Annotated in this window: 36 protein-coding genes and 1 tRNA gene (1 of these 37 running past the window's edge); 13 read left to right on the plus strand and 24 right to left on the minus strand. The window is 51.1% G+C overall.

Annotation, left to right across the window (positions count from 1 at the left end):
- The 14 genes from MR847_RS03720 to MR847_RS03785 all read right to left on the minus strand — a co-directional run.
- On the minus strand, window positions 1–204 hold the start of the coding sequence (locus MR847_RS03720) for a GNAT family N-acetyltransferase (RefSeq protein ID WP_287722974.1). The gene continues 738 nt to the left of window position 1, outside the view; the window shows 204 of its 942 coding nt (coding positions 1–204); it begins with the start codon at window positions 202–204; the stop codon falls past the left edge of the window.
- A complete protein-coding gene (locus tag MR847_RS03725; RefSeq protein WP_100425886.1) occupies window positions 197–805 on the minus strand; it encodes an acyltransferase in 609 nt (202 codons plus the stop codon). The genes MR847_RS03720 and MR847_RS03725 overlap by 8 nt, the downstream gene beginning before the upstream one ends.
- Window positions 789–1,892 carry a DegT/DnrJ/EryC1/StrS family aminotransferase gene (locus tag MR847_RS03730; RefSeq protein ID WP_100425885.1) on the minus strand — a complete coding sequence of 368 codons (1,104 nt, stop codon included), beginning with the start codon at window positions 1,890–1,892 and terminating at the stop codon, window positions 789–791. Before MR847_RS03730 ends, MR847_RS03725 begins: the two co-directional genes overlap by 17 nt.
- On the minus strand, window positions 1,889–2,317 hold the full coding sequence (locus MR847_RS03735) for a sugar 3,4-ketoisomerase (protein ID WP_287722975.1): 429 nt from the start codon (window positions 2,315–2,317) through the stop codon (window positions 1,889–1,891). The genes MR847_RS03730 and MR847_RS03735 overlap by 4 nt, the downstream gene beginning before the upstream one ends.
- Window positions 2,314–2,721, minus strand: coding sequence for a sugar 3,4-ketoisomerase (locus MR847_RS03740; RefSeq protein ID WP_100425883.1), 408 nt, complete (start codon window positions 2,719–2,721; stop codon window positions 2,314–2,316). The genes MR847_RS03735 and MR847_RS03740 overlap by 4 nt, the downstream gene beginning before the upstream one ends.
- A gap of 62 nt (window positions 2,722–2,783) precedes the next feature.
- Window positions 2,784–6,647 (minus strand): phosphoribosylformylglycinamidine synthase, encoded by a 3,864-nt coding sequence (gene purL, locus MR847_RS03745; protein ID WP_287722976.1) that lies wholly within the window; start codon window positions 6,645–6,647, stop codon window positions 2,784–2,786.
- A gap of 77 nt (window positions 6,648–6,724) precedes the next feature.
- Window positions 6,725–7,585, minus strand: coding sequence for a DUF3078 domain-containing protein (locus tag MR847_RS03750; RefSeq protein WP_100425881.1), 861 nt, complete (start codon window positions 7,583–7,585; stop codon window positions 6,725–6,727).
- Window positions 7,586–7,704: 119 nt separating this feature from the next.
- Complete coding sequence (gene ffh, locus MR847_RS03755; protein ID WP_287722977.1) at window positions 7,705–9,066, minus strand: signal recognition particle protein; 1,362 nt, start codon at window positions 9,064–9,066, stop codon at window positions 7,705–7,707.
- A gap of 38 nt (window positions 9,067–9,104) precedes the next feature.
- Window positions 9,105–10,076: a GDP-mannose 4,6-dehydratase gene (locus MR847_RS03760; RefSeq protein WP_100425879.1), complete on the minus strand. Its 972-nt coding sequence runs from the start codon at window positions 10,074–10,076 to the stop codon at window positions 9,105–9,107.
- A complete protein-coding gene (gene aroB / locus MR847_RS03765) occupies window positions 10,073–11,704 on the minus strand; it encodes a 3-dehydroquinate synthase (RefSeq protein ID WP_287722978.1) in 1,632 nt (543 codons plus the stop codon). The genes MR847_RS03760 and aroB overlap by 4 nt, the downstream gene beginning before the upstream one ends.
- A complete protein-coding gene (gene aroE, locus MR847_RS03770; protein WP_287722979.1) occupies window positions 11,704–12,579 on the minus strand; it encodes a shikimate dehydrogenase in 876 nt (291 codons plus the stop codon). The genes aroB and aroE overlap by 1 nt, the downstream gene beginning before the upstream one ends.
- Window positions 12,580–12,648: 69 nt before the next feature.
- On the minus strand, window positions 12,649–13,173 hold the full coding sequence (locus MR847_RS03775; RefSeq protein WP_100425877.1) for an OmpH/Skp family outer membrane protein: 525 nt from the start codon (window positions 13,171–13,173) through the stop codon (window positions 12,649–12,651).
- Window positions 13,173–15,944, minus strand: a complete 2,772-nt coding sequence (locus tag MR847_RS03780; protein WP_287722980.1) for a BamA/OMP85 family outer membrane protein — start codon at window positions 15,942–15,944, stop codon at window positions 13,173–13,175. Before MR847_RS03780 ends, MR847_RS03775 begins: the two co-directional genes overlap by 1 nt.
- A 99-nt stretch (window positions 15,945–16,043) precedes the next feature.
- The gene (locus tag MR847_RS03785; RefSeq protein WP_277003157.1) at window positions 16,044–17,096 is read right to left on the minus strand and encodes a hypothetical protein; all 1,053 of its coding nucleotides are present in this window, start codon (window positions 17,094–17,096) and stop codon (window positions 16,044–16,046) included.
- A 113-nt stretch (window positions 17,097–17,209) separates the two neighbouring features.
- Between MR847_RS03785 and MR847_RS03790 the strand changes: the two genes are divergently transcribed.
- A complete protein-coding gene (locus MR847_RS03790) occupies window positions 17,210–18,616 on the plus strand; it encodes a glycogen/starch synthase (protein WP_106519544.1) in 1,407 nt (468 codons plus the stop codon).
- Window positions 18,617–18,627: 11 nt separating this feature from the next.
- Here the strand turns inward: MR847_RS03790 and MR847_RS03795 are convergent, their stop codons facing one another.
- On the minus strand, window positions 18,628–19,779 hold the full coding sequence (locus MR847_RS03795) for a hypothetical protein (RefSeq protein WP_287722981.1): 1,152 nt from the start codon (window positions 19,777–19,779) through the stop codon (window positions 18,628–18,630).
- Between the two features lie 170 nt (window positions 19,780–19,949).
- Here MR847_RS03795 and MR847_RS03800 point away from each other — a divergent pair, with 170 nt between their 5' ends.
- The gene (locus tag MR847_RS03800) at window positions 19,950–21,017 is read left to right on the plus strand and encodes a serine/threonine protein kinase (protein WP_287722982.1); all 1,068 of its coding nucleotides are present in this window, start codon (window positions 19,950–19,952) and stop codon (window positions 21,015–21,017) included.
- A gap of 12 nt (window positions 21,018–21,029) precedes the next feature.
- Window positions 21,030–21,647: a CvpA family protein gene (locus MR847_RS03805; RefSeq protein ID WP_287722983.1), complete on the plus strand. Its 618-nt coding sequence runs from the start codon at window positions 21,030–21,032 to the stop codon at window positions 21,645–21,647.
- 75 nt (window positions 21,648–21,722) lie between these two features.
- On the opposite strand, the gene MR847_RS03810 is transcribed toward MR847_RS03805, so the two are convergent.
- Window positions 21,723–24,596 carry a rhamnogalacturonan lyase family protein gene (locus tag MR847_RS03810; RefSeq protein ID WP_287722984.1) on the minus strand — a complete coding sequence of 958 codons (2,874 nt, stop codon included), beginning with the start codon at window positions 24,594–24,596 and terminating at the stop codon, window positions 21,723–21,725.
- A gap of 112 nt (window positions 24,597–24,708) precedes the next feature.
- On the opposite strand from MR847_RS03810, the gene hemG reads away from it, so the two are divergent.
- The 3 genes from hemG to MR847_RS03825 all read left to right on the plus strand — a co-directional run bounded on the left by hemG (window position 24,709) and on the right by MR847_RS03825 (window position 26,654).
- Window positions 24,709–26,046, plus strand: coding sequence for a protoporphyrinogen oxidase (gene hemG / locus MR847_RS03815; RefSeq protein WP_287722985.1), 1,338 nt, complete (start codon window positions 24,709–24,711; stop codon window positions 26,044–26,046).
- 54 nt (window positions 26,047–26,100) lie between these two features.
- Window positions 26,101–26,184, plus strand: a tRNA-Leu gene (locus MR847_RS03820).
- A 17-nt stretch (window positions 26,185–26,201) separates the two neighbouring features.
- Window positions 26,202–26,654, plus strand: a complete 453-nt coding sequence (locus MR847_RS03825) for a hypothetical protein (RefSeq protein WP_100425870.1) — start codon at window positions 26,202–26,204, stop codon at window positions 26,652–26,654.
- A 68-nt stretch (window positions 26,655–26,722) separates the two neighbouring features.
- Here the strand turns inward: MR847_RS03825 and recJ are convergent, their stop codons facing one another.
- The 4 genes from recJ to MR847_RS03845 are packed head-to-tail and all read right to left on the minus strand — an operon-like array spanning window position 26,723 to window position 31,670.
- Window positions 26,723–28,429, minus strand: coding sequence for a single-stranded-DNA-specific exonuclease RecJ (gene recJ / locus MR847_RS03830; protein WP_287722986.1), 1,707 nt, complete (start codon window positions 28,427–28,429; stop codon window positions 26,723–26,725).
- Complete coding sequence (locus MR847_RS03835) at window positions 28,426–29,544, minus strand: DNA polymerase III subunit delta' (RefSeq protein ID WP_287722987.1); 1,119 nt, start codon at window positions 29,542–29,544, stop codon at window positions 28,426–28,428. The genes recJ and MR847_RS03835 overlap by 4 nt, the downstream gene beginning before the upstream one ends.
- Window positions 29,541–30,773 carry a murein hydrolase activator EnvC family protein gene (locus MR847_RS03840; RefSeq protein WP_287722988.1) on the minus strand — a complete coding sequence of 411 codons (1,233 nt, stop codon included), beginning with the start codon at window positions 30,771–30,773 and terminating at the stop codon, window positions 29,541–29,543. Before MR847_RS03840 ends, MR847_RS03835 begins: the two co-directional genes overlap by 4 nt.
- 12 nt (window positions 30,774–30,785) lie before the next feature.
- Window positions 30,786–31,670: a cell division protein FtsX gene (locus tag MR847_RS03845; RefSeq protein ID WP_100425867.1), complete on the minus strand. Its 885-nt coding sequence runs from the start codon at window positions 31,668–31,670 to the stop codon at window positions 30,786–30,788.
- A gap of 40 nt (window positions 31,671–31,710) precedes the next feature.
- On the opposite strand from MR847_RS03845, the gene MR847_RS03850 reads away from it, so the two are divergent.
- Genes MR847_RS03850 through MR847_RS03860 form a run of 3 tightly spaced genes read left to right on the plus strand, consistent with a single transcriptional unit; the run spans window position 31,711 to window position 34,146 of the window.
- A complete protein-coding gene (locus tag MR847_RS03850) occupies window positions 31,711–32,733 on the plus strand; it encodes a CdaR family protein (protein WP_287722989.1) in 1,023 nt (340 codons plus the stop codon).
- On the plus strand, window positions 32,730–33,740 hold the full coding sequence (tsaD, locus tag MR847_RS03855; RefSeq protein ID WP_100425865.1) for a tRNA (adenosine(37)-N6)-threonylcarbamoyltransferase complex transferase subunit TsaD: 1,011 nt from the start codon (window positions 32,730–32,732) through the stop codon (window positions 33,738–33,740). Before MR847_RS03850 ends, tsaD begins: the two co-directional genes overlap by 4 nt.
- A gap of 10 nt (window positions 33,741–33,750) precedes the next feature.
- Window positions 33,751–34,146 carry a hypothetical protein gene (locus MR847_RS03860; RefSeq protein ID WP_277003181.1) on the plus strand — a complete coding sequence of 132 codons (396 nt, stop codon included), beginning with the start codon at window positions 33,751–33,753 and terminating at the stop codon, window positions 34,144–34,146.
- A 60-nt stretch (window positions 34,147–34,206) separates the two neighbouring features.
- On the opposite strand, the gene MR847_RS03865 is transcribed toward MR847_RS03860, so the two are convergent.
- Entirely contained in the window at window positions 34,207–35,727 is a 1,521-nt protein-coding gene (locus MR847_RS03865) for a carbohydrate-binding domain-containing protein (RefSeq protein WP_287722990.1), read from the minus strand.
- 206 nt (window positions 35,728–35,933) lie between these two features.
- Window positions 35,934–38,120, minus strand: a complete 2,187-nt coding sequence (locus tag MR847_RS03870) for a carbohydrate-binding domain-containing protein (RefSeq protein ID WP_287722991.1) — start codon at window positions 38,118–38,120, stop codon at window positions 35,934–35,936.
- Between the two features lie 204 nt (window positions 38,121–38,324).
- Here MR847_RS03870 and MR847_RS03875 point away from each other — a divergent pair, with 204 nt between their 5' ends.
- Both MR847_RS03875 and MR847_RS03880 read left to right on the plus strand, forming a co-directional pair.
- On the plus strand, window positions 38,325–39,464 hold the full coding sequence (locus MR847_RS03875; RefSeq protein WP_287722992.1) for a glycosyltransferase: 1,140 nt from the start codon (window positions 38,325–38,327) through the stop codon (window positions 39,462–39,464).
- Between the two features lie 6 nt (window positions 39,465–39,470).
- Window positions 39,471–41,942, plus strand: a complete 2,472-nt coding sequence (locus MR847_RS03880; protein WP_287722993.1) for a DNA topoisomerase III — start codon at window positions 39,471–39,473, stop codon at window positions 41,940–41,942.
- 37 nt (window positions 41,943–41,979) lie between these two features.
- On the opposite strand, the gene MR847_RS03885 is transcribed toward MR847_RS03880, so the two are convergent.
- The gene (locus MR847_RS03885) at window positions 41,980–43,086 is read right to left on the minus strand and encodes an exonuclease domain-containing protein (RefSeq protein WP_277003192.1); all 1,107 of its coding nucleotides are present in this window, start codon (window positions 43,084–43,086) and stop codon (window positions 41,980–41,982) included.
- Window positions 43,086–43,640 (minus strand): hypothetical protein, encoded by a 555-nt coding sequence (locus MR847_RS03890; protein ID WP_100425858.1) that lies wholly within the window; start codon window positions 43,638–43,640, stop codon window positions 43,086–43,088. Before MR847_RS03890 ends, MR847_RS03885 begins: the two co-directional genes overlap by 1 nt.
- Before the next feature lie 100 nt (window positions 43,641–43,740).
- Between MR847_RS03890 and MR847_RS03895 the strand changes: the two genes are divergently transcribed.
- Entirely contained in the window at window positions 43,741–44,613 is an 873-nt protein-coding gene (locus tag MR847_RS03895; RefSeq protein ID WP_100425857.1) for a glutamate--tRNA ligase family protein, read from the plus strand.
- A 164-nt stretch (window positions 44,614–44,777) separates the two neighbouring features.
- A complete protein-coding gene (locus MR847_RS03900; protein WP_287722994.1) occupies window positions 44,778–48,728 on the plus strand; it encodes a DUF3320 domain-containing protein in 3,951 nt (1,316 codons plus the stop codon).
- The last annotated feature ends 137 nt before the right edge of the window (window positions 48,729–48,865 follow it).

Here is a 48,865-nt window from a genome sequence, read left to right on the forward strand (position 1 = left end):
CTCTGCATCGAGAGTGCCCGGAATCACGGCACAGATGTCATTTTTTTTATAAAAGAGAAACGAACAGTCCGGAAAACGGTCCGCATGGTAATCCATGTAGTTACGGTCAAAAAGGAAATTGCCATTGCGGGATTTTTTCGCAATGAAATCGTTCCACTTTTTAGCATCAGCGGCTGTGTAACGTCGAACGGTAATCTCAGCCATGGGAAGCGACCTCGTCCAAAATTTCTAACGGATCTATCTTGCGAATCACTTTTGCCGGAACGCCTCCGAGAACGACATTCGATGGGAATTTTCCCGAGACAACGGCTCCTGCCGCAACCACGGAATGTTCCCCGATTTCAGTTCCCTTGAGAATCGTCACATTGTTACCGATCCAAACATCATCGGCGATTTTGACCGCAGCCCGTTTTGGAGTCGCCGATAGGCGCACATTCGGCAAGACTGTATGAAAATCCGAATCGTAGATTTCAACTCGCGTACCGATTAAGACCTTCTTCCCAATCGAAATGCCCGGACCTTCGGCAATCGCTACAAAATGATTGCCCACCCAGGAATCTTCCCCGATTTGAATGAGAGCTTCTTTTGTCCGCGGATTCACAAAGACATACGAAGTCCAGAAGTCCGTATCGAAAGCGAGTCCCACGTGAACATTCTTTTCAAAGCGAACCGTTCCCGCACCTTGAGCGAGCAGCGGAGACGCAAGCCGAGGAGAACCTTCCACTTTTGCATCGGAAAGGACGCGGTAAAAAGCCTTGCGCGAAAGCGCAGCCGCTTTGCGGACAATTCTACAGATGAAACGCATTCACAGCCTCGATGACTTTCGAAATTTCGTCTTCGGTCATTTGCGGATACAGCGGAAGACTGAGTTCCGTATCCGCGATTTCTTCCGCGATCGGAAAGTAGAGTTCCCCGAGTTCCCCGTAAGCACTTTGGCGATGCGGCGGAATCGGATAATGGATGAGCGTACCCACGCCCGAATGCGTCAAATACTCTTGGAGCGCCTTGCGGTAAGAAGTCCGAATGGCGAAGATATGCCAAACATGTTCGCCGGGTTTTCCTGGACTTGGAAGCGTCACCAGCGGATTCGAAATGTACTTCATGTAACGTTTAGCGATCTGCGAGCGTTTCGCGTTATCCGAATCCAAGCGAGGAAGCTTCAAAGAAAGGATTGCCGCCTGCAATTCATCCAAGCGGGAATTCATTCCTTTGAACAAATTCACATACTTTTGTTCGCTACCGTAATTGGCAAGAGCGCGGATCGTCTTCGCAAGTTCCGCATCCGAAGTCGTGACAGCACCGGCATCGCCAAGCGCTCCCAAATTTTTACCCGGGTAAAAACTAAAACCGGCCGCATCGCCAAAAGATCCTGCACGCTTGTGATTTTCTACAGCACCGTGCCCTTGAGCGGCATCTTCTACTAAAATCAAATCGTGGATCTTTGCAAATTCCGAAAGTTCCTTGCCCGGAATCGCTCTTCCGTATAAATCGACCGCAAGAATCGCTTTCACCTGCGGATTCCATACGCGCTTGACGCCTTCAACTGAAAGATTGAGCGTTTGCGTATCCGGATCGGTAAGCAGAGGAACAAGGCCCGCTTCACTAATCGAAAGGACCGATGCGATATAAGTATTCGCCGGGACAACCACAAAGTCCCCGCGATTTAAACGGCCCATTTGAATATACGCTTTGAAAATCAGAGTTAAAGCTTCAAGACCGTTTGCAACGCCAATGCAGTATTCCGTTCCGCAGTATTTGGCAAACGCCTTTTCAAATCGTTCGCATTCCTTGCCACGAATATACCAACCGCTCTTGACCGCATTTTCCAAAGCCTTGGAAAGTCCCGGTTCAAAAGAATCCGTCACCCGTTTCAAATCCAGATAGGGAATCATTTTCCCTCCCGAAGATTTTCTGCATAAGAAAGGAAGCGTTTGTAATCACGGATGTAATCCGCTTCCTCATACGAATGCGAAGCTAAAACAAGGCAGATCGATCCCGAAGAGAAATTCAATTCTTCCGCCCAGACTCCAGGTGGCACATACACGCCGTAGTAAGGTCTGTCCAAATGGATGATCTGTGAATTTTGACCGTCATCGATTTTGGCATCAAAAGCGCCCGAAGCGGCAATCAGCAACTGGTGACATTCCTGATGCGCATGACCGCCGCGGTTTTCTCCGCCCGGAATATCGTACAGGTAAAAGACCCGGTTGATTTCAAACGGGACATCCTTAAAACTTTCCACAGGCGTCAAAGACCCGGAGCGTTCCGTGGTCCGCGGAAATTCGATGTAGCGGCATCCGCCTAAAAGTTCTTTCATTGCGCCGCCTTATTAAAATCTTCAAATTCCCAGATGTAATCATCGGGATCATAAGGTTCCGAACTGAGCACGAGCGCCACGGAATTCGTCGAAAAATTATCCAAGGTGCGGTAATGCATCGGCGGAATATAAAGTCCGTAGTAAGAGCGTCGCAAGGAGTGGCGCACTTCTTCTTTACCGTTGTGCAGCACCACGTCAAAGCTACCCGAAAGCGCAATGATCAGCTCTTGCTGTTTCTTAAAGGCGTGGCTACCGCGGCGCTGTCCACCGGGGACATCGTAAATCCAGTAGCAACGGCGAATCTTGAACGGAATATGATTTTCCGATTCGATAAAACTCAAATTTCCCCGATCGTCGAGGATCTTGGGAAGCGAAAGAATCTGCGGTATCTGAGTCTTATCCATACAAGTTCAAAATATAAAAAGGCCCGCCGAGTGGGCGGACCTTTTTAGGCGTAAAACGCAGATTAACCGACGAACGCACGTGCATTCAGGAAGAGCTTCATCCACGGAGCGTATTCGCCCCAGTCTGCCGGATGCCAGCTGTTCTGAACGGTGCGGAACACACGTTCCGGATGCGGCATCATGATGAGCGCTCGGCCATCCTTGCTCGTGAGGCCCGTGATACCGAACGGAGAGCCGTTCGGGTTCAGCGGATAACGTTCGGTGTACTGATGCTTGCCATCCACGTAACGGAGGCTCACGAGACCCGTCTTGAGGCAGGCTTCGGCAGCTTCACGGCTAGCGAATTCCGCGCGACCTTCTCCGTGCGCCACAGCGATCGGGAGAACGGAACCCGCCATGCCCTTCAAGAGCACAGACGGCGTTTCTTCGATCTTCAAACTGCTGAAGCGAGCTTCAAAGCGTTCAGAGAGGTTCTGCACAAAGCGCGGCCAGTGTTCTGCTCCCGGGATCAAATCCTTGAGGTTCGAAACCATCTGGCAACCGTTGCAGACGCCGAGCGTGAACGTATTTTCACGGCGGAAGAATTCTTCGAATTCCTGACGGGCTTTCGCATGGAAGAGAATGCTCTTAGCCCAGCCTTCACCTGCACCCAGCACGTCTCCGTAGCTGAAGCCGCCACAAGCGACAAGACCCTGGAAGTCCTTCAGGGAAATCTTGCCCGAAAGAATGTCCGTCATGTGAACGTCAATGGATTCAAAGCCCGCGCGGTCAAAGGCGGCGGCCATTTCGACTTCACCATTCACGCCCTGTTCACGGAGGATCGCCATCTTCGGACGGCTTTCGTAATCCTTCTTTACAGACACATCGAACGTGACCTTCGGAGAAATACCGGGATCGTCCTGTTCGAGCTTCAACTGATATTCGCTTTCTGCGCATTCCGGATTATCGCGGAGAGCAGCGATACGACGGGTCGTGTCGCTCCAAATGGAGCGGAGTTCCGAAATACCGGCCTTGTAATCGCCGACGATAAATTCATAAGAATCGTTCAGCGTACCGACGTCCGTGACGCAGTCGCCGAGACCTGCTGCAGCAAAGGCATCCTTCACCGCAGAAACATTTTCGTCTGCAACCTGGAGGACCGCGCCGAGTTCTTCGTTGAAGAGAATTTCAATCAGAGAGCCCTTCAAAGCGGAAACGTCGAGGGTCACGCCCGTGTGACCGGCGAAGGCCATTTCAAGGGCCGTGACGAAGAGACCTCCATCGGACTTGTCGTGGTAAGCGAGAATCTTCTGAGCCTTGTTGAGTTTCTGCACCGTTTCGAAGAATGTGCGGAGTTCCTTCGCATTGTCAACGTCCGGAGCGGTATTGCCGAGTTCGCAGAAGACCTGTGCCGCAATCGATGCACCCATACGGTTCTTGCCGCGAGCGAGGTCAACGAGAAGCAGGCGGGAAGCCTTCTTCTGAAGCACCGGAGTAAGAGTGATGCGAGCATCGGCAACCGGAGCGAATGCACTAATGACGACAGAAATCGGAGCCGTCACATTGTGCTTGCCCTTTTCGTCTTCCCAGACAGTGCTCATGCTCATGGAGTCTTTACCGACCGGAATCGTAATGCCGAGTTCCGGACAAAGTTCCATACCGATGGACTGCACTGCTTCGTAAAGATCGGCGCCGTCGCCTTCGTAATTCGGCGAAGCCATCCAGTTTGCGGAAAGATTGATTCGACCCATGTCGTCGATGCTTGCCGCAGCCATGTTCGTCAAAGCTTCTGCCACAGCCATACGAGCACTTGCAGCCGGAGAAATCAAAGCGACCGGAGCACGTTCACCAATACTCATCGCTTCACCTTCATTCGAATCGAGAGTTGCAGTCGTCACGGCGACATCAGCCACCGGAACCTGCCACGGACCAACCATCTGATCGCGAGCGATCATACCCGTCACAGAACGGTCACCGATTGTAATGAGGAACGTCTTATCGGCAACGCTCGGGTTTGCGAGGACACGCTTTGCAACGTCACCCACGGTCTGCTTGTCAAGAGTCAGCGTTGCAGAAAGCGGACGCTTGGCGGAATGATTGTCGCGGATCATGCGAGGCGGCTTACCGAGAAGCACGTTCAACGGCATATCCACCGGCGTATTGTTAAAGTGGGAGTCCGTGAGGGTGAGTTGCTTCTGTTCCACAGCCGTACCGACAACGGAATACGGGCAACGTTCGCGCTTACAGATTGCGTCGAACACCTGAAGCTTGTCCTGCGGGACAGCAATCACATAACGTTCCTGGGATTCGTTACTCCAGATTTCGTACGGGCTCATTCCCGGTTCATCGTTCGGCACCTTGCGGAGTTCGAATTTACCGCCGAGACCGCCATCGTTCACGAGTTCCGGGAAAGCGTTCGAAAGCCCACCCGCTCCCACGTCGTGAATGAAGGAAATCGGATTTTCCTTTTCGAGAGCCCAGCAACGGTCGATCACTTCCTGACAACGACGTTGCATTTCCGGGTTCCCGCGCTGCACGCTTGCAAAGTCGAGGTCTTCGTTACCGCTACCGCTCGTCACCGAGCTTGCAGCACCGCCACCGAGACCGATCAGCATTGCCGGGCCGCCAAGAGCGATCAAAGCGTCCCCCGGATTGATGTGACCCTTGGAAATAAATTCTTCCTTGATGTTACCAAGACCGCCAGCGAGCATAATCGGCTTGTGGTAACCGCGGACTTCCTTGCCCTTCGTCGAAGGAACTTCTTCTTCGAAAGTACGGAAGTAACCGAGAATGTTCGGACGTCCGAATTCATTGTTGAAAGCAGCGCCGCCGAGCGGGCCTTCGATCATAATATCCAGCGGAGAAGCGAGACGGGCTGGATTTCCAAAATCCTTTTCCCACGGCTGTTCATATCCCGGAATTTTCAAGTTCGAGACGCTGTAACCCGTGAGACCGGCCTTCGGCTTTGATCCGCGACCCGTAGCACCTTCATCGCGGATTTCACCACCACTACCGGTAGCGGCACCCGGGAACGGAGAAATTGCCGTCGGGTGGTTGTGCGTTTCAACCTTCATCAAAATCGGAATCGGTTCTTCGTGCCAACCGTACTTGTTCGTCTTCGGATCGGCGTAGTAGCGGCCCGCCTTGGCGGCACCGTTCATCACAGCAGCATTATCCTTATAAGCGGAAAGGATATTCGTCGAATGCATCTTGTAAGTATTCTTGATCATCTGGAACAGGGAAAGATCCTTCTGTTCCCCGTCGATCGTCCAAGCGGCACCGAAGACCTTGTGACGGCAATGTTCGGAGTTCATTTCTGCGAACATATAGAGTTCCACGTCCGTCGGATTGCGCTTGAGAGCGGTAAAGCTTTCCACGAGATAATCGATTTCTGCCGAAGCAAGAGCGAGGCCCATTTCCTTGTCGGCACGTTCAAGAGCGAGACGGCCTTCCGTGAGGATTGGAACTTCCACGAGCTTCTTCGGTTCTTCATGGAGGAAGAGTACGTCGAGCTGATGGAAAGCCTGGAAAACCTTCTGGGTCATGCGATCGTGGATCTTAGCCTTGACCTTTTTCGAAACTTCTTCGGTGACGCCGCCGTTGAAGTCCACGTAATAAGCGACAGCGCGTTCAATGCGCTTGATTTCAGAGAGACCGCAGATGTGAGCGATATCCGTAGCCTTGGAGCTCCACGGGCTGATGGTTCCCGGACGCGGAGCGACAACAAAAAGAGAACCTTCCGGATCCTTCGCTTCAAGCGACGGACCGTAGGTCAAAAGTTTTTCGAGAGTGGACTTTTTTTCAGAAGTGAGGTCGGATTCAAGATCAACGACGTGAACGAACTCCGCATAAATTCCCTTCACCGGAAGGGATTCCTGTTGAAAATCAGAGAGCAGTTTTTGAACTCTGAAAGAAGAGAGCGCAGGCGAACCGCGAAGAATAATCATAAAAGCTACCTTGTGCTAAAGGTTTGTGACCTCGCAAAAGATAGCTTTTTCTTTGTTCAGGAAATGTTATAAATATATTAGAACCAGCGCCAAGTGATGCCGAGATTCACGGAATCATGGTACTGGGAATCTTCATCGATATCCTTGTCGTAAGCGACTTCGACACCGACGCTCAAGACGATCAGCGGAGCAATCGTCACATCGAGGTAATTTTCCCACTTGCCGTCGATTTCATCCACTCCGTGGAAGTTCACGAAGGCCCAGAGACGGGTTCTGAAGGACGCGAGGGAAGAAAGTGCTGCCTTGTATTCGGTCACGCTTTCAAGACCCGGTTCGTCCTTGTACTTTTCGAACTTTTTCGTGTCCTTGTCATCTGCATAGCCGTAACCTTCAGAAATGGTCAAGCGGTTTGCAAAGGCGAGGCTCTGTCTAAAGTTGTCGTTCGGGACGTAAGCGACACCGAGCATCTGGGTGAAGTAAGCCGGGTCCATGAAGCAAGACACCGCTGTTTTCACATCGTCGTCATCATAGGTATAGCTCTTGGTGAACTGGGATTCGAAGCGGAGGCCTGCATACGGTTCAAACGGCTTAAGATCGTTTTCAGCAACGGTCGTTTCAATGAAAATCTTATCGTTCGTCTTACGGGTACCCGTGCCCTTCATATAGGTCTGGCCCCATTCGAGATTGACAAGGGTACGCCAGTCAAAGTGGGAGAAGTGACCGATCACATCAGCGTCGTACTTCAGAATCCAAACGTTCGTGTTGACACCATCAGCTCCATTCTTCCAGTTGCTGTAGTGATGACGCGTGAACTGAGCAGAAGCGAGAACGTCTGCATTCCAGTTCTTCGGAAGAGCGTCGGAGAACATGCCGTCTGCAGCAAAAGAAGCAGAGGCACAGAGAGTGATGGCTGCAGCCAAGAGTTTGATTTTTTTCATAGTATCCTCAAAATTAATTTCTTACGAACAAACCGTAAAGCCACTGTTTTTTGCAGTGTGACGCATTTCAACTTCTGTGGCTTTCGTCCCCTTGCAATTTTTTGCCCTTCGGCTAAATCCTAACGTTTCTTTTTTTTCTTTTTCGGAGGGGTGTAGTTCGAACCGATCGGGACACCGCCATTCTGCTTTTTGGCAAACGAACCGATTTTCTTGAACATCGCCTTCATATCTTCGAACTGGCGAAGCACCTGGTTCACACGGTTGATTTCCGTGCCAGAACCCTTGGCGATACGGTTCTTGCGGCTACCGTTGATGATTTCCGGATGTTTGCGTTCCTTTTCGGTCATCGAGCTCAAAATCGCTTCAACGTAGACCATTTCCTTTTCGTTGATCTGGTCGAGCGGAAGCTTGTTCAAGCCCGGAATAAGACCGAGGATATCCTTCAAACGGCCGAGCTTTTTGATTGTGCGAAGCTGACGGAGGAAGTCATCCAGGTCGAACGTATTGTTCAGAATTTTTTTCTTTAGATCCTTGGCGTCACGTTCATCGATCACGGACTGCGCCTTTTCCACGAGAGAAACGACGTCACCCATACCGAGGATACGGCTTGCCATACGGTCCGGATGGAACAGGTCGATTTCGTTCGGTTTTTCACCGACACCGATAAAGCAGATTGGCACGCCCGTGATCTTCTTGATCGAAAGAGCGGCACCGCCACGCGCATCGCCGTCCATTTTGGAAAGGCAGACGCCCGTAAAGTTCAAGCGTTCAAAGAACGTCTGCGCAACGTTCACCGCTTCCTGACCGATCATCGCATCGGCAACAAAAAGAATTTCTTCCGGATGCACCGCTTCACGCGCCTGCTCCAATTCCTGCATCAACTTTTCATCGATTTGCAAACGGCCTGCGGTATCGTAGATCACGACATCAAAGCCGTTCTTTTCCGCATATTCGTAACCGTGCTGGATGATTTCAACCGGATTGCCTTCGCCTTCGTCATACACCGGAATACCGATAGACTTACCGAGGACCTGCAACTGCTTGATAGCGGCCGGGCGATAAACGTCTGCAGCGACGAGAAGAGGCTTCTTCTTGCGTTTGCTTCTTAAATAGAGAGAAATCTTCGCGGCAAAAGTCGTCTTGCCAGAACCCTGAAGACCTACCATCATGATGCCGACAGGAGGCTTGCCCGACAGAGCGATTTCCTTGGTCTCACCGCCCATCACCTGCACCAATTCGTCGTGGATGATTTTCACGATCTGTTGGCCCGGTGTCACCGAAGTCAAAACTTCGGATCCCATCGCCTTTTCCTTCACGGCCTTCACAAAGTCGCGGGTCACATTGAAGCTTACGTCCGCTTCGAGGAATGCGCGGCGTACTTCACGGAGGGAATCCGCGACGTTTTCTTCCGTCAGCGTCCCCTGTCCACGCAGGTTTTTAAGAGTCGATTCAAGAGATTCGGTCAGTTGCGAAAACATCATAGTGGATGGAAATATAGCAACTAAATTTTACGGGCGAATTAACCCATCTTCAAATCTTTCTCCATCTTCAAGCGAACGATCATTTCGTTGTAAAGATCTACCAGGCAATCTTCAATCGTGATCATCGGTTTCCATCCGAGTTCCATGATCTTTTCCGGATCGCCGATCAAAAGAGGAATGTCCAAAGTACGTTCTTTCGAAGGATCGAAGCGAAATTCCACATCCGCACCCGAGATATCGACGAGCATTTCCGTGAGTTCGCGGAAGGTATAAGATTTACCGGAGCATATATTGTAAACATCGCCCGGGTTCCCCGCCTGCAGCACCTGAATCAAGCCACGCGCCACATCGCGCACGTCCAAAACGTCGCGGCTCACGTCCAGGCTTCCCGAATAAATGATCGGTTCTGCACCGTACTTTTGAATTTTGACAAGCTGGCTTGCGATCGCCGGAATCAGGAAGCGACGGCTGTGGTGCGGACCTGTAAAGTAGAACGGGCGAATCGTCACAATGTGCATGCCATAAGCATTCGTAAACTGGTTCCCGAGAAGCTCCATGCAAGCCTTGGAAGTCGCATATGGAGTCAGCGGATTCGGCAGATCCGATTCCTTGCGAAGAGTCGTCAAAAGCGTTCCCATGGTACGGCCATAAACTTCACTGGAGCTTAAAAGCAATATTTTCGCTTCTGGTACAACCTGGCGCGCGGCTTCGAGAAGCGTCTGCGTTCCGAGCAAATTCGTAGAGAGCGTTTCATAGGGCTTCTTGTACGAGAGTCCCACGCTCGACTGGCTTGCCAAATGGAAGATTGCACGTGGCTGCACTTCCTTCATAACGGCTAGAACGTCCTTAAAGTTCAACAAGTCGCCCGTACAGTAGGTGACGTCGGCAACCTTTTGCCAAGGTTGTGGCTGTTCATCGCTAAAACTGTAAAGTTTTTCGCCGTTTCGCGTGACTGTTGCAAGGATATGGAAGCCAAGCGCTCCCGTTCCGCCCGTTACCAAGATACTCATGCATTCACCTCCGGAAGGATCGCTTTCCAAGCTTCCTTCACCAAAGCTTCTTCCACATTTGCGACTTTCTTGACTTCACCGATCTTTGTCGGGAGAATGTAAACGCGCTTGTTCTTTTCGACCTTCTTATCGACGCCCATCGAATCCCAGGCGGCATTCACATTCACGCCATCCACAGTTTTCGGGAATCCATAAGCATTCAGAAGCGCCGTCTGGCGGTCTTCTTCTTCCTTCGAAATCATGCCGAGCATGCAGGCGAGACGACCAGCCACACGCATACCGAGGCTCACACCGATTCCATGCGAGAATTCGTAATGATGCAGGTTTTCAATCGCATGACCGAACGTGTGACCGTAATTCAAAATCGCACGCAAGCCCATTTCCTTTTCATCGATACCGACGACTTCCGCCTTGATTTCGCAGCTGCGACGCACAATGTGCTTCATCGCTTCGGAATCGCGGGCGAGAATCTTCTGCACGTTTTCTTCCAAGTACTTGAAAAATTCGGCATCATAGATTACGCCGTACTTGATGACTTCGGCAAGGCCTGCCAAGTATTCCGTATCGGGAAGGGTCGAAAGCGTATCCAAATCGCAAACGACCGCCTTCGGCTGATAGAAGGCGCCGATCATATTCTTGCCTTCCGGATGGTTCACCGCCACCTTTCCGCCGACCGAGCTGTCGACCATCGAAAGAAGCGTTGTCGGTATCTGAATAAAATCAATACCACGCTGATACGTCGCAGCGGCAAAACCCGCCATATCACCGACGACACCGCCCGAAAGCTGAAGTAAGCAGGACTTGCGGCTATAGCGGCGGCGCAGCATAAACGTGAACAGCTGATTCAAGCTGTTCAAGTTCTTAAAGATTTCACCGGCGCGGAACTTAAAAGCAGGGCAATCTCCCGCTTCATGCTTGAGCATTCCCAAGCTACGGGACTGCGCCTTCGCAATCGTCGTATCCGTCACCACAAGGAAGGAATCCTTTGGCATCAAACGGAGACCGTTCAAAAGCGTCGAAAAATGCGGGATAAGCTTATGGCCGATAAAAATCGGATAATGCGAACCGCCGGACGGTTCCACATAGACTGCACGATTTTCCCAGAACTGAAGTCCGCGGAGCACTGCAGAAATCACCTTTTCTTCGGAATCGTTCGTGCTTTCGACGCTAAAGTCTGCCAGCGCATAGCGCGGTTCGCGTTCGGCGAGCATCGTCTTGATCTTCACCAAGCGTTCTTCCGGAGAAAGGCCCGCCATCAGCGGACGCGTATCCTTGCGGCCGATGCGTTCCGAAAGAACTTCCGGAGTCGCCCACAAGCGAACGATCAAGCCCGTTTTACGGATTAACGAAACAACCGAAGCCTGGGTCAAAGTTCCACCGCCCAGGGCGACGACCTTCGGCTTTGGATCTGCTGCGATTTCCTGGATTACGTCGAGTTCCATTTTACGGAAAGCGACTTCGCCTTGAGTTTCAAAAATTTCGGAAATACTCTTGCCTTGACGTTCTACAATCAAAGCGTCCGTATCGATCAGCGGTGCATGCAAGCGTTCCGCAATCGCACGGCCAATACGGCTTTTGCCGCTTGCCATAAATCCGGTAAAGTAAACCGTTTTCTTCAACGTCGTCATCACTCTCCCTCCGAAAGGCCCATCGCGGTCTTCATTTCGTTCACATCGGACTTTTTACCGGGGAACCAAAATTCAAAACTTTTTGCACCCTGATGCACGAGCATAGCGCTACCGCTGACCACCTTGCAACCCGCTTCTTTCGCTTCGCGCAAAAGCTTCGTTTCTTTCGGGTTGTAAACGATGTCGCAAACGGTAAACTTCGACGAAAGCATTTCTTTCGAAAGCGGAGACGCGTCCACATTCGGAGTCATACCTACGCTCGTCGCGTTCAGCACCAAGTCGAGATCATCGCGGATCTTTGCAAATTCTGCAAACAGCACACAGCCAACCGCAGGTTTGTCCGGAAAAGCCTTCGAAAGTGCATCCGCAAGTTCCATTCCACGTTCCGCATTCCGCGAAACGATCGTCAGTTTGGAAGCGCCTTCGACAAGCATCGCATACGCAATCGCGCGAGCGGCACCTCCGTTGCCAAGGATCGCCACGCGAGAACCTTTCACCGTTACACCGTGTTCTTCCAAGTCACAAAGAGCTCCATACGGATCCGTCGTCGTTCCGAGCAGCTTACCGCCCACTTCGCCGTTTTCCCAGTAAAGCGTGTTCACGCTACCGGTAAACTTCGAAATGTCCGAGAGGCCGTCCAGGAATTCGCCGACTTTTTCTTTGAAGGGAATGGTAACATTCGCGCCGATAAATTTCATCGCGCGGAAGCCTTGAATCGCCTTGCCTAAATCGGCAGGCTCTGGGGATAGCGGCACATACGCCGCATTCATGCCCAGCTTTTCAAAAACCGCATTGTGCATACAAGGGGACTTGCTATGACCGACAGGGTTTCCGAAGATGGCGAGCAGTTGAGTACGTCCATCAATCTTTTTCACATCAATAAATATAAATGAAAATAGGGATTCCCGTTTGGGAATCCCTACTGAATTTTCACTTGCACACTTTTATCGGGCGTTCAGGTAATCCAAGACCTTTTTCGTCAAATCGTTTTCATCCTTCCAGAAAAGCACCGCTCCCGTGGCACGATCCACCACCATATCGTAACCTTCTTGAAGGGCGATTTCGGTCACCGCCTTTTTAATGAGCGCGATAATCGGAGCGCTCACCTTTTCATTTTCGGTGATGAGTTCGCCCGTTCTGCCGTAAACGCGGTCGATGAATTCCTTCAATTCCGTGTTCTTTTTGGCATAATCGGCTTCGAGTTCATTGCGCTTTTCGTCCGAAAGCATCAAAGCCTGCTTATCGAGCTTTTCCTTGATCGCAGCGAGTTCCTTTTGCAAAAGGTTCGCTTGCTGTTCCCATTTTGCCACTTGGCGATCGTATTCTTCCTGAGCCTTTTTCGTGCCCTTGTACCCTTCAAAAATCAGCTTGGAATCGACGTGCGCCACGCGCAGGCCATCTTCCGCGGAAGCGGTGCCGCACACGAGAAGTGCGGCAAAAAGAATGAGGAAAAGTTTCTTGACGTGCATTAGAATCCCTGACCGATAACGAAATTGAATTCCATATCGCCGACGCTTGTACGCTGCAAACCGGAGTAAGTTTCACCAGGATCCAGCGGCCATGCGAAGTCGAAGCCGATAATACCGAGCATCGGAACCACCACTCGGAAGCCGAAGCCGAAGTCTCGCTTGAGGCTCGAAGGATCCCATTCCGTCAGCGGATTCGGCTGATTCTTGGAAACCTTCGTGTCCGGGTCATAGCGCTTACCGAAAACGTTACCCGCATCAAAGAAGAGCGGAAGCAGGTAGAACGTATTCGGGACAATACCCCACTGGATTTCTGCACCGATGTACTGGTAGCTACGGCCCAAGCGACGATAGCCAATCGAGCCCGAACTATAACCGCGCATCATACCATCGTAACCGAGGACACCACCCATCTGGTACAAGGTTCTGTACTGCAGCGGATCGCCCACCATAATACCGTATTCGTTTGTCAAAGCGAGAGCCACGCGATCGCCGATGAGCGGGAACCACCACTTCACCGTCAAGTCCGTCTTCACAAAGTTGAAATGACTGCCAATCACTTCGTCAGCCCACTGCACAGACAGCACATAGCGGGAACCGTCCGTCGGGAACTGCGGCAAATTCTTGTCGTCGCGGATCAACTTGAAATTCAAAGCGGATTCGATACCGGAGTAGCGGATAAGGCTGCCGTCCACGTTATCGCCCTGCTTATTCATCATCCAGCTGTAACCGATCTGACCGTAGAAGTAGTCGTCCGGCCACTTCAAACGCTTACCGACATAGATCGTACCACCGTAACGCGTAATATCCGGATCGTTATCCTGATTCCACCAGGCATAGCTCAAGCTTGTACCAAGAGTAATCGGATAATCGAGGAACCAAGGTTCCATAAAGCTAATCGAGGCACTCTTCTTGTCTTCACCGTATTCCACGTTGAAAGACGCGCTCTGGCCATCACCCATACAGCAGTTCGGAATCGAAACGCCGAGAGTTGCGGTAAGACCATCACTCTGGCTGTAGGCAAGGCCCGCACTGAACTGACCCGTACCCGCCTCCTTTTCTGCAACCTTAAAGATCAAGTCCACATCCTGATCGCCGACGACCTGGATATCCGGATAGACCATGTCAAAGTAGTTCAGCTGCATGATTTCACGGAAGCTACGTTCCATCGAAGACTGGCGGTACGTGTCGCCCGGGAACAGACGCACTTCACGGCGAATCACCTTATCACGGGTCTTCGTATTTCCAATAATGTTCACGCGGTGGATCTGGGCCGGCAAACCTTCGCGCACCTTGTATTCCAGGTTCACAATGCTGTCGTTCACAAATTCACGCGTTTCGTCGTACTGTGCAAAAAGGTAACCCTCTTCGCGGTAAGCCGAAATAATACCGCTGCGTGTCGCTTCATAAGCGTAATAGTCAAAGACTTCGCCGCTGTCGAGGTAAACATAGTGGGAAAGCATCTTATCGGTCAAGATTTCATTTCCGGTGAAGTGCACTGCACCCGTGTAATAACGACGGCCTTCGTTAATGTCGATGTAAATGCGCACATACTTGGAAGTGATCACGCTGTCATACGGAGTGAGAGCGCCAAAGGTTTCTTCCATCGTATAGCGGGTCAAAAGCTTTTCGTCGTAACGGTTACGCTTGTGCTTTTTCATCAACGAATCGATTTTCCGGTTCTTCCAGTTGTGGTCCTTCGGAAGGTTCTTGATCCATTCCTTGCGGAGTTCTTCGTATGTAATGATGCCGTTCAAAATCTTAACGGCGGTTTCTTCATCTTGCACATTGTACACCGGCACTGCCTGGGAGTACGGGTGGAAGTTCGAACGGTGTTCGCGGTAGTAGTGCGCGGACTTTTCCTGAACTCGGCCTGCAAGACGGTTCATGATATTCGCTGTATCCGCAATCGCCTGGTTCAACTGGCCATAGAGGAGCGTGAGCTTTCGCCCCTTCGGAACCGCTCGCCCTAAGTAGAAGTTACAGCTCGAATCCGGCAGATATTCCGCACGGTATTCCTTGAGTTCCGCATCCAAATAACCGAAGTGACGGATTGCATTCAAAACCGAATCGCGGTCCGCTTCAAAAACCGCTTCCTTGAATTCCCCATCGCCCCACCAGTGGGTGCGCTTGGTGACCATGTGGTCGGTAATGTCTGTTGCCGGAACATGATCGTTACCCGTAATCACAATGGAATCCACCTGAACCTTAGGACCTTCACGGATAATAAAAGTCACATCGTTTTCATGGTCGGAAACCGGCGTTTCACGGAAGCCGACTTCCGCAAGCAGATAACCTTCTCCACGGTAATAGTTCAAAATGTTCTGGCGATCGCGTTCAAGACCGCTCTTGCTGTAAACGCGGCCCTGCAAAAGGTTGATCTTCAAACGGACGTCTTCTTCGGAGATTTCGTCGCAACCTTCGATGAAAATGGTATCCAAAGCCGGAAGTTCCACAACGCGGAAGACGAGGTCCACCTTATTTTCGTTACCCGGCTGATAGTCCACCCAAGCGGTTACATCGTCGAAATATCCGGTTTCAAACAAATCCGAAACGCTCTTCTGCACCTTCTCTGTAAAAGCAGAAGGAGGAAGCACTTGGCCATCACGGACGCTCACACGGCTGAGCACCGAGCGCTCATCCATATTAATAAGGCCTTCCGCTCGCACATGACGCACAGTCGTCGGCGTCGTATATTCTTCTGGCACATCCAACAGCTGCGCCATCGAGAAAGCGGTCAAAACGAAAAGAAAGGTAAGAACACGAAAGAACAAGAGGGTGGCACCTTTTTAAATAGGGGTAAAATCGTTCCCAAAAATACAAAAAAACGCTCGCGGAAAGCGAGCGTTTTTAGAATCCGCCTTGAATAAGGATTACTGACCGAGATACTTACGGCCAACGCCGAATTCATCCTTATATTCAACGTAATCCGGAACAAAGCCATTCGCATAATTGAACATGACATTCACAGAGCACTGGAATTCGTTCATGAGCTTGCCCTTGCCGGTGAAAGGCTTCTGCTTCTTTTCGATCTTTTCCTGGCCCTTCTTGCCGACGATGACTTCCGCTTCGCACCAACCCTTGCCCACCATCTTAGCGAAGACTTCTTCACCCGTGGTAGAGACGAGCTTGATCTTAGACGGATCGAGTTCGGTGTTGTTGCCGGTCGAAGCCCAGAACTGGAGTTCGCCCGTAAGGGACGTTGCAGAAATGCTGATGGACGGGAAAGCCATGATATAGCCCCACTTGTCGACGAGCGGGGACTTGTTCGGAATGTTTTCACCGAAGATGAGGAAGTACGGACGGGTAACGATACGGCTCTTGTTATGAGCAGCCTTCAAATCCGCATTGTTCGGGGCGATAAGTTCGATAGCGAGGAGGTTATATTCCTTCACGACCGGATCATCCTCTTCGAGAGCTTCCGGGAGAGCCTTGGAAACGTAGACGTTTTCAGCCTGAGTACGGAAAGCCTTGACCTTCGAAACGTCGCCGCCGAGGCGAGTCAAAAGGGAAATGGAGGAGTCGATCTTGGCAAAACCGTCGATGACAGTGCCCAAATCAGCACCTTCCGCAGAAGCCTGGTTCAAACCGACAGCGGAAAGGGCTTCACCGATCTGGGCAGCTGTTTCCACGTTCTGCACTTTACCGATGTTCTGAAGAGCCTGTTCAAAGAGACCGTGAATGAGGTCGCTCTGCGGATCCTTCTTACTTTCCATTTCAGCGCGCTTGGCGAGGGCGAGGGTGAAGTTGTCGTAGAATTCATCGGACATCTTGCCCTTTTCCTTGGCGGTCAGGTAAGAATTGATGGCGTTCTGATAACGACCTTCTTCGAGGTAGGAATCACCGCGTTTTTCGTTAGCGCCCTTGCAGCCAGCCAAAAGAAGTGCAGAAGCTGCCATAAGAACGATCAGTTGCTTAGTTTTCATTTTTAACCCTTTATCCGGAAAAAAATAAGTTTGAAGTAATACCCTCTGTAATTTAATTAAATATTTTGTATACTGATACTTAGCGTTCGTAAATAATTTTTTTGGAGTACGCGTTGAAGTTTTTGGCCGTAAGCCCCGAAGCCGGGGAATGGAAAAAGCCGAGCCAGCTGGCTGGAGCTGTCAATCAGCTTACCCAAGCGTGTATCCGGACCGGAACCGAATCTTTAGCGATTTCCCCCTTTTATTCCCGACTTCTCGACGATTCTGTCCAATTTAAGTGCGTTTTCAAAGGTTTTGAAAAACTCCGAAACATGCCTTTTGAAGTCTGGACCGGAGAAAATCCCCTCCACGCCTATATCCGCTACGACAGCTACTTCGACCGTGAAGCGATTTACGGCGAAAACGGAATCCCTTACAGCGACAACCACCTGCGGTTTTCGTTCCTCGCTTCGGCAGCACTCGCCTATGCGGACGCAATCCATTTTCAGCCGACGATGTTCTGCGGCCATGACTGGGGTGGAGCCCTGCTCGCTCCGATTGCCCAAACGGCTTACGCAGGCATTTTCGACGATATAGCCTTTTTCTTTACCGTTCATAACATCACCTACGATTTCCATGTGACCGAAAGCGAAATCGAACGCATTGGACTTCCACGGAAAGATTTCAACATGAACGGCTATGAATTCTGGGGTAAGGTCAGCCTTCTCAAAGCGGGCATTTTCTACGCCAAAAAGGTACTGCTCCCTTCCCCGGGATATTGCGACGGCATTATCAACAACCACCTCGGCGGTGGACTTTCGGGCTTCTTACTCCGCAATCAAGACAAGCTCAAAGGCATCCAATTTGGCGTCAATTACCCGTTCTGGGACTTTAACGCCAAGGCGAACCAACCGATTGAACAGGCAAAAAAAGCGGCCCGTTCGGACCTTTCGCAAGCCCTCGGAAAAGATTTTGAACACCGCATGGTGATGTTCTGCCCTTTGGGGCAGGAATCCGGTCGCACGTCGGAAACCCTCGCCACCCTCCTTGGCGACATTAACAAGTTGAATATTTTTGTCGTCGTCGGTACAACTCCAGGAACCGCTGACTGGGATTTCTACACGCCTGTCGCAAGCCAGGAACATTCCCACATGGCGATCTTGAATACAGTCCAAGGCAGCAATTCGATTGTACGCATGGCTCTCGCCGGTTCGGACATTCTCTTTGCTGCGAACCCGACGGAACCTTCCGCAAGCATGATCTTAAAATCCCTAGCCTGCGGAACCATTCCGCTGACCGGGCACGATGTGGGCTGTGCAAACCTGCTTTCCAATTACGTCGGAGACTTTGCAACGGCAAACGCGATGCTCGTCGATGATTCGGCAGCCCCAGACCAGATGATTCGCAAGTTGAAGAATGCGGTCCAGCTGTACAGCACCAATATGGAAAGCTGGAATTACCTGGTGCGCAACGCTTACCAGTTCCGCTACGAGTGGGACCGTACGATTTCGCAGTACATCATCACACTCGGCGAAACCTAACTTCCTTTCTTTTATTCGTTACACCAGATCGTCGAATTCAGATACGGACGGATCGAGTCCACACGTGCAGCATAGAAGTCATCCGCATCCATCTGCGTGACGCCGATGACCCCATTTGCAATTCGAGCATTCAGATTTTCGGGGACGCCCCAAATGGCGCTGTAACCGGTTCCGGCACCGCCGGCGTCATAGCCTGCATCCGCGAGAATCGGCTTGCCGAGAAGCGTCGCGATTTCGGACCAAGTGACCTTGTTTCCGGCACGGATTTTTTCCAAAGTGGCGGCTGTTCTACCGCCAGATGTACTGGCATAAGTCACACGGCTCAGGTCAAAGTTTGCGTACCAAGCCGCCTGGTCATCTGCCCAAGGCGAAATGTCGATTGCGATTTGGGATGCCGGGAGGTAAGCCTGGATCGTATCGACAATCATGTTGAACAGGGCGGCCATCGTTGCATCCGGAATGCCGCCGCCGTTTTGAGCCGTATTGTCGTAAAGCGCCTTTTGATTCGAGCCGGATTCCGAGTACTGGTAAAAGTCCGGTTCGATCAGCCAAATAAACTTGAGCGTATCCGGATCGATCGCGTGAATGGATGCGTTTCCCGTCCCCACCGGGTAATGGAATTCCAAATATTCGCGGAACCCCTGCGCATATTGCCGATAGCGGTAAAGGATGGAATCCTGGAAGTAGGTTCGGATAATGTTTGCGCCATCCGTGCAAAGGTTCGGAGTGACAAAATTACCGTCTTCGCCGACGATATCGCAATCTTCGAGTCCGTGATCTTTACCGAATTCCGCAATCACGTAGGCGTAAATCATCGGTGTCGCCTGGACCTGCACCGCTACATCCAACATGCGGCTTTCAAAGCTGTTGAAGAAATCGTTATCGCCGAGCCATACCGAGATGTAATCGAGCCCGGCGTAAAAAGCGGAATCCTCATGCGAGGATTGCCAGCCCGCACCGAAGTTAAAACGGCATGGGTTAAATCCCGGAACATAGACGTAAACAGAAGAAGAGGATTCAACCGATGCGGATGAGGTTTCCATGCTTGCCGAAGAATCGAGCTGAACGTCGGGCGAAGACTCTTCTGCAACTGTAGAAGAAGTTGAGCATCCCCATAAAATGGACAAGCAAAGGGCTATGAAAAACCATCCGTATCTGCGCATTCCGCGGATCTCCTTTTAACTTACCACACACTTCCGCCCCAAATGTATATAAAGAGTTCCCTATATTTAAAATTGAAAAATTGTTTTACAAAAAAGCACTGCACAGAATGGGTGAAACACCCAAAATGACAAAGATTAGCAAAGGTGATTTTCTATATTTCGAACCGACTATGGCATCTATCATCGACGACATCACTCTCTCACAAGATGGAACAAAAGATGGGACAAAAACGCCCCGCAAGCGTAGAGCGCCGACAAAAATCGGCGGTTACACCGCAGTCAAAAAAATTGGGCAGGGTGCCATGGGCGATATTTGGCTTTGCGAAGATCCTTCGCTATGCCGTCGCGTGGTCGTCAAGCAGATGCTCCCGAGTTTACGCGGCTACGAAGACCTGATCGCCCGTTTTAAGCGGGAATGCGTGATTCTCGCCGCCTTGCACCACCCAAACATTGTGCATCCCTTTGCCCTTTGGCAAGAACGCACAGGCAAGCTCGCCCTCGCGATGGAATACGTGGACGGAGCGACTTTCCGCCAGATTTTGGACGTAAACAGCCGTCCGCCGATTTGGGTCACGCTCTATCTGATTCACGAAATTTTGCAGACGCTCATCTGCGTACACGCAAACCAGATTATTCACCGCGATTTGAAACCGTCGAACATGATGGTCGAAAAGAACGGTCGCGTGCGCCTGCTCGACTTCGGCATTGCCCGCGATGCAAATCCGGGCCAGGACATGACCCTTCCGGGAAGCGTTCTCGGAACCGCAGCCTATATGAGTCCGGAACAGGTCAAAGGCTTTACGGTTACCTATGCTTCGGACATTTTTAGCCTCGGAATTATCGCCTGCGAAATGGTGATGGGTAAAAATCCGTTCCGCGGCGAGTCCATGGAACTGACGTCCCAGTACATTCTGAATCTGCATTTGAAAATCAAGAACTTTCCACCGGAAGTCCCGTACAATCTTCGCCGTTGGATCTTAAAATGTTTGGAAAAGAAGCCTCAGGACCGTTTCCATTCGACGAAGGAAGCGGCGGACGCCTTGGCAAGCATCATGGACGGTTACCCGCGACAGCTCGACATTCCTTGCCGCGAATGGCTCAAAGCGACTATGCGCAACGAGCCTTTGCCGGAACTGCCCAAAAACTCTAAAATGCAGATGTTCAAGTTCGGGCTGATTGCAGGGGCTGCCGCAGGCGCCCTTCTTGCGACCTTTATCACCGCCCTCATCTGCAGCTAAAGCCCGTTCAAAATGGAAGCAAACTGGATAGATATCTTCTGCGGATCGATTCTTTTGATCCTCGTCGGCATTGGCATTTTTTGCGGCCTCGCCAAGACGATTGTCCATTTGATCGCTTGGATCGGCGGTGCAATCGGCGTGATTTATGCACCGGAATTGTTAGGCCCCTTCCTCTCCGAAAACTTTAGCTTTTCGGAAACAACGCTCATCATTTTGACGCGCGTCCTCGGATTCCTTTTGCCATTTATTTTGCTCCGCATTCTAGGACACTTTGTGAACAAGTTCATGAAGCGGCATTTTTCCTTGGTGAATGCGCTAGGCGGAGGTTTTTTAGGATTCATCAAGGGAGTCATTCCCTGCGCCATTCTCCTTTCGACGCTGTATCTTTTACCGCTGTCCGGAACTTTGAAAACGCAAAGGGACACTTCCTTTGCTTATGGCGTTTACTCTTATGTGCTTCGTCAGTCGGGTGCTGAACAGAAAATCATCGATACGCAAAATACGATTCGCAAAACGCTCGAAAGCAAAGTCGAAGAAGCGGCAGAAGAAGCGGTGAATCAAGCCGCGGAATCCGCCAAGGAAACCGCTAAAAAAGCGGCGGATAAGGCCGCTTCCAAAATTCAAAATTAAACAGGCAGAAAAACAAAAAAACGCACCCGAGAAAACCGGACACGTTTTTGGGTGCGGCTGATGGATGTGTGATGCTTATTTCTTCGTCGTCGAAATTTGCGTTAAGAACTTTCCGTTCGCACGAATTCCGATTATGTAGTTTCCAGCCGGAAGAGCGTCCCATTCCTGAACGATAACGCCCTGACGGCCAACGATCTGTTTGAGCACCAAATTTCCGTTTGCGTCAAAGACAGCGAGCGAGGCACGAGCGACCGGGATGCGGTAAGAGATGCCGTTTCGAGAGACGCTGAGAGCGGCAGCCTGCGCAGAACTCATCCCCTGAATCATCAAAGCTTCGCCTTCCGAATCCTCTTTCTTTTCCTCTTCAGATTCTTCCTCGCCTTTGAGGTTCTGATTCACCCAGGAGGTATCTTCGATCGTCCACTGGCGTACCCCTTCTGCATCAAATTCAAATTCATCGACGTTCGGACCGCCATCCGACATCATCGAATACAACGCAATCGTATTCAGACCCTTTTGCAAAACCACCGGAATCACAACAGAATCGTAGGTGGTCCAGTTTCCTGTGGCCGGGAACGAAACCGCGCCAATCGTCGAATCGTTAAAGACGAGATTCATCATGCGATCTGCCGAACCGCCATTTGCAAAACGGATCGTCAAATTCGCATTGCCAGCGGTTTTCTCCGAAAGGAGCTTCCATTCCCCAAATCCCGTAAGGTCATTGACGAAGTTGTAATAGCCGCTGTCGATCCATCCCGCATTCGATTCTTCATAACTTCCATAGCCATCCGTCGGATAAGCGGCATTCACCCAAGAGAGAATTTCACCCGTCGTCGAAGTCATCGCCTTGGGAATCACGGTAATGGAGCCCGTTTTGACAGCCGCATCACCTTCCCCACCGTAAGTTGTCACGGTAAATGGGAATGTTCCTGTTTCCGTCGAAGTGCCGGAAATCGCCACGGTTCCGTCCGCAATCTTTGCGGTAATGCCTTCCGGCAAACCTTCCACCTTGGCTCCAGAGCAACCCTTGTATGCATAAGAGAAAGCTTCTATCGCCTCTGTCCAAAGAACCTGCTGATTCGAAGATCCTGCGCCCTGCTTGATCAAAGTCGGGACCGTGACGCTGCCGACGAGTTCAATGTCCGGTACTGGAATTGAATCCTTGTCGTTTGCTAGCCAGAAGCCCAAATGCGGAGGCTGGTTGTAAGCGGTATTCTGCCAAGAAATTCCCAAACGGTAAATCGGGTCGTGCATCAGCGTGTACATGCGCTTTTCCGTCGGAATCGTCGTCGTGTAAAGGTAAAGCTGATTCGAACCGTTGTGCAGAATCACTTCTTCACGCCAGTCGCCCAGGATGTCTGCGGAAATATTCGGAGTCGCCTTGGTAGAATTGCAAGAATTACCTTCGAACGTAATCAGATTCGAGCTCTTTTTCGTAGAGCTGTTCCACTTGCTGATCGTGGTATTGTCGAGAAGTTCGTCATAAGTATCTCCGTCCCAGTAGATGCGGAAGTTGTAAGCCGGTCGGGAAGAAGCAATCGCCGTTCCGTTTGAATTGTAGGTGTTCCAGTTCGCCGCGGACCAGAATTCATGTCCGCGGCTCGTATTATCCACATCTGCAGAAAGACCACGGCCGTTGTCACTTGAACTGGTTTCGTAGAAAATGACTTTACCCGTTTTAGCGTCATGCAGGTTGTAGCCATAAGGCTTTTCTTCATGGACTTCCCAAACTTCAAGCCCCGGGCGATCCGGAACGAGATCACCGAAATGAATGGCATCCCCGTGACCGTAGCCGACGCGGTACATAAACTTTCCATTGTGATCGATGGCGCAGTTGCCTTCGATGATTTCATCAAAGCCATCGCCGTCCACGTCGCCAGCCGAAAGGTTGTGGTTTCCCTGACCGTAGCATTCTTGGCCCTTACTGGCGGCATTGTAATACCAGCGTTGAGTCAGATTCGTTCCGTCCCAGTCGTAAGCGGACAAAGCCATGCGCGTATAATAGCCGCGCTGAAAGACCATGCTCGGTTTTACGCCATCGAGATAAGCGTTCGTCGCGAGGAAACGGTCCACACGATTGCCGTAAGAGTCTCCCCAGTCGCTCACCTTTCCACGGCTCGGATTGTAGGCGACAGTCGCCATTTCGGCACCGGTCTGTCCGTTGAAAATCGTCAGGTATTCATTTCCGCTTAAAACATATCCTTTGGAATTGCGGTAATCGGTCTTGTGTCCGGTTTCGCCTGCGGCAGCGCCCTTGCTGATATATTTTCCAAGACCATCTTTAGTTCCAGGCGCCGTTTTCAAGGCGACTTCCGCATACCCGTCGGAGTCATAGTCGCCGACGAGCATTTGCGTGTAATGCGCACCGGCGCGAATGTTCACGCCCAAGTCAATTCGCCAGAGTTTTTTGCCGTTCAACTTGTACGCGTCGATAAAGACATTTCCCGTATAGCCCGCCTTGGAATTATCCTGGGAATTGCTCGGGTCCCATTTGAGAACCAATTCATATTCACCGTCACCGTCCAAATCGCCGACAGCGATATCATTTGGAGAATAGGTGTAACTACCACTTGAATTCGAACCGCCTGCCGGACGGTCCAAGTTGATGACAAGCTTTTGAGAAGACCAGACGGAAACGGTTTTGTCTGCGCTCTTTTCCACGCCAGCGATCACGGGTCGAACTTCATACTTTGAACTCGACGTTCCCGCCGCATCCGTGTAATTCGTCGCCCCGGTAATCGGGCTCGCGTTCACCAATTTTCCATCCCGATAAAGGTTGAACGCTACGGTCGAAGACAAGTCCGTGCCAAACAAGCGCCAGCTTAAGTAAACTCCCCCGCTTACCTTTACCGCAACCAGTCCTCGATCCAAATTTTCCATTTGACGAGACGCATTTGCTCCACCCACGAGCAAAAACGCAGAAACAACCGCAACACCAAACCCTTTCATCCTATCTCCTTTTTCGTTTTAAACTAAAACAGGCGCCCGCCAAACGGAGCATTGGAAAAACATTCCGTTGTCCGAGGACAACAGCCCTCCATTTTTGTATTATTGAGACGCTATGAAAAACATTGCGATTATCGGCGCCGGCATCACCGGCCTCTCTGCTGCTTTTTACGCGAAAAAAGCCGGAAATTCCGTTAAAGTCTTTGAAAAAATGAGCCGTGTCGGCGGTGTCATGCACACCCTCCAAAAGAACGGCTTTACTTACGAAACCGGTCCGAGCACAGGTTCCGTCAGCCTCCCGGAGGTCGTCGAACTTTACGAAGACTTGGGAATTCAGGACCTTCTCGAACAGGCTTCAAGCATTGCCGGGAATCGCTTTATTCTGAAAAAAGGCAAGCTTTGCGCACTGCCATCGGGACTTATCAGCGGTCTCACGACTCCGCTCTTCTCTTGGAAGGACAAGTTCGGAATGCCGTTTGAACCGTTCCGCAAGCGCGGAACCGATCCGAATGAAAGCCTTTCGGAAATGGTCCGCCGACGCCTGGGACAGTCGATTCTCGACTATGCCGTAGACCCGTTTGTTTCGGGTGTCTATGCAGGCAATCCGGACGTGATGATACCCAAATACGCCCTGCCGAAACTTTACAATCTAGAACACAATCACGGCAGCTTTATCCGTGGCACTATCGCCAAAATGAAAGAACCGAAGCCAGAACGCAACAAGAAGGCGACCAAAAAGGTCTTCTCCACTCAAGGCGGTCTTTCGGTCCTCGCCGAACATTTGGAAAAAGCCATCGGAAAAGAAAACTTCGTACTCGGACTTTCTCCCGTCGTCGTTCAGGAAAATGGAAAGTTTAAAATCGTCGCCGGCGAAAATTCCGTTGGCCCCTTCGACAACGTAATCTATACCGCAGGCGCAAGCCACATCTTTGAAGCGCTTCCCTTTGCACAGGAAAAATTCCCCGGCGCGAACCAGGTGCTCTACGCCAAGGTTTCGGAAGTCGCCATCGGCTTCAACAAGTGGGAAGGCGTGCCGCTGAACGGTTTCGGCGCACTCATGCCGTCCAAGGAAAAACGCAACATTCTCGGCATCCTCTACATGTCGACACTTTTCAAGAATCGCGCACCCAAGGGTGGCGCCCTTCTCTCTGTCTTTGTCGGCGGACTCCGTCACCCGGACTTTATCGACCTCCCCGAAGACAAGTTCAAGGAAATGGTTTGCAAGGAAGTCGCAGACATCATGAAGATTCCAAACATGAAGCCGGACCTCTTTGAAGTCACCCACCATGAAGAAGCGATTCCGCAATACGACTTGAAGACCCCTGTTCGCGAAGAAGCTTACAAGGGCATCGAAAAGGCGTATCCGGGCATTTTGATGGGCGGGAACGGGATCGATGGCATCGGCATGGCAAAGCGAATCGCGCAAGGACGCGAACTTGCGGGCCGTGTTTAAGCTTGTTTAGCCGTATTCTTTCAAGTTTTATTTATATTTGGATTGTTCACTCCTGCCCAGGTGGTGGAATGGTAGACACTGGGGACTTAAAATCCCTTGGCCGTTCAGGTCGTGCGGGTTCAAGTCCCGCCCCGGGCATTAAAAGAAAAAAGCCTATGATTGAATACTATCCAGACTCTATCTACTACCCGCGTGAAGCGGTTGAAGCCAAGTACGCAAAAGGCGAACTGGACAAGATCGAACAGCGTCTGCTCGGTTTTGCGGAACGTCATAAAAACCGTGTCTGGGCAATCTCCAAAGAAGACAGCGCTACGCCGAGCGATGAAGTCCTCCTCGACAATCTTCGTGCGTATCTGCTCGTCCGAGGCTCTCTGCAGCCGGCAGCCGACATGGCCGACCTGATCCAGGAGATCAACAAGGAAGTCTGGTACCGCAACGAAGAACAGAAGGGCAGGGAAAACCCGCAGGAAGTTGCAATCAACTGGGAAGAAAAGTTCGAAAAGAAGTGGCGTCAGGCCCGCATGTTCGAATCCTTCGTTTTGATCGACAAGTGCAAGGACAAGCTCGTCAAGATTCTCCGTTCTCCAGCTCCGAAGTCCGAAGACTAAGGCTTGCCGTTTGAATATGAAAAGGTTCCTCTCGGAGGAACCTTTTTCTTTGTCAAACTTTTCAAATATCAGTGCGCTGGATTTTCGCAAATGGCCTTGATTAAAAGCTGAATGCTCTTGCTGCCGTTGTAAACGTTCCAGATCGGTTCGAAGGCAACCGAGACTTTTTTGCGCTCGCGATCGATCAGCTTTTTCGCATCGGCCATTCCAAAGGCGATCGCCGGGAACACCGGACTTCCACTCTGGGACAGCTTTAGCTGCAGATGGCCGCCGCGGAGTTCGCGAAGCTTTTCCACCTGCACATTTTCGGCAAAGAGAATCGGGTAAGGATTCTTTCCGCCGAACGGTTCCAGTTCTTGCACAGCCGCCATAAAATTCGGGGTGATTTCATTCAGCGCCGCAGGAATGCGTTCCGATTCTTCTTCCTTTGCTTCACCATCTGCCTGGTAATTCTGATCGTCGGCGAGCTTTTGCAAACGTTCCCGCAGTTCCGGAATGTCGTCTTCCTTTAAGCTGAAACCCGCCGCGTTGGCGTGTCCACCCCAGCGCAAGAAAAGATCGCGCACTTCAAAGAGAGCCTTATGCCAGTTGAATCCCGGAACCGCACGAGCCGAAGCCTGGGCGATTCCATTTTCCACCGTGAGAACGGCGGCAGGTCGATTAAAGGTTTGGGCAACCTTAGCCGAAACAATTCCGATGACACCCGGATGCCAGGACTTTCCATCGACGACCAAGACTCGAGGAATCTCTTCCCCATAACGTTCCTTGACCCAAGCGATGGCTGCCATCGAAATTTCCGCTTCCGTTTTTTTACGCAGATCGTTGTACTTCGAAAGACGGGAAAGGATTGCCGAAGCGTCCGAAACCTTATCGCACAAAAGAAGTTCAAGCGCCGCATCCGGTTTATCCATTCGGCCCGGAGCGTTCATGATCGGAGCGATGCGGAAAAGCACATCCTGACCGCCGACACAGGGAGAACTTTCCAACTGACGACGGCAAAGTTCCCTGACGCCCGGCCACTGGCTGTTCAAAAGCATCGAAAGACCGCGGCGTGTCAAATAGCGATTTTCAGGCGTCATTTCGACGAGGTCCGCAAGCGTTCCCAAGGCGACCAAGTCTAGATATTTTTCCGCAGAGCCCTTGCCTTCTTTTTTTAGCAAGGCATCGATGAATTTGTACGAAACTCCCGCACCGCAAAGCGACTTATTCGGATAGCGGCATTCTTCCTGGCACGGGTCCAATAGCACATCGCTCGGAGGAAGTCCGTCGCCCGAAGGTTCGTGGTGGTCGATGACCATCACAAGCATGCCTTGAGACTTGGCATATTCAATTTCTGCATTCGCAGTGATGCCCGTATCGACAGTCAAAAGGTACTTGACGCCTTCCGAAAGCATCTGGTCCACGATATCCTTGGAAAGTCCGTAGCCCGAACCTGTGCCAAAGCGGCACGGCAAATGCCAAGAAGCATCGATTCCGATTTCGGAAAGTCCACGCTTTAAAAGCGCCGTGCCCGTAAGACCGTCCATGTCATAGTCGCCAAAAATGCAAAGCTTTTCCCCGGACTTTTTAGCCTGGTCGATCCATTCCAAAGCTTCCTTCATTCCGTGCATCGGGAATTCTTCCGACAGCGGATTCAACACATGGGAAGGAGAACTGTGCAAACGTTCGTAAGCCTGCGCAACCGACATGCAGCCACGTGCCACAAGAATTCGAGCGAGCAAATGCGGAACGTCCAACTGGTGCGCAATGGATGTGGCTAGCAATTCCGCATTCATCGTTTATACCCTTCGAACAAACCGATGGCGAGCGTCTGCAAAGCGACCGTCACAGAATTTTTTCGTCCGGCGATTTTAGCTGACGTCTCATTGACGTCGAGGATCGCCTTTTCTAAAGCGTCAGTACCCAAGCGGCCCAGATTCAGCTGTTCCAAACTTTCCCGGCGATCCGCTAAACGGACCGGTTCACCCGCATACAGGCGAAGCGCATCGCTCAGCATAAAATTCAAAACGTCAAGCATCATCACGGCGGCATCAACGCCTTCCGCACCCCGTGGAAAAGTCTTATCCAGTTCAAAAAACAGATCGGAATAATTGCCTTCGACGCTATCCTTCAAAAAGTCAAACGCGATCGTTTCATTTTCGGCAATATTCTCATTATAATACATCGCCATGCCCGGAGAACCCAGAGCCATGCCAAGCGCATCTGGAGAAATTGTTTCCCCGGTCGTATTCTTCACTATTTCTTTCACTTCCGTAGTCGAAAGCGGAGGAAGACGCAGGCTCAGGCAACGACTGCGAATCGTCTGCAACAGGCGTCCTGCAAGCGAAGACGTGAGAATGAAGTACGTATTCGTCGGGACTTCTTCAAGCGTTTTCAAAAGCGCATTCGCCGCGGCATCGTTCATGCGGTCCGCTTCGGCAATGATCACCACGCGCACGCCATCGCTTGCACGGGAAAACTGCGACGTCATATTGCGGATCTGATCGACCGAGATCTGGGCGATGTTCGAAACAATGGTCGTCGAATAAGGATTCTTAAAAATTTCGGAGACGTAGCCTGCTTTAAAATCTTCCACGGTCTTCGCTTTGGAATTTTCGCTGACAGAGCTTGCAGACTTCGCATTCGCTTCGGAGGTTTCTAACGGCAAGACCCAGCTTTGAACGTTTCCCGGATCCATGGCAAGCTTACAGCCGAAGCAATGCCCGCAGGGAGCATTCTCTTCGGTGCAGCAAAGCGTTTTGGCGAGTTCAATCGCGAGCGCCTTTTTACCGATTCCGCGTTCGCCTTCGATAAGGACTGCCTGCGGGAATCGATTTTCCACAAGCGCATTCACAAGGAGCTGTCGAGCGCCTTTTTGGGATTCCGGACCTTGCAAGCAATACTTCGTCATTTTGTTCTCAACCATCGCAAAGGATCCACCGTTTCGGTGCCCTCGCTCACTTGGAAGTACAATTTAATTCCATTTAGCGAACCGATATCGCCGACCGTTCCAAGATCTTGGCAATTTTTGACTTTGTCGCCTTCTTTCACACGAATGGCGCTCATGTGACCATATACAGAGTAAACACCGCCTTCATGTTCCACGATAACAGAAGGTCCTCGGCCATCGATTTCCGTCACCATCGCCACCGTTCCAGCGGCTGCCGATTTGATCTTAGCCCCCTTCTTGCCACGGATTTCAACGCCCAAATTGCGCGTCATGATATGCAGCACCGGATGCTCATGCATTCCGTATTCGCTAATCACAGAACCGTCCAGAGGCATGCACTTGGGACCGATCGGTTTCACCGGTTCCTTCGGAAGCTTGACGAGCGGTTTCGAAGACTTGTCGAGTTTTTTCTTTTTCTGTTTCGCTTTTTTTGCCTGGGCAATTTCGCTAGCTCGCTTCTTTTCGAGCTGTCGAATGAGCGAGAGTATGGTCTTCTGGTTGCGTTCGATTTCCTGAATGGCCCGGCGTTGCAAATTCTTGCTTTTTTGCACAGTCGCAAGGACGCTTCCCTGCGTCTGAATCTGTGTTTTCAAACCTGCCTCTTCCGCCGCCTTTTTGCTCTGCAGGGTATGCAGCTCCGAAAGGCGGTTCGAAGCTTCGCGCTTTTTCAAGGAGCGTTCCCGCAACAGCCAGGAGAGCTTTTCCACCTTTTCCCTGTCTTCCGAAAGCAGACGGTTCACATAATAGATTTGGCCGTCTGGAGAAGTTTCGCCTCGAAGGGCGGCGAGAATTTCTTCTACAGTTCCCATGTCGCCGTGGATGTAAAGTTCGCGGATGCGCAAGCGCATCGCTTCGTTGCGAAGAGCGATTTCACGGTCGAGAGAATCCAGGGTGCGGTTGATTTCCGAGAGGGACGTTTTAACGGTAGACTCGTTTTTGGCGAGCAGTTGGACATATTCCTTGGTGCGGTTTAAGTTTTCGTCGAGAATCGCAATCGTGTTGAGCACACCCTTTTCTTCGGATTCGAGAAGTTTGACCTTTTGACGCTGTTTGGCGAGGTTCGATTCGAGCTTTTTTAATTCCGCACGTTGCTTGGCCAGTTGCGAACTGGTAGATTTTCTTGTTGCAAACGACGGAGCCGCAACAAGCGAAAGCAAAACGAACAGAACAAACAGGCGACGCATCAACATCCAGATCTTCGCCTAATTTTCAGAAACATCCCGTTTCAAGAATCTGCGCACGCTGCGATAGCTCGAATAGACAGAAACGAGAGTTACCGCAACGACTACCAAAACGAGCAGTACGCTATACCCCGAAAGGTAATATTCCAAAACCGGGATTTCTTGTATCAAGGAGCGCTCCGCAAAGCCGAGCAGCAAGGCGGCAATGCCGCTTGCAAAAACGCCCTGCATAATGCCTTCCATCAAAAACGGGAATTCGATGAAGAACGCAGAACCTCCCGCATACTGGATGTTTTCCACCAAGAGCTTTCTCGAAAAGAGAGATAGACGCACCGCATTGCCAATGATCAAAAAGAGCGTCACAAAAATCAGCACGGTCGTCGCAATGGGCCAAAAGATCATCGAAAACTTCCATTCCGTAATCCTGTCCACAAAAGAAGTCGGCGATTCCACGGCATCAAATGCGGGATTCTTTTTCACAAGCAAAACCACTTCGTGCAAAAGCGACGGTTGGCGGTAACGCGGGGCTAAATTCATCACAAAAGAAGCCGGGAGAGGATTGCCGTTTACAAGGGCGAGCATCTCGCCCGAAAAGCGCTTCTTAAAATCCTGCATCGCCGAATCCGGGCTCTTGTAAATAACCGAGTCCAATTGTTTGATCTGGAGCAACTCATTTTGCAATTTTTGAACGGAATCCATCGAAACCGGATTCTTCAAAAAAGCCTCGACGCGGTAAAGACGCTCCTCTACGCTTGAAAGGCGATAGGCTCCCAGCAAAAACGCGCCCGAGAGCCCCAAAAGCACGGCGCAAAGGAAAATCGTAACCAAGGACGGAAAGACAACCGTATGATGTTCTTTCCAGCCACGAAACGATTCGGAAATTAGATAACGGATCTGACTGAACACGCAGACGAATATAACTTTTTATATCTATTTTTGAAATGAGATGAAACACATCGGTCTTAAAATCATCGCTTGTATTTTCGGCATTGCCCTGTGGTTTTATGTCGTCTCCGCGAGAGTCACGGAAATCGACATCCAGGTTCCGCTGGTTTTCACCCGTTTACCTGAAACCCTCGCCATTGCCTCCCGCCCGGCTCAAAAAATCACGATTACCGTCAAGGGAACAGCGATCGACCTGATCCGTCTCAAAAGATCTAGCGAATCTGCCGCAAAAATTCTCGTCGACTTGCACGATGCAGAACTCGGCCTTGAACGGATTATCCTTTCCGAAGACAACTTTATCGCTCCGGACTTTCCAAACATCCATTACCAGAGCGCAAACCAGATCGCCGCCTTGGAAGTCGAAATCGATACCCGCATTTCGAGGACGATTCCGGTCCACCTAAAAGGCGCCTTCGACGCGAAGGACGGCTACACGATCATCGGCGTTCCAACACCGGATCCAGACACGATCAGCATTTCTGGCGCCCGTGAAGCATTGACCCGAATCTTTGAAATCCAGACGGAAGAAATCAAAAAGCAGAATCTTGAAGCAGATGAGACCTTTAATGTTCCTCTTGACTTCTCCAAGCTTCCGCCCTATGTTTTCCCAAGCGACAGCTTTGCCAAGGTTCCGGTTTCCGTACAACCTTTGGTCCGCAAATCCTTTACAGGCGTTCCGGTACAGCTGATCGGTCTTTACGACCGCAGCCAATATTTACTTGAACCGTCGATCGCCACCGTCGAAGTTTCCGGCGGACAAGGCGTTCTTTCCGATATCAAAAAGAAAGACATTCTGCTCTTCATCGAATTCAACCGCTTCGCAATCGAAGATGCCGACAGTCTCGACCCAACCGTCCGCATCAGCAGCGACGTGAAGAGCTTCCAGGTTCGCCCGGAAAAATTCTATCTCAAAAAGAAGGTCCCTGTCGTTCCAGAAGCCGATCCGGCAAACGATTCGACAAAGGCAAGCCCAAGTGCACCGGCTGATTCGCAAAAAACGGTGCTGACGGAGAATGCAAAATGATTTGGCTCGGAATTGAATCCAGCTGCGACGAAACCGCCTGCGCAATTCTGCGTGACGATCCGCTTGAAATTTTATCGAATCCGCTTTACAGCCAGATTCAAGAACATGCAAAATACGGTGGAGTCGTTCCTGAAGTCGCAGCCCGCGCCCACTTGGAAAAGATTACGACGATTTGCCAAAAAGCGATCGACGAAGCCAAAATTTCTTTGAAGGATATCGACGCGATTGCCTTTACCCGTGGTCCGGGCCTGATGGGGCCGCTGCTTGTCGGGGCAAGCTTTGCCCGCGGACTCGCCCGCGATCTGAACATTCCAGCTTACGGCATTAACCATTTGGAAGGCCACCTTTCTGCGGCATGGCTAACGGAACAGGATTTGGAGCCTCCTTATTTGACGCTCACCGTTTCTGGTGGTCACACAGAACTCGTCGTGGAAGAACCGGGCTTTAAGTACACGCTTCTCGGAAGAACCCGCGACGACGCCGCAGGCGAAGCCTTTGACAAGAGCGGCATACTCATCGGTCTTCAATACCCGGCAGGTTCCACCATCAGTAAGCTCGCCAAGGGCAAAAACCGCAAGTTCCACAACTTTCCCCGCGCCCTCAAGAACGAGGACAACGGAGAATTTTCCTTCAGCGGACTCAAGACCGCTGTCCGCCGTTACGTGGAATCGAATTCGCCAGAATTTATCCAGGAGAACTTGGGCGACATCGCCGCTTCCCTCGAAGATGCGATTATCGACAGCCTCGTGGCAAAGACAATCTGGGCTTTGAAAAAGACCGGTTTCAAGACTTTGATCGTGGGCGGAGGCGTTTCTGCAAACGGACTTCTCCGTGAACGCCTTGGCAAATACTGTGAAAGCCACGGCATTCGCCTCGCCTTCCCGACTCTTTACAACAGCACCGATAACGGCGCGATGATCGCCGCAGCCGCGATTCGCCGTGCCCGAGCAGGAATGCTCCCTGAAACTTCGACGGAAGTCAAGCCGTGGCTTCCGCTCGCCATATAAGGATTCGCCTATGGGATGGAGAAGTGTTCTTTTGACTATGGCTCTAACCGGTTCCGTTGCTTTGGCGGCGGACGATCCGGTGATCTTTCAGCCGAAGAAAGCTTCTCAAATTTCCAACGTGGATTCCACTCAGTCGAACTCCATCCGATTTGACGTGAGCATCTTTGGCGAAGGCGCTATTGGCTCCATGTACGTTCTTTGGGATAACGTGGACCTTTCCGAAGAAGTCAAAGAGCTTTTGACAAAGCACGAGTTCCGCAATAACGAATACTTTATGCAGAACATCGACCGCGAACAGTTCGAGCAGGAACGTATGTTGCAGCTCTTTGAAGATAAAAAACGCGAATACTTCCGCATCTTCCCATCCGAAATTCTCAAGGAAAAGGAAGACGAAGAAAACGAATAACCCGTAGTCATCCGCTGTCATTGCAAGGCGAAGCCGAAGCCATCCTTGTGAATTCAATTTTTAGTCAACCGTGCAGGTCGATGCGACGTAAGAATCCGCTGTGAAGGTGAAGGAGCAGACCGCTGCACCATCCGCATAGACGGTATACGTTCCTGCGGCAAAGTCTGCGGAAGAAGCGTAAATCGAGGAAATATTCTTGCCAGCCGTTGCGGAGTAAACCGTCGTACCGGAAGCGTTTTCGATTGTCACCGTTGCTCCGCTTGTGATGTCCGCCGGAAGCTGGGCTGCCACCGTATATGCAGTCGCTTCTGACGGAATCATCGTTTTCATGTAACCGCCACCGAGGCCGAACCAGCTACCGCCAGAGACAACCATCTCAGAAGTCGAAATAAACGGTTTTGAGCTCTTGGTGACCGTTGCAGAACCGCCACGCAGGTACATCGCAGACTTGGCATTAAAGCCTTCGTCGCCCGATTCCACATGAAAAGTGCCGTCAAAAATCATCACTGTAGAACCCTGAACAGCATCATCTGCGGAGTGGATCGTGTAAGAGCCGCCAGCAATCGAGTCCATGTAGAACGCCTTGATACCGTTATTTCCCACGTCCATCGTATAGGTTCCCGCCTTGATGCAGACGAGACCCTTTGTCGGATCCGTTTCCTTGTCCGAAGAAATGCCCGAACCATCACCGGTGCGCAAGTAGTAGGAACCGCCTTCGTTGATGCGGACAGAGCGATTACCCTTGATTGCGTTGTTTACCGTATTCACATAGATCGTCGGGCTGTCGTTAATAATCAAGTCCGCCTTCGTATGAATACCGTTGTTGTAATTACCGGTCACATACAAAGTACCGTTTCCCTTGAGGGTCAAGTCTTCACGACCGTAGAGACAAGCCTTCGGAACCGAATCGGCTTCCGTATAAGTGCCGACCGCCATGTAACGATAGTTACGAGCATCAGACAGGATATTCGTCGAACCTTCGGCCAGTTCAATCTTCAACTTGTCTCCGCTGACAAGGAAGACCGGAGCATTTTCGGAATTGCCGAGCATCACTCCGTTGAAAACAAATTCCACTGTGGAATTTTCATCGACGGTCACCAAGATCTGGCCATCGCTCATCGTGCCGCTGAACACATAAAGACCAGCGCTTCCAACGACCAGCTTATTATCTACCACCGAAACGGATTTCGTTCCCGCATTCGTTACCGTAAAGCCGCTTTCTGCAAGTGTCACAATCACAGCGGAATCCGGTGCAGAATAAGAAGCCGCCGTCGGAGAAGTCGGAGTATCCCAGGCGAGCCAGGTGCTCGTGCTGAGCGTATCTGTATCCGTCGCAGTGAATGCATCGGAATCTGAAGCCGAAGAGGTCGAAGAAGTGAGCGCTGCGCTTGATGTCGCACCGTCTGCAGAAGAAGATTCCGCCGAATTATCCGCAGAGGACACATCTACAGAGGATTCTGTACTGCTGGAAGACTCTTCCGAATTCGCATTTGAACCCGAGTCAGAAGAGGAACAAGCCGCGAGGAAGGCAAAAGCCGATGCGGCGCAAATCCATTTGAGAGATGATTTTTTTTGATTCATAAAACCTCGCTCTCTTAATATATCCGCAAAGTGGGAAAATATTTCCCCAAAACAAGAGTATGTCGTATTTTTTACGCAGATGGGTGTAACTTTACCCCACAAAAGCATTTCATTCCGAGAAAATTTTCGGACGATTTCCTTCTCCGATGAAAACAAAAAGACCCTCATACAAAGGATCTTTTTGTGGTTATGGGTATGAAGCAAAACTACTTGTAGTAGTAAGTCAGGCCATTCGGGAAGTTTACTGCGGTCATCGAAGAGACGTCCACCACGGAGACAGAAGTCACACTTCCACCGTAGATGATCATGCTGCCAGATCCCTGCGGCTTAAAAGCTGCGCTGCTAGAACCGTAGTAGTTCGAATTCGTATAGGACGTTGCCGTGCAAGACGGATATTCTTCTGTCTGGCTACCGAATCCGAGCAGCACGCCACCCGTAATGGTGTAGCCGTTATCCGTATCGATGAGTCCACCAGCCTGATTTGTCGAGCAGGAACCCGAACCCGTGCCACCGCCCCAGCCGCTACCGCCCAAATTGCCGCTAGAACTTCCAGAGCGAGACAGTATTTCAAGAATCAACACTCCACCGGTCTGTGTAGCCGTACCGTTTGCATCCAAGACGTCCACATCATTGCCCGAAACACTGATATAGTGGTAACCGCCGGTGATCACGATGTAACCCACGCTCGTAGAGATTGCGCCACCACCCATATTACCGCCCCAACTGTTGCCAGTCGAAGCGCTTGCGCCTTCATTCTTTGAACCACCTGCAGCATTCCAACCGTCATCCGTGCCGTAAACAGCCGTAATACCCGCATTCGCATAAATGTACACGCCTTCGAAAGCTTCCGTGGAAGTTGTCACATTGACAGTCGCGCCGTTCAAGTAAAGATTGTTGTCCGCATGAACGCCGTCATCGAGAGCGCTAACCGTCACCGTACCGCCTTCGAGGTAGACGTTCGCATTCGCATGAATACCGTCATCCTTCTTCGAAGTCAGATTCAAAGTACCTGCGTAGATATAGATCGAGCTATCTGCCTTCAAAGCCTTTGCCGAGTCTCCCGAGGCAACCACCGTCAAAGTCGGAACACTGACGCTGTCATCAATCAGGATGTAGTTCGAAGCCTTGATGCCTTTGTCCCCAGAATTCACTGTAATCTTACCGCCCGTGATTTCGATGTAGCCCTTGCCTTCCGCAAGTTCCGTTGCATCGTCTTCATCGGACTTGATGCCGTCACCTTCCGAAGTCGTCAGAGTCAAAGTACCACCGTCGATTGCGACCGAGTTTTTGCCCTTGAGAGCGTGATTCTTGGTTGTCACAGTAATCGTCGGAGCACCGCCGAATTCGTCGTCATATTTGATCTTCAAATCCTTCGTTGTATGAATACCGTTGTTATAGTTACCCGTCACGTTCAACGTACCGGAACCTTTGATGGTCAAGTCATCCTTGGCGTAGATCACAGCGCCGGTCGTATCTGTTTTCGTTTCCCCGTCCTTCGTGTAGCTATAGACATTCGTGCGAGAGTTGCCGTCTTGCAAGGTGTTGATCGTTCCGCTCACCGCCACAATGAACGTCTTGTCCGAAGACTGAGAATAAATCGGGGCATCGCTACTCGTAAGAGTAAGGCCGTTTAAGTAGAGATACACCTTATCTTCTGTTGAAGCCGTCACCATAATCTGGCCGTCATTCGAAGTTCCAGAGAAGTAATAGATGCCCGCGCAAAGAATCTTCACCACAGAGCCATCGATTTCCACGCAGTTGTTGTTATTTTCAACACTTACGCCCGAAGTGGAGAAGGTCACCACCGGGGTCGAACCCGTTGAAGCGATCGAAGACGAAGAAGTTGTCACCCCTGTTGTGCTCGAAGTTGCAGTTGCCGAAGAAGTGGCCAGCGTTTCACTCGAAGTCACTTCAGCAGCGCTCGAAGAAGAAGCGACCGTCAAATAGACCTTGGTGCAGCTCGCATCGGTAATGTTGTAATAGTAAGAACCAGAAGCATCGCTGTAGAAGTAGAGATCGCCCACGATCGAAGTCGGATTCGTCGTTTCACCGCAAACGGCATTCGAAGCCGTCGATGCAGAACTTGTGCCGCCATCCGTCGAAGAAGCGTCAGATGAAGCCGCTGAAGATTCCTCCAACGTTGTATAAACGATCGAACCATCTACAAGTACAGAATAGATCACGGCACCCGTCGTCTTATCTATGCAGTACGTATTGCCGAGGCCGTCTTCATAAGCGGTATAGTCGCCACAGACGTCGACAGCGGATTCTACCGAAGTCATACCCGTTGTAGAAGCTGCGTTATTCGAATCCGAACTGCTACAACCAAAAAGGGCTACACAGCCAAATGCGGTAGACGCAGCGAGAGATAATTTCTTAGAAAAGTATTTCATAGGCTATTCCTTTTTCCTAAAAGTAGACACCCCTTTTTCAAAAACCATGTAAAAGCGAATTTTCAATTCTTGCTTTGCGGGGAGAAAATTCCCGACGAAATCAAACCGGGAAGATTCTCCACGATTTTTTTGGGGGCCAAATGGAGTGGCTTTTAAGTCGGGACATCCAACCCCGAAAACTTTCTTGAATTACATTTAGCATGCATGTTTTGGATTGTTCTTGAATACGCCTTTGCCATTTTGATGGTTATCACCGCCCTTTTCTATGCGGTATTTGAAATGCGTCTTTTCTGTGCACTCGGAAAAGTCCACTTGGGCAATTCCATTCGAAATCCGCTGCCATCGGTCAGTATTCTCGTATCCGCAAGGAACGAAGAAGCGGGAATTTCCAAGACCTTGGACTCCCTGATGAAGCAGCTTTACAAAGGCCGTTGGGACATCTGGATTGCAGACGACCGTTCCACCGACCGCACCCCGCAGATTCTTGCCGAATACGCCGAAAAGTATCCAGACCGCATTCACGTAGTCACGATCTCGGAACTCGCTCCGGGTGAAAGCGCCAAAAAGAACGCCATCGCAAAACTCGTCGCCGCCTCCGAAGGGGAAATCCTCCTTCTCACCGACGCCGACTGCATCGTGCAACCGACCTGGATCCGCGCCATGATCCGCGAATTCGAACCGGGCATCGACTTTGTCGCAGGACATTCCTACATCGAACTTCCCACAGACCGCACCAACTGGCTTTTGAACATGCAAGCCGTGGAAACCATGGCTTACCGCATCGCAGGCACCGGGGCTCTCGCCATGGGAACGCCGATTACAAGCACCGGGAACAACCTCGCCTACCGCCGCAGCTTCTTCGAAGAAGTCCACGGCTTTGAAGGCGTCTCTAAAATCCAAAGCGGTGACGACGATCTGCTTTTGCAAAAGCTCGCCCGGGAAGCGCCTTGGAAGGCTCATTATTCGATCGATCCGGAAGCTTTCGTCACCACTCAAGGCAAAGAGACCCTGCCCGAACTTTGGGAACAGCGTAAACGCTGGGCATCGAAGACCACCTACTATGCTCCGAAAATCGTTGCGCTCCTCGTCGCGGTCTTCCTCTTCTTCTGCCTCATCTCACTCGGCTACGTGCTATCCTTCTTCAGCTTCAACATTTTCCTCGCGACGCTCTTTGGTGTTCTCGTCAAACTCGTCGGCGATTCATTGGTGGAACTTCGCGGTCTTCGCATTTTCCAGCAAAAGCAACTTTTCAAATGGTTCCTCCCCGTAGAAATCATTCATGCCCCGTTTACCGTATTTGCCGTGCTCTTCGGAATAGCCGGTCATTTTAAGTGGAAAGGTTAATTTCAAATGGTCAAAAAAACTGATACCGCTGCAGAAAAATTAACTCTCGTCATCGCCGAAAAACCGAGCGTCGCCGCGGACCTTACCCGCGCTATCACGACCGGAGGAAAGTTCAAAAAAGAAAAGACCTATTACGAAAACGGAGCGTACATCGTTTCTTGGGCTCTCGGCCACTTGGTAACGCTCTGCGATCCCAAAGAAATCAGCGACAAGTACAAAAGTTGGGAGATGGAAACGCTTCCGATTCTCCCGAAAGAATTTCAGCTGAAGGCGATTCCGACGTCCAAGGCTCAGCTCACCGCCCTCGGTAAACTCATCCGTCGAAAAGACGTTGGCACGATTGTGAACGCGTGCGATGCCGGTCGCGAAGGCGAACTGATTTTCCATTACATTCTTGAATTTGAAAAAGGCAAGACCGGTCTCAAGGGAAAAACCTTAAAACGTCTCTGGATGCAGAGCATGACCTTGGCTTCCATTCGCGAAGCCTTCGAAAATCTGCGTACCCATGAAGAAATGCAGAACCTTCTTGACGCCGCACTGTCCCGTTCCGAAGCGGACTGGCTCGTGGGCATCAACGGTTCGAGAGGCCTAACCGCCTACAACAGCCGCTTCGGCGGATTTCAACTCACCCCATGCGGACGCGTTCAAACGCCGACGCTCGCCATAATCGTGAACCGCGAAGAAGAACGCAACGCCTTTGTTTCCAAGCCTTACTGGACAATCCAAGGCAACTTCGGTTCGGGAAAATCCGAATACGAAGGCAAGTGGTTCAACCCGGACCTCAAGACCGACAAGGATCACATCTGGGAAGAAGGCCAGGCAGAAGAAATTGTCAAAAAGTGCAAAGGCAAAACCGGTACCGTCACCGAAACGACCAAGCCGAGCACACAAAAATGCGGACCGCTTTACGACCTGACGACCCTGCAGCGAGAAGCGAACAACCGCTTTGGCTTCAGCGCAAAAACGACACTCTCGATTGCCCAGGCACTCTACGAAAAGCACAAATTAACCTCCTACCCGCGTACCGATAGCCGCGCCCTCCCCGAAGATTACGTCGGCACCGTCAAAAAGACGCTCGGCACCATGGAAGGAAACCTTGCGAAGTTCGCCGAAAAGGCTCTTGAAAACAACTGGGTCAAAAAGGATCCGCGCATCTTTAACAACGCAAAAATCTCGGACCACTTCGCCATCATCCCGACCGGCAACAAGATGAAGTCGCTTTCCGAAGCGGAACTCAAAGTCTATACGATGATCTGCCAGCGCTTCATCGCGGTCTTCTACCCGGCAGCGGAATATTTGAACACGACCCGCATCACGGAAATCGAAGGCGAAAAGTTCCTGACCGAAGGCAAGATTTTGAAAACGCCGGGCTTCAAGGAAGTCTACGGCAAGACCTCGGACGACGAATCCAACGTTGCCCCGATCGACAGGAGCGGTAAGGCAAAAGCGATCGAATTCATCATCTCCGATGAAAAGACGAATCCGCCGCCGCGCTACACCGAAAGCACGCTTCTTTCCATGATGGAAAATGCGGGGAAGCTCGTCAAGGATGACGAACTCGCCGATGCGATGAAGGACCGCGGCATGGGCACTCCGGCAACCCGCGCAGCGATCATCGAAAAACTCATCTCCGACAAGTACATGGTCCGCGACGGAAAAGAACTCATTCCGACGAGCAAAGCCTTTGGCCTCATCCAAGTCGCCCGCGCAATGAAAATTGAAAACTTAACTTCTCCGGAACTCACCGGTGAATGGGAATATCAGCTTTCCCAGATTGAAAAGGGCAAAGAAACCCGCGTCGAATTCATGAAGGGCATCGAAGACCTCACCACCAAAATGGTCTCGAACATCCGCAGTTTCAAAGAAGAAGACACAAAGAAAGAAGCCGCCTTCAGCCCGGTCAACGGTTGCAAGGTTTACGAAAGCGTCTCCCGTTTTGAAACCGAAGACGGCATTCAGATTCGCAAGATTCTCGGTGGCCGTAAAATGGCGAACGAAGAAATCGTCGAACTTTTGACAAATAAAAAGATCGGTCCTCTGACCGGATTCCGCTCCAAGCGCGGCATGGAATTTTCCGCAGGGCTTATTCTCGAAAACGGAAAAATCAAATTCGCCTTTGACAATGCGGACTCCGAAGAAATCGAACTCGGCGAAGAGCTCGGCAAATCTCCGATTGATGGAAGCCCGGTCTTTGATACGCTCACCGCTTATGTTTCGCAGAGCTTTGTGGACAAGGCCAAAACAGGTCTCCGTCTGAACAAGATAATCCTCGGCAAGGAAATTTCCATCGACAACATAAAGAAAATGCTTGCCGGCGAAAAGACGGACCTCATCCAAGGGTTCCGCTCTACAAAGACGCACCGCCTCTTTGATGCGTACCTTTTGCTCGACGCCAAAACGGGAAAGATCAAGTTCGAATTCCCGCCGCACATTCCGGGCAAGGGTCACCGTTTCGCCAAAAAGAAAGCGGAAGAGTAAATCGAAAAGCGCTCCCGTTCAGCAGGAGCGTTTTCTTTTAGAGTTCAGCACGCTTGGGCAAAAATTGCACACGGACACCACTTCGCTGTAGCGCGGGCCTTAATATCGGCACCAAATTGTCCGTCTGCGTAAACGGGACCATCCTTTCCAAAATATCCGAAAGGCGATAGCCGTTATCTTCTTGCAAAAAGGCATAGCCCTGCACCTTGGCATTCTGCACAATCACGACGCCACGGTCCCCCATAAAACGCCCCGGCAAAAAAACAGCCATATCGGGTAAAGGCGCTCCGACATCGGATTTTTTCTGCACCACGGCGTTACACGGAAAACGTTTCTTCGCAAGTTCCGATTCTAAGCAGAGCTTTGCCAAAAGCTCCGAACCAAGCTCTTTTACGCGAATATCATAAATGCCGTCCGTCAAGCCTTTAAGCGGACTGCGGCGTGTATTGGAAAGGAGTTCCAAAACACGCGTGCGCGCATTTCTCGCCGCCGTCGCATACAAAATACCGTCCTTGCCGACGAAATAAACGATGCCCGGCGTCCGCGGAAGTTTCATGATCATCGCATCGTTCCAGCCCTTCGGATAAAAGACCGGACGTTTTCCGCCACGCAAAAGTTCTTCAATTTGCGAAAGCCCACCCCTTTCCTTCGCAAAAATCAAAAGGTTCGCCGCCGCTACGGCATCGTTCAACGCTCGATGCTGTCCAAAATCCGGAAGTCCAAGTTCCATCGTCAGTTCATGTAAACTGTACTTGGGAAGTCCAGGAAATACGCGGCGGGAAAGCTTCACCGTGCAAAGCTTTTCCGGTGAAAAATCCAAACCGGAACGTTTCATTTCCGCCCTGACCGCTCCATAGTCCGACGCCACATTGTGCGCTACAAAAATGCGACCTTCGAGCATCGCATCGATCTGGGGGGCGATTTCATCGAACTCCGGAGCATTGCACAGCATTTTCGGTGTAATGCCTGTCAGGTTCTGAATAAACGGAGAAAGCTCCACAGGGACCTTCACCAGCGAATCAAACTTCTGGGTGATTTTCCAATCGTCGACGAGAACCATTCCGATTTCGATAATTCGGGCGTACTCCGGCTTTCCACCGGTCGTTTCGACGTCAACAACAGCAAAATGAGGAGCGGAATTCATCAGCGCACATCAAAATCGATCGAACTGTGGGAATCTTCCACACGCGCCTTGATAGGCTTGCCATTGAGCTTCATATACAGCGGCACAGAAAGCAAATACGTGACACCGGCCGTTTCCGAAGGCACCGCCTTCGCTTCCGAAACCGGGGCCTTATAAACCTGTTTCTTACCTACCCAAACCGTGTACGTAAAAGTCCGCGGATTTCCATAATGCACCTGGGCTTCCGGAACACAGAAATGCACAATGCCTCCTGCCGGAAGCGTTCTCAGACTATCCTTGATGTTTTCTTCCGTTGCAAAATCCGCCTCCATTCTCATCCGCATATCTTTTCGCAGTTTGTCTGCGGATTCATATTCGATGGACACCGTCGTCTGCATATCCTTCGGGATCGCCGATTCGCGAATGTCCCGAACCCTGGAATTGTTGTTGTAATACTCCCAACGGCCGTTATCATGGAGAATCACCACAGAACCGTTCGAAGTCGTCGCCGTCATATCGCTAGCCCACGCAAGAGCGCATACCGCCAAACCCAATCCAAGAATGCGTCCGATCATAAAATCTCCAACATGATCCTAAAATTTGCAATCGCCCCTAATATAAACTTTAATTTTTGAATTCAAAATTTTTTACTCATTTTAATTAACTTATAACGCGATGAATTCCGAATATCCATTCACCCGATTTGCTCCGAGCCCAACCGGCTATTTGCACCGCGGGCATATTCTTTCCGCACTCTGCGTCTACGCAGCCGCTGAAAAATTCGGCTACCGTGTACGTCTGCGCATCGAAAACCACGACCAGAGCCGTGCAAGGCAGGCCTACATCGACGCGATTCGCGAAGATCTCGAATGGTTAGGCTTTACCTGGGATGCGGAATCCATCCAGAGCGCCAACACGGAACGCTACGAACGCCTGCTCGAGCGGCTTCGTTCAAAGGGTCTCATCTACGCCTGCAACTGCTCCCGAAAATTTACTTTCGAAACAAATCCGACCAATTCCGACGGTGAAATCATTTACCAGGGACACTGTCAAAATCTTGGACTTCCCTTCACAAAAGATCATGCGGTGCGTTTCAAAACGCCAAATGAAAATATCGAATGGGAAGACCTGCTCCTCGGCAAGTTCATGGAAAACCCCAAGGAACTCTGCGGCGACTTCGCCCTCAAGGATCGCATTGGGCAGTGGACCTACCAATTCGCCGTCGTTGCAGATGATTTTGAAGAAGGCATCGGACTTGTCGTCCGCGGAGAGGACCTCAAACATTCCACTTCACGTCAAATCGTCCTCGCTCAAGCTCTAGGTAGAACCACGCCTCCGCTTTTTTTACATCATCCTCTGATAGTCGATCCTATGGGCAAAAAGCTGTCCAAGCGCGAACACGCTGCAAGCATCCGAGGCGAAAGAGACAAAGGCAAATCCGCCGAAGCGCTTCTCGGCGAAGTCTGCGCAAAAGCAGGAATCATTAAAAAAACGCAGCTTCTTTCTGTAAAGGATTCAATTCAACTCGTAAAAAATCGCCTTTTCTAGAAGTTTCAAATTATATTCCGTAATATATGGCGGACGCTCTGTACCAAAAACTGTTAAAATTACGCGATGCTTCCTTTGATTTAAGCTCAAAAAGTCGTCTATTGCATGTCGCACCCCGAGCTAAATACCAAACACCGCTCCTTGCCGAAGATGGAATCCCCTTCTTGGAAAAGTGGGTTTATAAGCCAGTTGCATTGCCTCTCTCTATATTCGCCCCGACAGGTGCCCAATTTTCACAGGAATCCCAGAATGCCCTTTTCGCCGATTTCCGCTACGCTTTCCGCACCATGGAAGAAGGAACCGGGGAACAAAACGCATTCCTCGCCATCGGCTTTTTAAGAGCGCAAAGTACAGCTCCCCTGTTGCTTGTCCCGCTGCAGATCGACCCGAAAACCCTCCAGGTTTCTCTCACGGAATCCGCTCCCATCGAGAATGTTCCGCTTCGCCTTAAAAACAAAGGCGTCATCGACCTGCCCACCGCCCATGACTTCTGGGACGGCAAAACTTTTGATATTCGCAAATACTTCGCCGCTGTGGAAGAATGTACTCAAGCCGTTTCCGGCTGGAAAGCAACCTCCCGCGGTATGTTCATCGGCTTCTACGACAAGGCAAGCCTTTACGCATACCAAGACACGGAATCCGCCAATTGGAAGGAGAACGCCACAAAGGAAGCAATGCTCTCCCACCTGCTCTCCGAAGAAGGATTCCACGTCGTCGAATCCGACCTTGAAGAAAGTATTCCAGATGAACTTTTCAACCCGGTCGATCATTATTTTGTCCACACTCTCGATTCCGAAGCGTCCACGGCTTTACTCGAAGCGCTCTCCCCGGAAAACGATATCTATGCGGTCGAAGCTCCGCCGGGATCCGCCAAAGAAGAATTTCTAGCGAACTTCATTTCCGAAAGTGTCTCAAACGGCAAAAAAGTTCTTCTCGCCTACAAAAAAAAGGCCTCCCTCGTCCGCTTCGAAAAACTTTGGAATCCGCCGCACATCAATTACAAGGACATCACACTCGACAAGGCCCGTGAAGCGCTCTCCAAATCACGCAAAGCCCTTGTCGATTACAACCGCGCAAGCAATATGCCGATTTTACCGGGCAACAGCACCCTCTCCGAGGCTCTGCAGATCCTCGGCGAAACAGGCTCGCGCAAAAAGACCTGGCCCGATTCCACTTTCGCAGGTGTCGAAAAGCTCAACCGTGAAAATGTCCACTTTGTCAAAAACATTCTCCAGGATCTTCTCGAGACCTTAGAACGCGACGACGCCAAAAAAGCCCTCAAAGCATACCGCGGGGTCTCGCTCGATTCGACAAATGAATTCCAGTGCAAGAATCTCTCGCAAAAGCTCAAACAGGCCAAAGCGGAATTCCAAACACTTGAAACCCTTGCCGAATGTGTTTCTAAAGCTCTTTTCTTTAACCAAGCTGTCAATATTTCTGAACTCGCCGATGTCAGCAAGGCGATATCGCCCGACTTCAACGAATCCACCCCCGCTTTTGACGATTGGCTCCTCGATTCCAAAGACTGGGAAACTTATGAAGAAGCGCTTCGCGCCCTACCCGATGCTGGGGCCGCATGGTCGGAATTCCGTCGCAACGGTTCACCCGTCTATCTCGACGATGCAATCGACATGCAACTCGGAGCCGCACGAGAAGTCCTCAAGAACAACCAGGACCGCACCTTCAAGGCGTTCTCGGAATATTACCACAACGCCCGCAAGACTTTGCTCCGCACCTTAAAAAATCCAAAACAGGGTAAAAAAGATGCGGACCTGCTCGAACTCACCGATAAGTTGATCCGTCTGCAGGACTGCAAAAAACTCTACATGAACACGGCAGCCCTCGCTGGCCGCCTCTTCGGAAAGTCCTGGCAGTTCGAACACACCAACTGGATTGTCCTCGCCGCTAAAATTCAATGGTTCTATGACTTCCGCAAAAAAACGGAAAAGACGGAAAACGCTTCGCTCTCTTACGCGATCCTTTCCAAGTACAGCCAAATCAAGGACCAGATTCGCAACGCCGACGAACTCCGCGAACTTTGCAAAAACGCAGAGAAAAATTTCAAATCACTCTGCGAAGAACTAGGCTTTGACGCCTCCGTCGACTGCGAAACCGTCGATGAACAAGCGGAACTCATTTCCCGCTGGGAAGCCTCCCTGCGCCTGCTTCCGCTTTACACGCAAATCCAGCACAAGCGCAACGAACTCTGCAAGCTCGGACTTGCCGCGCTCGAAAACGCTCTCATCGACGAACGCCCAAACAAGAATCTTCTCATCCAGGAGCTCAGCAAGTTCTTCAGCTCCCTGCAAATCCAGAGAGCGTGCAAAATTTTCCCGGCGATCTTCTCGTCTTCGCCCAAGGCACATTCCAAGCGTGCCCGCGATTTCCGCGAAGCAACCGATGACCTTTGCACCATGAACCTGCGCAATGCCAAGGATGCGCTCCAAAAGAATCCCAAACTTTTGACCATCCTACCCATCGGCCAAGTCGCAGGGGTCTTGCCGCAGCAGCCCGAACTTTTCGACATCGCCATTCTGCTCGACGCCGAAGCGGTTCCGCCCCTGCAAGCGATGCCTGTACTGCTCCGCGCCAAACGTGCGGTCCTCATCGGGGATTCCAAACTCCCGACGCCTCCCTTCCCGGCAATTCCAGGCGAAGACCGACATCCTGGATTCATGGCTCCGCAGCTCGAAAGCATTCTTGCCTATTCTCTCTATAAGGGTGCAAAACTTTCCTTCCTGTCGCTGAACGTTCTGCATAAGCATCCGATTCTTATCGACTACGCCAACAGGAATTTCTACAGCCAAAAGATTCGCAAGCTCCCGCCTCCAAATACGGAAGCCCACGAACTTCACATCGTCTACGAAGCGGATCTTTCCCAGGCGATCGCCGATGCCGCCGCAATGCATGTCGAACAGCACCCGATGCAATCGCTCGGCATCATCGTTTTTACCGAAGAACGCCGTCAGAGCGTTTTTCAAGCCATCCTGAAAAAGATTCAGGAGCATCCCGAACTCGGATTTTTCGTTTCCCCCAAAGACATTCTCCGCGACCCGTATGTACGTCTCCCGGAGGAAGCCTCGGGCGATTACCGCGACACGCTCTTCATCTGCGCCGAGCCAAACGCGACCATCGCAAGCCAGGGATTGAATACAAAGCTTATCAACGTTTGCGCCACGCACGCTCTTTCGAGCCTGCGCATATTTGCAAGCGAAAAGGCGGAGAAATCGTCATCGCCGAGTGCAGGCGTCCGAGCCTATGCCGAATTCCTGCAATACGTCGAAACGTCCAAATCTGCAGAAATTTTCAAAACAAGCCCGATCCTCACCCACCTCGGAGAGGAAATCTTTACCGAAATCAACACGGGCGAAATCCAACTGGAAAAGAATTGGAATTACAACGGGGCCTCCGTCCAATTCGCCGTCCACGACGCCAACAACCCGGGACATTTCCTCATCGGCATCGAAACCGATTCCGGAAACGATTTCCTGCGCAATTCCGTCGAGGACCGCCATTATCTGCGCTTCAAAATGCTCGATCGCCTCGGCTGGAAAATTATCCCGCTCTGGTGCCCGAACTGGTACCGTTCCACCGCAGACGAAAAGGGCCACATCCTCACGACCATCGCTGTAGAACAAAGCGTCGCACCGCCGCCCCGCGAAAAGAGCGTGAAAGCAGAAGAAGAGCCCGAATTACACGTAGAACCGTACAAGATTATACGTCCCAAAATCGAAGGCTCCGTCCATGACGTTCCCATTCCGGAACTCGCCTCAAAACTTCTCATTTTACAAATGAAGTTCTATGTTGACGCAGAGTCGCCGATTCACGAAAAAAACCTTATACGCCGCGTACTGCACCTGCATGGACTGCATCGCGCAGGCCCAGCCGTAGTCCGCGCTATCAAGGATGGCATTGCTCAAGGACTTGCCAAAAAAGCCTTTATCAAAACAGGCCCGTTCTTCTACACGATCACGTCGAAACCGGTCGTCCTCCGCGACCGCTCTGCTCTTCCCGATGAAGAACGCAAACTGGCATTCATCTCTCCCGAAGAACGCGCTCTGTTCCCCGCCGACGCCGACGAGCAAACAATCAAGCAGACACTCGGTCTGCTGTAATTTCAAACAAAACAGTTAAACCCTTTAAAACACAGAAGGCGGACCCGGGTCCGCCTTTTCAACACGGAGCCTTTTTCAGGGCCAAGGCCACAAGGGAAGATTCCGGGGGAAAAAGGAAGGGCCCCCGCGATGTCCCG

This window comes from Hallerella sp., from assembly GCF_022776125.1.
Classification (GTDB): domain Bacteria; phylum Fibrobacterota; class Fibrobacteria; order Fibrobacterales; family Fibrobacteraceae; genus Hallerella; species Hallerella succinigenes.

Bases quoted from the DNA above. Each gene is read 5' to 3' on its own strand.
- MR847_RS03725 (WP_100425886.1), bottom strand. From the start codon at position 805: ATGCGTTTCATCTGTAGAATTGTCCGCAAAGCGGCTGCGCTTTCGCGC.
- MR847_RS03730 (WP_100425885.1), bottom strand. From the start codon at position 1,892: ATGATTCCCTATCTGGATTTGAAACGGGTGACGGATTCTTTTGAACCG.
- MR847_RS03735 (WP_287722975.1), bottom strand. From the start codon at position 2,317: ATGAAAGAACTTTTAGGCGGATGCCGCTACATCGAATTTCCGCGGACC.
- MR847_RS03740 (WP_100425883.1), bottom strand. From the start codon at position 2,721: ATGGATAAGACTCAGATACCGCAGATTCTTTCGCTTCCCAAGATCCTC.
- purL (WP_287722976.1), bottom strand. From the start codon at position 6,647: ATGATTATTCTTCGCGGTTCGCCTGCGCTCTCTTCTTTCAGAGTTCAA.
- MR847_RS03750 (WP_100425881.1), bottom strand. From the start codon at position 7,585: ATGAAAAAAATCAAACTCTTGGCTGCAGCCATCACTCTCTGTGCCTCT.
- ffh (WP_287722977.1), bottom strand. From the start codon at position 9,066: ATGATGTTTTCGCAACTGACCGAATCTCTTGAATCGACTCTTAAAAAC.
- MR847_RS03760 (WP_100425879.1), bottom strand. From the start codon at position 10,076: ATGAGTATCTTGGTAACGGGCGGAACGGGAGCGCTTGGCTTCCATATC.
- aroB (WP_287722978.1), bottom strand. From the start codon at position 11,704: ATGACGACGTTGAAGAAAACGGTTTACTTTACCGGATTTATGGCAAGC.
- MR847_RS03775 (WP_100425877.1), bottom strand. From the start codon at position 13,173: ATGCACGTCAAGAAACTTTTCCTCATTCTTTTTGCCGCACTTCTCGTG.
- MR847_RS03785 (WP_277003157.1), bottom strand. From the start codon at position 17,096: ATGAAAACTAAGCAACTGATCGTTCTTATGGCAGCTTCTGCACTTCTT.
- MR847_RS03795 (WP_287722981.1), bottom strand. From the start codon at position 19,779: ATGCGCAGATACGGATGGTTTTTCATAGCCCTTTGCTTGTCCATTTTA.
- MR847_RS03800 (WP_287722982.1), top strand. From the start codon at position 19,950: ATGGCATCTATCATCGACGACATCACTCTCTCACAAGATGGAACAAAA.
- MR847_RS03805 (WP_287722983.1), top strand. From the start codon at position 21,030: ATGGAAGCAAACTGGATAGATATCTTCTGCGGATCGATTCTTTTGATC.
- MR847_RS03810 (WP_287722984.1), bottom strand. From the start codon at position 24,596: ATGAAAGGGTTTGGTGTTGCGGTTGTTTCTGCGTTTTTGCTCGTGGGT.
- hemG (WP_287722985.1), top strand. From the start codon at position 24,709: ATGAAAAACATTGCGATTATCGGCGCCGGCATCACCGGCCTCTCTGCT.
- MR847_RS03825 (WP_100425870.1), top strand. From the start codon at position 26,202: ATGATTGAATACTATCCAGACTCTATCTACTACCCGCGTGAAGCGGTT.
- recJ (WP_287722986.1), bottom strand. From the start codon at position 28,429: ATGAATGCGGAATTGCTAGCCACATCCATTGCGCACCAGTTGGACGTT.
- MR847_RS03835 (WP_287722987.1), bottom strand. From the start codon at position 29,544: ATGACGAAGTATTGCTTGCAAGGTCCGGAATCCCAAAAAGGCGCTCGA.
- MR847_RS03840 (WP_287722988.1), bottom strand. From the start codon at position 30,773: ATGTTGATGCGTCGCCTGTTTGTTCTGTTCGTTTTGCTTTCGCTTGTT.
- MR847_RS03850 (WP_287722989.1), top strand. From the start codon at position 31,711: ATGAAACACATCGGTCTTAAAATCATCGCTTGTATTTTCGGCATTGCC.
- tsaD (WP_100425865.1), top strand. From the start codon at position 32,730: ATGATTTGGCTCGGAATTGAATCCAGCTGCGACGAAACCGCCTGCGCA.
- MR847_RS03860 (WP_277003181.1), top strand. From the start codon at position 33,751: ATGGGATGGAGAAGTGTTCTTTTGACTATGGCTCTAACCGGTTCCGTT.
- MR847_RS03865 (WP_287722990.1), bottom strand. From the start codon at position 35,727: ATGAATCAAAAAAAATCATCTCTCAAATGGATTTGCGCCGCATCGGCT.
- MR847_RS03870 (WP_287722991.1), bottom strand. From the start codon at position 38,120: ATGAAATACTTTTCTAAGAAATTATCTCTCGCTGCGTCTACCGCATTT.
- MR847_RS03875 (WP_287722992.1), top strand. From the start codon at position 38,325: ATGTTTTGGATTGTTCTTGAATACGCCTTTGCCATTTTGATGGTTATC.
- MR847_RS03880 (WP_287722993.1), top strand. From the start codon at position 39,471: ATGGTCAAAAAAACTGATACCGCTGCAGAAAAATTAACTCTCGTCATC.
- MR847_RS03885 (WP_277003192.1), bottom strand. From the start codon at position 43,086: ATGAATTCCGCTCCTCATTTTGCTGTTGTTGACGTCGAAACGACCGGT.
- MR847_RS03890 (WP_100425858.1), bottom strand. From the start codon at position 43,640: ATGATCGGACGCATTCTTGGATTGGGTTTGGCGGTATGCGCTCTTGCG.
- MR847_RS03895 (WP_100425857.1), top strand. From the start codon at position 43,741: ATGAATTCCGAATATCCATTCACCCGATTTGCTCCGAGCCCAACCGGC.